Annotated in this window: 54 protein-coding genes, 1 tRNA gene and 2 other annotated features (1 of these 57 running past the window's edge); of the genes, 39 read left to right on the forward strand and 16 right to left on the reverse strand. The window is 42.1% G+C overall.

Going from position 1 to position 57671, the window contains the following annotated elements:
• The first annotated feature begins 282 nt into the window (after positions 1 to 282).
• The 5 genes from BUB05_RS13225 (at position 283) to BUB05_RS18720 (ending at position 5967) form a co-directional block, all read left to right on the forward strand.
• Positions 283 to 2532, forward strand: coding sequence for an LTA synthase family protein (locus tag BUB05_RS13225; RefSeq protein WP_094762933.1), 2250 nt, complete (start codon positions 283 to 285; stop codon positions 2530 to 2532).
• 184 nt (positions 2533 to 2716) lie between these two features.
• Positions 2717 to 2977, forward strand: a complete 261-nt coding sequence (locus tag BUB05_RS13230) for a hypothetical protein (RefSeq protein ID WP_073050098.1) — start codon at positions 2717 to 2719, stop codon at positions 2975 to 2977.
• A 297-nt stretch (positions 2978 to 3274) separates the two neighbouring features.
• Positions 3275 to 4360 carry a DUF5050 domain-containing protein gene (locus BUB05_RS13235; RefSeq protein ID WP_073050099.1) on the forward strand — a complete coding sequence of 362 codons (1086 nt, stop codon included), beginning with the start codon at positions 3275 to 3277 and terminating at the stop codon, positions 4358 to 4360.
• Between the two features lie 359 nt (positions 4361 to 4719).
• A complete protein-coding gene (locus BUB05_RS13240; protein ID WP_094762934.1) occupies positions 4720 to 5805 on the forward strand; it encodes a sugar nucleotide-binding protein in 1086 nt (361 codons plus the stop codon).
• A gap of 9 nt (positions 5806 to 5814) precedes the next feature.
• Positions 5815 to 5967 (forward strand): hypothetical protein, encoded by a 153-nt coding sequence (locus BUB05_RS18720; RefSeq protein ID WP_175548568.1) that lies wholly within the window; start codon positions 5815 to 5817, stop codon positions 5965 to 5967.
• 64 nt (positions 5968 to 6031) lie between these two features.
• Here the strand turns inward: BUB05_RS18720 and BUB05_RS13245 are convergent, their stop codons facing one another.
• Both BUB05_RS13245 and BUB05_RS13250 read right to left on the reverse strand, forming a co-directional pair.
• Positions 6032 to 6565: a DUF6512 family protein gene (locus tag BUB05_RS13245; RefSeq protein ID WP_073050100.1), complete on the reverse strand. Its 534-nt coding sequence runs from the start codon at positions 6563 to 6565 to the stop codon at positions 6032 to 6034.
• 104 nt (positions 6566 to 6669) lie between these two features.
• Positions 6670 to 7950, reverse strand: a complete 1281-nt coding sequence (locus BUB05_RS13250; RefSeq protein ID WP_073050101.1) for a DUF4317 domain-containing protein — start codon at positions 7948 to 7950, stop codon at positions 6670 to 6672.
• 220 nt (positions 7951 to 8170) lie between these two features.
• Between BUB05_RS13250 and BUB05_RS13255 the strand changes: the two genes are divergently transcribed.
• The 21 genes from BUB05_RS13255 (at position 8171) to BUB05_RS13350 (ending at position 25345) form a co-directional block, all read left to right on the forward strand.
• Entirely contained in the window at positions 8171 to 8908 is a 738-nt protein-coding gene (locus tag BUB05_RS13255) for a hypothetical protein (RefSeq protein ID WP_073050102.1), read from the forward strand.
• 181 nt (positions 8909 to 9089) lie between these two features.
• Positions 9090 to 9866 (forward strand): dimethylarginine dimethylaminohydrolase family protein, encoded by a 777-nt coding sequence (locus BUB05_RS13260; protein WP_073050103.1) that lies wholly within the window; start codon positions 9090 to 9092, stop codon positions 9864 to 9866.
• A 182-nt stretch (positions 9867 to 10048) separates the two neighbouring features.
• The gene (locus BUB05_RS18725) at positions 10049 to 10210 is read left to right on the forward strand and encodes a hypothetical protein (protein ID WP_175548569.1); all 162 of its coding nucleotides are present in this window, start codon (positions 10049 to 10051) and stop codon (positions 10208 to 10210) included.
• Positions 10211 to 10267: 57 nt separating this feature from the next.
• A complete protein-coding gene (locus tag BUB05_RS13265; protein WP_094762935.1) occupies positions 10268 to 10741 on the forward strand; it encodes a GyrI-like domain-containing protein in 474 nt (157 codons plus the stop codon).
• Between the two features lie 45 nt (positions 10742 to 10786).
• The gene (locus tag BUB05_RS13270; protein WP_073050104.1) at positions 10787 to 11461 is read left to right on the forward strand and encodes a class I SAM-dependent methyltransferase; all 675 of its coding nucleotides are present in this window, start codon (positions 10787 to 10789) and stop codon (positions 11459 to 11461) included.
• Positions 11462 to 11606: 145 nt separating this feature from the next.
• A complete protein-coding gene (locus tag BUB05_RS13275) occupies positions 11607 to 11807 on the forward strand; it encodes a hypothetical protein (RefSeq protein WP_245819890.1) in 201 nt (66 codons plus the stop codon).
• Between the two features lie 104 nt (positions 11808 to 11911).
• Entirely contained in the window at positions 11912 to 12319 is a 408-nt protein-coding gene (locus BUB05_RS13280; RefSeq protein ID WP_073050105.1) for a hypothetical protein, read from the forward strand.
• A gap of 163 nt (positions 12320 to 12482) precedes the next feature.
• Positions 12483 to 13619, forward strand: coding sequence for a DUF362 domain-containing protein (locus BUB05_RS13285; protein WP_073050106.1), 1137 nt, complete (start codon positions 12483 to 12485; stop codon positions 13617 to 13619).
• Positions 13620 to 13841: 222 nt separating this feature from the next.
• Entirely contained in the window at positions 13842 to 15344 is a 1503-nt protein-coding gene (locus BUB05_RS13290; protein ID WP_073050107.1) for a SulP family inorganic anion transporter, read from the forward strand.
• 283 nt (positions 15345 to 15627) lie between these two features.
• Positions 15628 to 16026 (forward strand): secondary thiamine-phosphate synthase enzyme YjbQ, encoded by a 399-nt coding sequence (locus tag BUB05_RS13295; protein ID WP_073050108.1) that lies wholly within the window; start codon positions 15628 to 15630, stop codon positions 16024 to 16026.
• Between the two features lie 70 nt (positions 16027 to 16096).
• Entirely contained in the window at positions 16097 to 16663 is a 567-nt protein-coding gene (locus BUB05_RS13300) for a hypothetical protein (RefSeq protein ID WP_073050109.1), read from the forward strand.
• A gap of 117 nt (positions 16664 to 16780) precedes the next feature.
• Positions 16781 to 17434 carry a cysteine hydrolase family protein gene (locus BUB05_RS13305; protein WP_073050110.1) on the forward strand — a complete coding sequence of 218 codons (654 nt, stop codon included), beginning with the start codon at positions 16781 to 16783 and terminating at the stop codon, positions 17432 to 17434.
• A 14-nt stretch (positions 17435 to 17448) separates the two neighbouring features.
• On the forward strand, positions 17449 to 18018 hold the full coding sequence (locus tag BUB05_RS13310; RefSeq protein ID WP_073050111.1) for a hypothetical protein: 570 nt from the start codon (positions 17449 to 17451) through the stop codon (positions 18016 to 18018).
• A 265-nt stretch (positions 18019 to 18283) separates the two neighbouring features.
• Positions 18284 to 19486 carry an efflux RND transporter periplasmic adaptor subunit gene (locus tag BUB05_RS13315; protein ID WP_073050112.1) on the forward strand — a complete coding sequence of 401 codons (1203 nt, stop codon included), beginning with the start codon at positions 18284 to 18286 and terminating at the stop codon, positions 19484 to 19486.
• Between the two features lie 20 nt (positions 19487 to 19506).
• Positions 19507 to 20118 carry a TetR/AcrR family transcriptional regulator gene (locus tag BUB05_RS13320; RefSeq protein WP_073050113.1) on the forward strand — a complete coding sequence of 204 codons (612 nt, stop codon included), beginning with the start codon at positions 19507 to 19509 and terminating at the stop codon, positions 20116 to 20118.
• Between the two features lie 209 nt (positions 20119 to 20327).
• Positions 20328 to 21182, forward strand: a complete 855-nt coding sequence (locus tag BUB05_RS13325; RefSeq protein WP_073050114.1) for an ABC transporter ATP-binding protein — start codon at positions 20328 to 20330, stop codon at positions 21180 to 21182.
• Positions 21183 to 22298 (forward strand): ABC transporter permease, encoded by a 1116-nt coding sequence (locus BUB05_RS13330; protein WP_073050115.1) that lies wholly within the window; start codon positions 21183 to 21185, stop codon positions 22296 to 22298.
• 13 nt (positions 22299 to 22311) lie between these two features.
• Positions 22312 to 23316, forward strand: coding sequence for an ABC transporter permease (locus BUB05_RS13335; RefSeq protein ID WP_073050116.1), 1005 nt, complete (start codon positions 22312 to 22314; stop codon positions 23314 to 23316).
• A 12-nt stretch (positions 23317 to 23328) separates the two neighbouring features.
• Complete coding sequence (locus BUB05_RS13340) at positions 23329 to 23526, forward strand: hypothetical protein (protein ID WP_073050117.1); 198 nt, start codon at positions 23329 to 23331, stop codon at positions 23524 to 23526.
• A gap of 149 nt (positions 23527 to 23675) precedes the next feature.
• Positions 23676 to 24758, forward strand: coding sequence for a CorA family divalent cation transporter (locus BUB05_RS13345; protein WP_073050118.1), 1083 nt, complete (start codon positions 23676 to 23678; stop codon positions 24756 to 24758).
• Positions 24759 to 24772: 14 nt separating this feature from the next.
• Positions 24773 to 25345: a glutamine amidotransferase-related protein gene (locus tag BUB05_RS13350; RefSeq protein WP_073050119.1), complete on the forward strand. Its 573-nt coding sequence runs from the start codon at positions 24773 to 24775 to the stop codon at positions 25343 to 25345.
• Positions 25346 to 25396: 51 nt separating this feature from the next.
• Here BUB05_RS13350 and BUB05_RS13355 read toward each other — a convergent pair whose 3' ends face one another.
• The 3 genes from BUB05_RS13355 to BUB05_RS13365 are packed head-to-tail and all read right to left on the reverse strand — an operon-like array spanning position 25397 to position 27989.
• A complete protein-coding gene (locus BUB05_RS13355) occupies positions 25397 to 27553 on the reverse strand; it encodes an ATP-grasp domain-containing protein (RefSeq protein WP_073050120.1) in 2157 nt (718 codons plus the stop codon).
• Positions 27553 to 27738 (reverse strand): hypothetical protein, encoded by a 186-nt coding sequence (locus tag BUB05_RS13360; protein ID WP_073050121.1) that lies wholly within the window; start codon positions 27736 to 27738, stop codon positions 27553 to 27555. Before BUB05_RS13360 ends, BUB05_RS13355 begins: the two co-directional genes overlap by 1 nt.
• 23 nt (positions 27739 to 27761) lie before the next feature.
• Entirely contained in the window at positions 27762 to 27989 is a 228-nt protein-coding gene (locus BUB05_RS13365) for a hypothetical protein (protein WP_073050122.1), read from the reverse strand.
• A gap of 351 nt (positions 27990 to 28340) precedes the next feature.
• On the opposite strand from BUB05_RS13365, the gene BUB05_RS13370 reads away from it, so the two are divergent.
• Positions 28341 to 29303 (forward strand): 2-hydroxyacid dehydrogenase, encoded by a 963-nt coding sequence (locus BUB05_RS13370; RefSeq protein ID WP_073050123.1) that lies wholly within the window; start codon positions 28341 to 28343, stop codon positions 29301 to 29303.
• 16 nt (positions 29304 to 29319) lie between these two features.
• A complete protein-coding gene (locus BUB05_RS13375; protein ID WP_073050124.1) occupies positions 29320 to 30216 on the forward strand; it encodes a sensor domain-containing diguanylate cyclase in 897 nt (298 codons plus the stop codon).
• Positions 30217 to 30267: 51 nt separating this feature from the next.
• Here the strand turns inward: BUB05_RS13375 and BUB05_RS13380 are convergent, their stop codons facing one another.
• The gene (locus BUB05_RS13380) at positions 30268 to 31167 is read right to left on the reverse strand and encodes a DMT family transporter (protein WP_073050125.1); all 900 of its coding nucleotides are present in this window, start codon (positions 31165 to 31167) and stop codon (positions 30268 to 30270) included.
• A 245-nt stretch (positions 31168 to 31412) separates the two neighbouring features.
• Here BUB05_RS13380 and BUB05_RS13385 point away from each other — a divergent pair, with 245 nt between their 5' ends.
• Positions 31413 to 33827: a tyrosine-protein phosphatase gene (locus BUB05_RS13385; protein WP_245819892.1), complete on the forward strand. Its 2415-nt coding sequence runs from the start codon at positions 31413 to 31415 to the stop codon at positions 33825 to 33827.
• A 123-nt stretch (positions 33828 to 33950) separates the two neighbouring features.
• On the opposite strand, the gene BUB05_RS13390 is transcribed toward BUB05_RS13385, so the two are convergent.
• Complete coding sequence (locus tag BUB05_RS13390; protein ID WP_073050126.1) at positions 33951 to 35339, reverse strand: Na+/H+ antiporter NhaC family protein; 1389 nt, start codon at positions 35337 to 35339, stop codon at positions 33951 to 33953.
• A gap of 244 nt (positions 35340 to 35583) precedes the next feature.
• Here BUB05_RS13390 and BUB05_RS13395 point away from each other — a divergent pair, with 244 nt between their 5' ends.
• Positions 35584 to 35853, forward strand: a complete 270-nt coding sequence (locus tag BUB05_RS13395) for a barstar family protein (RefSeq protein WP_073050127.1) — start codon at positions 35584 to 35586, stop codon at positions 35851 to 35853.
• 18 nt (positions 35854 to 35871) lie between these two features.
• Complete coding sequence (locus BUB05_RS13400) at positions 35872 to 36360, forward strand: GNAT family protein (protein WP_073050128.1); 489 nt, start codon at positions 35872 to 35874, stop codon at positions 36358 to 36360.
• 54 nt (positions 36361 to 36414) lie between these two features.
• Here BUB05_RS13400 and BUB05_RS13405 read toward each other — a convergent pair whose 3' ends face one another.
• The 4 genes from BUB05_RS13405 to BUB05_RS13420 form a co-directional block, all read right to left on the reverse strand.
• Complete coding sequence (locus tag BUB05_RS13405) at positions 36415 to 38193, reverse strand: NADH-dependent [FeFe] hydrogenase, group A6 (RefSeq protein ID WP_073050129.1); 1779 nt, start codon at positions 38191 to 38193, stop codon at positions 36415 to 36417.
• A gap of 9 nt (positions 38194 to 38202) precedes the next feature.
• Positions 38203 to 41301, reverse strand: coding sequence for an NADH-ubiquinone oxidoreductase-F iron-sulfur binding region domain-containing protein (locus tag BUB05_RS13410; RefSeq protein ID WP_073050130.1), 3099 nt, complete (start codon positions 41299 to 41301; stop codon positions 38203 to 38205).
• Entirely contained in the window at positions 41285 to 41791 is a 507-nt protein-coding gene (locus BUB05_RS13415; RefSeq protein WP_073050131.1) for an NADH-quinone oxidoreductase subunit NuoE family protein, read from the reverse strand. Before BUB05_RS13415 ends, BUB05_RS13410 begins: the two co-directional genes overlap by 17 nt.
• A gap of 244 nt (positions 41792 to 42035) precedes the next feature.
• On the reverse strand, positions 42036 to 43043 hold the full coding sequence (locus BUB05_RS13420) for a calcium/sodium antiporter (protein ID WP_073050132.1): 1008 nt from the start codon (positions 43041 to 43043) through the stop codon (positions 42036 to 42038).
• 265 nt (positions 43044 to 43308) lie between these two features.
• Here BUB05_RS13420 and BUB05_RS13425 point away from each other — a divergent pair, with 265 nt between their 5' ends.
• Entirely contained in the window at positions 43309 to 44928 is a 1620-nt protein-coding gene (locus BUB05_RS13425) for a putative manganese-dependent inorganic diphosphatase (protein ID WP_073050133.1), read from the forward strand.
• Between the two features lie 60 nt (positions 44929 to 44988).
• Here the strand turns inward: BUB05_RS13425 and BUB05_RS13430 are convergent.
• Positions 44989 to 45064: transfer RNA gene (locus tag BUB05_RS13430), tRNA-Val, on the reverse strand.
• A gap of 298 nt (positions 45065 to 45362) precedes the next feature.
• Here BUB05_RS13430 and BUB05_RS13435 point away from each other — a divergent pair.
• Positions 45363 to 45563 carry a cold-shock protein gene (locus tag BUB05_RS13435; protein ID WP_073050134.1) on the forward strand — a complete coding sequence of 67 codons (201 nt, stop codon included), beginning with the start codon at positions 45363 to 45365 and terminating at the stop codon, positions 45561 to 45563.
• Positions 45564 to 45631: 68 nt separating this feature from the next.
• Here the strand turns inward: BUB05_RS13435 and ilvA are convergent, their stop codons facing one another.
• A complete protein-coding gene (gene ilvA / locus BUB05_RS13440) occupies positions 45632 to 46873 on the reverse strand; it encodes a threonine ammonia-lyase (protein WP_073050135.1) in 1242 nt (413 codons plus the stop codon).
• A 281-nt stretch (positions 46874 to 47154) separates the two neighbouring features.
• Positions 47155 to 47379 (reverse strand) — a binding site (T-box leader).
• Positions 47380 to 47645: 266 nt separating this feature from the next.
• Between ilvA and BUB05_RS13445 the strand changes: the two genes are divergently transcribed.
• From BUB05_RS13445 to BUB05_RS13470, 6 genes are all read left to right on the forward strand, one after another.
• Positions 47646 to 48410 (forward strand): IclR family transcriptional regulator, encoded by a 765-nt coding sequence (locus BUB05_RS13445; protein ID WP_073050136.1) that lies wholly within the window; start codon positions 47646 to 47648, stop codon positions 48408 to 48410.
• Between the two features lie 108 nt (positions 48411 to 48518).
• Positions 48519 to 48776: a binding site (T-box leader), on the forward strand.
• A 252-nt stretch (positions 48777 to 49028) separates the two neighbouring features.
• Positions 49029 to 49262: an ACT domain-containing protein gene (locus tag BUB05_RS13450; protein WP_073050137.1), complete on the forward strand. Its 234-nt coding sequence runs from the start codon at positions 49029 to 49031 to the stop codon at positions 49260 to 49262.
• Positions 49263 to 49536: 274 nt separating this feature from the next.
• Positions 49537 to 50529, forward strand: a complete 993-nt coding sequence (gene ilvC / locus BUB05_RS13455; RefSeq protein WP_073050138.1) for a ketol-acid reductoisomerase — start codon at positions 49537 to 49539, stop codon at positions 50527 to 50529.
• Positions 50530 to 50539: 10 nt separating this feature from the next.
• Complete coding sequence (ilvD, locus tag BUB05_RS13460; RefSeq protein WP_073050139.1) at positions 50540 to 52192, forward strand: dihydroxy-acid dehydratase; 1653 nt, start codon at positions 50540 to 50542, stop codon at positions 52190 to 52192.
• 332 nt (positions 52193 to 52524) lie between these two features.
• A complete protein-coding gene (gene ilvB / locus BUB05_RS13465; RefSeq protein ID WP_094762943.1) occupies positions 52525 to 54180 on the forward strand; it encodes a biosynthetic-type acetolactate synthase large subunit in 1656 nt (551 codons plus the stop codon).
• Positions 54181 to 54393: 213 nt separating this feature from the next.
• A complete protein-coding gene (locus tag BUB05_RS13470) occupies positions 54394 to 55296 on the forward strand; it encodes a ketopantoate reductase family protein (protein ID WP_073050140.1) in 903 nt (300 codons plus the stop codon).
• 80 nt (positions 55297 to 55376) lie between these two features.
• Here BUB05_RS13470 and BUB05_RS13475 read toward each other — a convergent pair whose 3' ends face one another.
• The 3 genes in view from BUB05_RS13475 to BUB05_RS13485 are tightly spaced (at most 10 nt apart) and all read right to left on the reverse strand, a layout consistent with a single transcriptional unit that may run on beyond the window.
• Complete coding sequence (locus tag BUB05_RS13475; RefSeq protein WP_073050141.1) at positions 55377 to 56312, reverse strand: thiamine pyrophosphate-dependent enzyme; 936 nt, start codon at positions 56310 to 56312, stop codon at positions 55377 to 55379.
• The gene (gene porA, locus BUB05_RS13480) at positions 56312 to 57505 is read right to left on the reverse strand and encodes a pyruvate ferredoxin oxidoreductase (protein ID WP_073050142.1); all 1194 of its coding nucleotides are present in this window, start codon (positions 57503 to 57505) and stop codon (positions 56312 to 56314) included. Before porA ends, BUB05_RS13475 begins: the two co-directional genes overlap by 1 nt.
• Positions 57506 to 57515: 10 nt before the next feature.
• Positions 57516 to 57671, reverse strand: the 3' portion of a protein-coding gene (locus BUB05_RS13485) for a 4Fe-4S dicluster domain-containing protein (RefSeq protein WP_073050143.1). Its footprint extends 147 nt past the window's final position; the window shows 156 of its 303 coding nt (coding positions 148-303); its start codon lies off the right edge, out of view; the stop codon is at positions 57516 to 57518.

Raw genomic sequence — 57671 nt, forward strand, 5'->3', positions numbered from 1 at the left:
GTTTGCAATGACGGATGCACAGTTCAACATGCCTTCGGCACCAAAGGAAAAGAGGACTTCCCATAAGAAGCGATCCAATAACAACAATAAGGGGAAGAAAAAGTATTATTCAAAGAAGAAACCCTTTACTAAACCTGCCGTGAATTAAAGAAATTGTGATTTTAGGTAATGAAAATCAGGCGTCTGTGCAGGCGCCTTTTTTTGAGCGATTGAATTACTTGTCATTGACTTTGCTGTGAATTAAAGTATAATAATTAAAGCAATAATAATAAGGAAGTGAATATGAAAATTCTAAAGAATATAAAAGATATTTTACATAAAATTATAACAAAATCAAAAAATAAAATGCGTAAACCATCGACCTCAATAATGGTTTGTAAAGAACTTTTAATCATAGCTGTATGCATACAATTAGCACTGGAAATGATGGGACACCGATCAATCATCGATGGCTTGATGACACCACTTGCCAATCCGCTTATGTTCATCTGTAGTGTCTTTTTTCTATCCAGCTGCCTGGCTTTTTCTTTATTCCTGTCAAAAAGACATTTTGGCTATATTTGTGTCAGTACCATATGGCTTTGGCTTGGATTTACCAACTTCATATTGTTAAGCTTTAGAACAACACCACTCACTGCTACAGATTTCAAAATGCTAAGCTCTGTATTCACTGTTGTCAATCGATATGTAAGTACTTTACAGATGGTTCTCATTGTTCTTTTTGCACTGTCCATTGTTGTCTCGCTTATCTTTGTTGGTATCAGGTTGCCATTAACAAAAATATACTTGCGAAGAAGTATTGTGACAATAGGAATGTGCTTTCTCTTATTTACAGGCAGTTACAATGCTGCGGTTATGGGGAATGCTGTAACAAAGAATTTTGGCAACATAGCTGAAGCTTTCCTTGATTACGGTTTTGCCTACAGTTTTTCCAGAAGTGTAGTTGATAAAGGGATACAAAGACCAAAGACCTATTCCTCTGAAACAGTAGGAGAAGTCCTTGGCTTGCTGCCTATAGAGACAGATTGCATTGAAGATGATTCAACTACTGATGATCTATTGAGTAACGTAAATACAGTTTCGGACAAGGTATACGGAGACAAATTAGCAACGGAAGTGGAAATCAACACGATACCAAACATTGTGTTTGTCCAACTTGAATCCTTTTTTGATGTTAATAGGATTAAGGCATTAGAATTTAATACAAATCCGCTGCCCAATATGACCAAACTGATGGCAAACTATTCATCAGGTTATGTTACGGTCCCATCTATAGGTGCGGGCACTGCCAACACAGAATTTGAAATATTAAGCGGAATGAGCCTCGATTATTTTGGCGCAGGTGAATATCCATACAAAACAATCTTAAAGAAATCGACGGTTGAAAGTCTACCCTACACACTCACCGAATTGGATTACCACAATCACGCAATCCATAACAACATGGGTACTTTTTATGCCAGAAACAGTGTATACCCAAGACTAGGTTTTGACAGTTTTAGTTCAATAGAGTATATGCAGGACATTGAATACAATCCACTCAATTGGGCTAAAGATAAAGTATTAATCCCGGAAATTACTAAAGCACTTCAAGCAACCCAAGAACAAGACTTTATATTTGCTGTATCGGTGCAACCCCATGGAAAATATCCAGCGGAACCCATTATTGACGATCCGGTAATTGTGCCTTCAAGCGTTACTGGTGCACCGGCAATGATTAGCAATGACCTCGATTCATCCCTTGAAGAAGCCCTTGAAGATAAGATGGATCTTGCAGTGCCACTTACTTCAGAGGAGCCCCTTGAAGAGGTGACCTACAATAAATATCTTTACTATGCGAATCAAGTTTATGAGACGGATGTTTTTGTTGGCGATCTGATCCAAACATTGGAAGACTTCCCAGAACCAATTGTCGTAGTCTTCTATGGCGACCATATGCCCTCTTTAGACATCACAGATGAGGACTTAAAGGATGGCACACCTTTTCAGATTGAGTATGTCATATGGGACAACATGGGACTTGAGAAAACAAATGAAGATTTGATGGCCTATCAGATGGGCTCGAATATTATGGAAAGACTTGGATATAGCAATGGTCTTCTAAATGTCTTTCACCAAACTATGAAAGACACGGAAAATTACGAAGAAGAACTTCAGCTGCTTCAATACGATATGCTATATGGTGATAAGAATGTATACGGCGGTATAAATCCCTTCAAAAAGAAAAAAATGAAAATGGGTGTTGATCCAATCAACATATTGGATGTTGCTGATAAAGGTGAGGCAATTATAGTTAACGGCCAGAACTTCACAATGTGGAGTGAAGTGTTTATAAACAGTGAACAGTCTGATACCGTCTTCTTAGACAGTCAAACACTCCTTGTACCACACGTCAGCCTGGAGCCGAACACCACTGTAAAGGTATCACAGATAACAAGAACCGGTAGGGTATTGAGTTCGTGCGATCCTTGGACAAATGAAATTGCAGAAGTGGCAGAAGAGCCAGTCGAATTAGAATTAATTTCCCAATAGTATAATCAAAAAATAATACATATGATAGAAAAGCTTGAAAATTAGCGATTTACGCTTGGTTTTCGAGCTTTTTTTTGATATGGCAGTGAGTGGATTTACATAATTGTATGGGGAATTAAGAAGAAATCCATTAACAAGCCTGCCGCGAAATAATTAGTATATGCCTATAATTAAGGAGGTTATTATGGCATTTAAACAGGATACAGGATTTTTGAGAAGGATACCTCAAGAATTTATTGATAAAAAATCAAAGTCGTGTCCAATATGTGGTACTAAAAAGCCACAATGGTCAATTGACCGACATTTCAGTTTTATAAGTCAAAACAGATATCTATTTAAATGTGAAGACTGTGGGTGTATATTATCAGCAACTGTATCTGATGTTGCATGTTTTGAAGGGAAACCACAATCTACTGCATTTATCGATACTCTCGATGCAAAATAGGGTAAATACTATTTATTTCAAGGTGGAAAATGTTGGTGATTTTGAAACAAACAGAATTCACCAAGGTCAGCTGTATAGCATTGATGAATTAAGAGATCATGCATAAGAAGGCTGATCTCTAACAGATATGAGAGCAATTTTCTGCTGACTAGTCATGAATGTATTCATGGTACATTGAATTGCAAATGAACATATGCTATAATTGAATTAGGGAAATGACCATAATTTAGAAGTTGGGCATCTGGTTGACAGGTGTCTTTTTATTTTTTGAAATCATATATTCTCAGGAGGTTTGAAATGTCCGGGTTTTTAATTAAAAAGAAAAATGGATTGATGGGCAGATATTTGTTGGTTTTGCTTATGGTTGCAGTTTTGCTTTCGGGATGCGGCAGCGAAGTTCCGGATGAAGATGGGGTGGTTGAAGGTCCTGGTGATTCACAATCAGAAGAGGGGGATGTAATTGTAGTTGAAGAATTGAATGGCGTTGGAAACACGCCTGGCAACATCAACAGTGGAGGTTTGGTCGCAATAAGTGACGGGTGGCTGTACTATCCGGATCCTATGGAGGAACTTTTATACAAGGAAAAGACAGACGGATCTTCAAAGACTGTGGTAATTGATCATTATGCTAGAAGTATCAATGTAATTGAAGACTGGATTTTTTATAGCAATTGGTCAGACAATAGATGTCTTTATAGAGTAAAAACGGACGGTAGCCAGGGGACAAAAATAATGTATACAAACGAAGAAGGAAAAATGCGCAGTATTTACTGTAACTACATGACGTTAGTGGACAATTGGATCTATTTAATAGACTTGAAAGATGTAGATGACAAGATATACAGGTTGAGACCGGACGGCTCCGGCTGGGAACCCTTGATTGAAGATTCAGCAGACAGTTTTTGCATTGACGGCGACTGGATTTTCTACTTAAGCGCTTCTGATGACTGTATATACAGGATGAGGCTGGATGGAACAGAGAGAATGAAATTCTTGGATTCCAGCGAGGATATAGATGACGGTGACTATCTGGCTACCGACGGATGGTTGTATTTTGTCCATGGTTCAATTACTGATGGATTCAAGTTTGAGAAGATAGAAACAGAGGGGACAATACGGGCAACCATTGAAAATATGAACCCTGACGGTAGGGGTTATATTCATTCTTTCAATGTTGATGGCGACTGGATATATTACTATCCGGATAAATTGTCCAAAATAGGTACCGACGGCTCATATCAGACTTTCTTACATGAACTGGATGGAGATGCATCCCTTATGCATGTGGCAGGAGACTTTATTTATTTTAATGTTGAAGGAACAGTCCATAGGGTTAAGATTGACGGTTCGGGATATGAACCTGTTTTCGATTTGATCAAGTAGACCTTATCGACTTTTTCATCGACATACCCGTCAGCACAATCGCCTATACCGGTGATACTATTATCATTGTTCTCTGTATTCCAGCAATTATACTTATTCTAAAAAGCGCTAAAAAGCGGTAAACGGAGACTATGGTCAGTTTTAACCGAACGAAAGCAAAACACCTTGACACCTGGAATATGAGTGTTTAGATTCGTTGAATTGCAAATACACATATGCTATACTTAAGTAGGCGGATGTCGGAAGAATTATGAATATGGAATGAAGGTGTCTGCCTGGCAGGTGCCTTTTTATATTGATGACGAAATGTCTAGATTGAACTTAATGTGGAGGGAATAATGTAGCAGGAGGACTATGCAATGGAAAGATTGAATATTTTGTGGACAACAAGTGACAAGGATACAGCGGTTAACATGTTGGCTATGTATGCAGTCAATGCCAAGAAAAAGGAATGGTGGGACGAAATCAACATCATTATTTGGGGTGGATCTGCAAAGCTGGTGGCAGAGGACACTGAAGTACGGGAACTGGTTGCAGGAATGATAAAAAGGGAGATTTCCATTGAAGCCTGCAAGGCATGTGCAGACAGGTATAATGTTTCTGATATTATGAAAGAAATGGGTGTTGATGTAATGAATAGAGTATTGGTCTTGGGAGCAAGCGGCCTTGTTGGGAAGGCTTTGGTTGAAGAACTTGGCAGTAATTATGATGTTTATGGAACATATCACAGCAATGGATGGTCTTATGAAAGACTGTTCAGATTGGATATTAATGATATGGAAAGCATGAAAAGCATTCTTGATGAAGTTGAACCTGACATGGTAATATCATGTATGAGGGGTGATTTTGAGAAGCAAATAAACCTGCATATGGCAGTTGCGAAATACTTGAAGAAAAATGGAGGCAGACTGTATTACTGTTCAACTGCCAATGTTTTCGACGGGGATGTGAGCAAGCCTCATCATGAAGACGATGAAACCGAAGCAGAGAGTGTTTATGGTAAATTCAAGATTCGATGTGAAAAGGAGCTTGAGAAAATACTGGGCAATGATTTGATCATTCTAAGGCTGCCTATGATATGGGGCAAGGAATCTCCAAGAATGAGCAAATTGTTAAAGGATATAGGAGAAAAGAATGAAGTTGAAGTCTATTCGAACCTGTATTTGAACAATAATGTAGATGTAATTCTAAGCAGGCAGATACATTATATAATAGAGAATGATCTGGACGGTATCTTCCATCTGGGCACCGAGGACGTTATGACTCAACATGATTTTATTAGGGAACTGGTTGATAGGCTGGGATTTAGAGGAGTCGAGCTTAAAGTGTCAACTCTTCCCGGAGAAAAACACTTTCTTGCGGTCTTGCCGAGTCGACGTGATATGGGAGAGGAATTCCGGATTTTCAATGAGGATATAATTGATTGTTTGTCAGAATGCCGGTGATTTTATATTTTGGCGGAGCATGGTTTAATCAAAAGGCTTGAAGCAGAGAGGGTTCTCAAGTTGGGAAAAACCCAGACATATACGGTACTTAAGAGGATGTGCGACAGTAGGATTCTGGTAAGGATAGGTAAAGGCAAGGATACGAAATATGTGGTGCAGTAATTCAGAAAACTCATAAAACAGATGAAATCAGGGTAAGAGATTGTAGGATTTAAAAGTGAGGATATTACGGAATCCCGTATTTCCCCGTTATTGAATCCCTGAAGTATTCAATCTGTGGAGGGATGAAGGTAAACAGCGTCAGGGCTGCAATGTGAACAGCTATTATGGCAAGGGCCACCACGTTTAGAAGATTTGAATATGAAAACCTGGTCATCAGAATGGATTTGATGGCTTGCCCCACGATTCCTCCCAGGACAAAGGTTGAAATGTGTACTGCAAGGTGTGACTTGCCTGCAACTGCTTCATAGAGTTCGATGCCGCCGAAGGTGACAGCCTCGAATGATATTATGCCTACAGCCAAAGGGAAGATGAAGCCTGTAATATCTTGTTTTAGAATGAAATATTCAAAAACTGAAACGATTACCATTGGCCAGAAGACTATTTTCCAGTGTTCCCACTTGCTTTCGTTTACAGGACATATCAGCGCAACGAAAGTATTGCCGGTGATTTTGTACAGTTCATGAAAAATGAAACCTATAGCCAAAATTGCTGCAGTACCTGTGATTTCCACTTTTAACACCTTCTTATTGAAATTCATTTGAACCACCCTTAATATTGCTTTCACTAACATTATACCACTTAAGCCATTGAAAAAACCATTGCGGTCAGATTTTGGACTGCAATGGCTTTTTGCTAATCGTATTAAAACATGTCTTTCATTCCATTGATTGTGGCCTGTTCATCATCATCCATGGGAACAACTATGCAACGCTGGCCATTAATTAATTCTGTCTTGATCATGGGCAGTTTGTCAGGTTTTACGTGGAGCACCACCGCAGGTGGATTGTCTTCAACTATAGTGTCAGGCTCATCCTTGACTTCGGAATCATCTTCGGTTTCAGTGATTTTTGTAACTTCTTCGAGTTTTTGTTCAAGCTTCTCGACCTGTTCGATCAGCTGTTCCTCTTTTTTCTTTTGGGCATTGGCTTTGACCAGCTTTGAATCGATCAGGCTTTCGGCAAGAGGAGGATTTTCACCAAAATTCTCATCGTAGGATGCTCCGATTTTTTCAGTCACTTCCTCCGGAACTCCGCTGTCAATCAAAAGCTCCTTAACCTTGTCCTTGGTCAAAGTGATGGGGGCTGCATCCGTATCCTCGTAGACCTCATTGTATTCTTCAACCATGGCATTGAGGTTTTCCTGGATGTCGGCATAGACCTTTTCGGAGATTTCGTCATCCGGGCTCACAGTGCTTTTGATTATTGACTGAAAAGTTTCCTTTTGAATGGTTGCCGTCTGTTTTGTCAGGCATCCCAATGTGTTTTCCATTAATTCAGAATGAGGATCCTTGGCGTTTTTAGTATAGTACATAACGGTATTGACATCCGAACTTCGATCTACGAAGCCCGGGAAAACAAAGCCGATAGAGGGAACTTCAACAACCCAGTCCCTGATCCTGGCCTTGATCTCCCGTTCCGCCGCGAAATAGCCAAGACCTGGTTTGGACAGAGATACGGGGCAGATGGCGCACATTATATATTCATAGATTTCTTCGGATTCATCTATTTTGATATTGTCGGTGGTCTTGGTCATCACATCATACACGTCGTGAAAAACAAGTATCAAAAAGTTGCCGGCATAATCATAACTTTCTATTATTGAGTCATAAAGTTTCCTGAGCAAGGCATCATCTTTCAAGCCGCTTTTCTTCAGCTGCATGAAAAAATCCTGTTTTTCGTTGTTGAAGTTTTCATCAAGGGGGAAGTTCAGTTCCAGCAGATTGTTGTCTATGGTACCGGATAGGATTTTCTTGCTTATTTCCAGGTATTTGTAAAACTCTTCCTCGGGCAGGTTCAAAAAGGTTTCCCTAAACTCCAGAACGGTTTCCTTCTCACCGTTTACATAACAGCCACAAAGCTTTGTGAAGGTGCAATGATCCTTTTTAAAGCGTCTCTTCAGTTCTAGTATATCTTTTCTATTCATACGACCTCGCAATATTGTTTAATTAATTGGCACATATATATTGTAGCTGTTTTTTCATATTAATCAATCACTATTTGTCGAATTTGTAAATAGTACACAACTGGTCAGATAAAAGGGGATTGCATAGTGGAGGCATGAGAGCAGAGAGACTTGTCCGCTATGCCTGGCAGGTGATATAATTAAATGTGATAAAAATATATTTGATGGTGGTGTTTGAGTTATGAATAGGACAAAGTCAAAAGGTATAGTGTTTTTCATAATGATTATTGTTGTGTCCCTGCTGAGTTTTGGCTGCAGCAGCCAGGATGAAGAACGAATGCTGGACACATCATACAAACCTGAAATAAATCCTGCAAATTTCGTTGGTCTGATTGACAATCAATTTATGCCGATGGTTGTGGGCAAAACGCTTGTCTATGAGGGTGAAACAGAAGATGGTTTTGAACACGTTGAGGTTTATGTAACCAATGAAAAGAAAATGGTTATGGGAGTGAAATGCACGGTTGTCAGTGATCGTGTATGGATTGACGGTGAATTGGAAGAAGAAACATATGATTGGTTTGCCCAGGACAAGGATGGAAATGTATGGTATTTTGGAGAAGACTCAAAGGAAATTAAGGATGGTGAAGTTGTAAGCACCGAAGGTTCATGGGAAGCGGGAATCGATGGAGCCCAGCCGGGCATAGTTATGAAAGCGGATCCAAAGGCGGGAGATTCGTATCGCCAGGAATATTATTTTGGAGAGGCGGAAGATATGGCTGAGGTTGTGGGTCTTGAAGAAACTGTGGATCTTGAAATAGGAACATATGACAGTGTACTGAAAACAAAAGAATGGACACCTTTGGAGCCGGGTGTTGCAGAAAACAAATACTACGTTGGCGGGACAGGTGCTGTTCTTGAAGAAATAATTGAAGGCGGAGAAGGACGAATAGAACTGGTGGAAATAAGGATGGATTGATGGTGCATATGGTTTTGAAAGGAGCATTGAAAAGCAAATGGACACATGCTATACTTGAGAAGGCGGATGTTGGGTAAATATGAATAAGAAATATAGGTGTCTGCCTGGCAGATGCCTTTTATTATCCTCAATATTAGGATGTTTTATAGCAATAGGATAAATAAAACTTGGGAGGCTAACAATGTTCAAACAAATTATAGTAAGAACTCCGGCCAGGAGCGTAGTTGACGGGATAACAAGCCAGAATTTGGGAAAGCCTGATATCGAGCTGACCCTAGAGCAGCATGAGAAGTATATTGAGACCATGAGGAAGACCGGCGTGGAGGTAAGGATTCTACCTGCAGATGAAAGGTTCCCTGACGGGAATTATGTTGAGGATGTGGCGGTGCTTACAGACAGGTGCGCCATAGTGACAAATCCAGGAGCTGAAAGCAGGAAGGATGAGATCTATGGCATGGTTGATATCCTGAAGGACTACTTTGATGACATTGAGTATATAAAGGCACCTGGAGAACTTGAAGGTGGAGACATTATGAGAGTGGGAGACCATTTCTATATAGGGCAGTCAAAGAGGACAAACAAGGAAGGTGCTGACCAGTTCATAGCAATTCTTGAAAAGTACGGTTATACAGGATCCACAATACCGGTTACTGAAGTTCTGCACCTGAAGACGGGCATTACCTATATGGAGGATGGCAATATGCTTGCTATAGGCGAACATACCAGGAACAGGGAGTTTACCGAGAAGTATAATGTAGTAGAGATTCCTGTAGACGAGTCCTATGCCGTCAACTGCATCAGGATGAACGACTATGTTGTAATGCCCGAAGGATTCCCCAGAACGAGGAAAATATTGGATGATCTGGGATATGAAGTGCTGGAGACTCCAATGAGCGAATTCGAGAAGATGGATGGAGGACTTACCTGTCTTTCGCTGAGGTTTGTTCCGGTGAAGTGAAACTTATTTATAGATGGTGCAATCAATGAAAGAAAAGCTGGTTGACATACATAGGAAAAGGAGCGCTTCATGAAAGAATTCATAGGGAAAAAGCTTGTGAATTCACCAAAATGGACTGAGCTTGATTGCATTAAAGGGATGATGACGACGGATTTTTTATTCCGGGGATAATTGACGGCAATGTGTTCTTAGGACTTCAGACCAGCAGGGTGGAGCACTGGATATATGAAGAGCTCTTTGAGAAATATGCCAATGATGATGAAATGAGCAAAAAGCTTAAGAGCCTATATCTTCAGCTTGAAGGAGATTTGGAAGAAGAGAATGACAGTGTAACTGACAAATGAATTGAAAAAGGTGTATAATATATATATACATAAAAATTCAAATTGGAGGTATGCTTTATGTCTAACAAGTCCATGTCATACAAATGTGAAGTTGTTGAACAGGAGGCCCAAAAGACGCTTGCAATAAGGACCAGGAGTTCAATGGATGAATTGCCAAAAGCCATAGGAATGAGCTACAAGAAGATATATGAATATATATCTGAAACTGTGCCTGAATTTGACACCGTACCTTATGTAGGATATTTCAATATGGATCTGAATGATCTGGATGTTGAAATAGGTGTGCCTGTCGACAAGGATTTCGATGAAAGGGAAGATATGAAGATGAGTGAAATACCGGCGGGGAAGTATGCAACCACACTTCATGTGGGACCCTATTCGGATCTCAAGGTGGCATATGAGGTGCTCATGAAGTGGATTGAGGGCCAGGATTTGGAGGTGACTGGAATAGGTTACGAGTATTATCTCAACGACCCCCAGATTACACCGCCGGAAGATCTTGAGACTGAGATATTGTTCCAGCTCAAGTAGACAGCTTGCTTTCAGATAATAATTGGTGCTGGAGTGATTGATCAAATGAACAGAAATATATGCGAAGGTATCGATGTTGATGGAATAAGAAGCAGTTTTCTTGCTTACACCCGTAGAGCTTTTGGATTGCTGCCCCACATTGAAAGTCCAAAGATTCTTGACATCGGCTGCGGATCAGGTGTGCCTACTATGGAACTTGCAAGGCTGAGCAAAGGATATGTCACAGGTATGGACATCAACAGATTGCAGCTTGAAAAACTCAAGACAAAAGTAAGGAAAGAGGGCCTTGGAGGAAGAGTCAAGGTTATGGAATGCTCTATGTTGGGAATGGATTTCGAGGACGAGAGTTTTGACATAATTTGGGCCGAAGGCTCCATTTCAGCTGTCGGATTCGAAAGGGGAATCAGGGACTGGAGAAGGCTGATAAAAAAAGACGGATATCTGGTGGTCCATGATGCGTTGCTTGGCTTGGAAAGTAAGCTGGAGTCTATAGTGGAAGCAGGTTATGAACTCATCGATCATTTCACTGTCGAAAGGGAAATATGGATGAACGAATACCTTCTTCCTCTGAAGGAGAGTCTTGCAGAGTATGACAGGTGCTGTGAACCTGATATAGAAAAATCCGAAGAAATCAGCAGATACCGGAGAGAGATAGAGGATTTCGAAAGACATCCTGAATTGAATGAGTCGGTATTTTTCATCATGAAGAAGATTGGATAATGATGGTCCGCATGCCCGAAAAGGCCTGCGGATTTTTGTTTCTGGGCAACTTCTTTGACAATTATGCTGAAACGGAATGGTTTATTGAAATACAAACGGGTATATGCTAAAATTAATGACAGATGGATATATGGAGGAGATAATATTGATCACAAAAGATATGGAGATTCTTGAAATTGTAGACGCCTATCCCGTGACGGAGGATGTGTTCAGGAGCTATGATGAGGCAACGGGCGTATGCGTATTGTGCACCCACCTGTTTGAGAATGTGGGGGAGTTGGCTGAAATATATGGACTCGACCTTGATAAAATGATTGAAAGGCTCGATGGGGCTGTGGGAAAGTGAATTGTTTTGACTGAAAGTTACATACAGTTGCCATAAAATTGTCACACAGAGAAGTTATTATTAACACAAGAAAAACAAATACGAAATCGAAAGGAGATTTTAAGATGAAAAAAGTATTAAGTATTGTGTTGGTAGTAGTGGTGGCTTTAGGAACAATGGCGGTTGCATTTGCGGATACCGGAATAGAAGAGGTTACTTCAGCGGATGTTGAATGTGTCTACGGTGAAGGTAATGAACTTGGTAATGCCAACAGGTATGGACTCAATTCCGAAGAAGGATACAGAGGAAAGGGACCAAATGGAGACGGCACGATGGCACAGGAAAGACTTGGTGAAGGTCTTGGCGAAGGAAACAGATTTGGCGGACAGGACGGACTTAAGCCCCAGGACGGAAGAGGAGCAGGAAATGGTCTTCGACTTAATGGACTTCAGCAGAGACTCCAGGACGGAACACACAGCGGAGTCGGCAACGGTCAAAGACTAATGGATACCGAAAATTGTCCAAACCTGTAAATTGAAGCAGATTTAAAATCATATTTGATAAAACGCCTTCTGAAGGGATTCGGGAGGCGTTTTATAGTGAGCACGGATTTTTTCTTTAGATGTTGTGATATAATGAAGTATGGATTTGGATATTCAACTCAATGAAAACAGTAAAAGGAAAAGGGATGATTTTATGGACAAGGTATCAATTGTTGATTGCAGCTGCTATGAGGAGGAATTGGTATATCGATCAGTCAAGGATGCAGTTGAGAAGATCGGATTTGAATTGCCTTCGGATAAGCGTGTTCTGATAAAACCCAATATAATGTCGCAGAACAGGCCGGAACAGCATACAATTACGCATTTTCAGGTGGTGGATGCAATATGCCGCCTTCTAAGGGAGAAGGGCAATGAAATAATCATTGGAGAGTCCATAGCTTTTTACCAGAAGGGACTTGCGATGAAAGCCTTTGAAACATCCGGAATAGGAGAAGTTGCCAGGAAATATCGGGCAAAGCTGGTGGGTTTTGAAGATATTGAACTTGTCAGATTCACAAGGGATGACAGTGATATTGTGGGACTGGATGAAATATTCATACCGAAGATACTACTTGATTTTGACATGGTCATTAATGCCTGCAAGCTCAAGTCCCACAGCGCCATGCGTTTTTCAGGTGCCATAAAGAACATGTTTGGATGTCTGCCAGGAGGATACAAGCAGAAGATTCATCTCTGGACACACAACGAATTTGAACTTTCCGATGTTTTCATAGATATTCATAAAATCATCAAGTCTGAACTTTCTATTATGGATGCCATAGTCGGTCTGGATGGCGGACCTACAGCCATGGGCAAAAAGGTGAATACAAAGATGATCATTGCATCCGAAAACCCGGCAGCTCTGGATGTGGTGGCTGCGACCATGATAGGATACAAGACCGGTGAGTTGCCTATTTTATTGCAGGCAAGTAAAAGGGGCATGATCAAGTCATTTGAGGATATTGAGATAATTGGGCATAAAAGGGACTTTCATTTCAAAAGACTGGTTAAGAAGGATCTTGACAAACCTTTTGACAGCGACAGTATTTTTGTGAAGCATACCTATGTGGACCTTGAGGTTGACAGCCGTATCTGCAGCCTATGTGGAAAATGCAAGGATTCATGTCCTGTAAAGGCTGTAAGCAAAAAAAATGGAGGAGTTCATATAGATGCAACCAGATGCATCAACTGTTATCACTGCATGTCCATATGTCCTGAAAATGCAATTGAAATCAATCCGACTCCCATGAACCGCCTGATATGGGTAATAAGGAAGGTAACGGGTTTGTAGTAATGCAGGAGGTCCAGTCATTATTACGAGATTTGTACAATCTTCAAAATGAAAAGGTTACCATGTACTAAATGTGCTGAAATGATTGAAAATTGAACGAAAAGTATAGATTTGAATAGTGTTTTGTGTTAATATAACGATTCTGGTTAATTAATCAAACAGAGCCCGTCGGGGCTTGGTGAATTTTATGAAAGAAATGAACAAATATTTTAAGGAGAATTTATGACAACCAAAACACTAAAAAGTAATACTTGTAACTTTATAAGAATTAAAATTGAAATACTGGCTGGACTTACGGTGGCGCTTGCACTTGTTCCGGAAGCAATAGCATTTGCCTTTGTGGCAGGAGTAGATCCTCTTGTTGGTCTTTATGCGGCTTTTATGGTAGGACTTCTAACATCTGTATTCGGAGGAAGGCCTGGAATGATTTCAGGAGCAACAGGAGGACTTGCAGTGGTGATGGTTCACCTTGTTTCCCAATATGGAGTTGAATATCTGTTTGCTTCAGTCATACTTATGGGAATTATTCAGATTATCATAGGATTGTTGAAAATGGGCCAATTGGTAAGGATGATACCTCATTCTGTAATGCTTGGTTTTGTAAATGGACTGGCTATTGTGATCTTTCTTGCACAGCTCAACCACTTCAAGCTTGAAAATGCAAATGGAGTTCTGGTATGGATGACAGGAAGCAGCTTGTTGACAATGGCCGGACTGGTAGCCTTGACTGTTGGCATAATATATATTGGATCGAAGTTTGTGAAGGGAATACCGGCACCTTTGCTGGCGATCATTGTTGTTACTGTGCTGGTTGGAATGTTTGGCATCGAAACAAAATCCGTTGGAGACATTGCTTCTGTAAGCGGAGGATTGCCGAAATTCAAACTGCCCATGGTTCCGATGAATCTTGAAACATTGAAGATCATTCTTCCTCATTCAATAATATTTGCAGTCGTAGGTCTCATAGAATCACTTATGACGCTTACTCTGGTCGATGAAATAATTGAAAACAAGGGAAGCGGAAACAGGGAATGTTTGGGACAAGGACTTGCAAATGTCGTGACTGGTCTTTTCGGAGGAATGGGAGGCTGCGCAATGATAGGACAAAGCATGATAAATGTGGAGTCTGGAGCAAGGGAAAGGCTTTCCGGAATTTCAGCTGCATTGTTTCTTCTTGGATTCATACTTTTCGGATCTGCTTTGATAGACATTATTCCCATAGCGGTGCTTGTAGGGGTCATGTTTGTGGTTTCCATTTCAACTTTTGAGTGGACAAGCTTCAGGATAGCCAAAAGCATACCTAAAAGCGACCTCTTTATAATTGTACTTGTATCTTCAATGACTGTAATATACGACCTGGCAATAGCTGTTACAGCAGGAGTAATTGTAGCATCTCTTGTGTTCGCCTGGGAAAAGGGAAAGAGGATAGATATCAACAAGGCAATAGAAGGGGATTCAAAAGTATATTCATTGAGAGGGGCCCTGTTTTTTGGTTCAGTAAGAACTTTTATTGATTCAATAGACACATCGGTTGATACCAAGGACGTTATCATAGATTTCAATCATGCAAGAATATTCGACCATTCTGCAATAGAGGCAATAAACAAAGTGACTGAAAAGTTTAAGAATGTTGGGAAGACAGTACATCTCAGGAACCTGAGTACCGAATGCTTTGCATTCATTCAAGGATCCAGTGACATTATGGATGTCAATATTATGGAATGATGTGAATTTCAAATATTTATGCCATTATTTAGTTTGTTGTATGGTTAAAGTAGGGAATAGATCAACGGACAGTCTGATGAGGCTGTCCGTTTTCTTGTAGTTTAAAAAAGTTTCACGGATTATAGTGACACTGAATCCTTTACAAAGATTTACGAAAAGTATGATGGACAGCGTGGTATAATATATTAAAACCGCTGAAAACAGCGGTAATCTGAATCAGACAGAAAAGCACTGGATGGTCATACTCAGTGACCGGTCTTGAATTTCGTGAGGAGGGAATGCAATGGTAAAGCGGTTCAGTATTAGAACTAAGGGAAGGGATTCCCTGGTGGACATAACAGACAAGGTGAAGGAAGCTGTACGGGAGTCCGGTGTGGATGATGGAGTATGTATCGTGTTCATTCCCCATACCACTGCGGGAGTTACAATAAATGAAAATGCCGACCCTGATGTTACAAGGGATATTATTGTGGAGCTCGACAAGATTGTACCTCATGATGACGGCTACATGCATAGGGAGGGCAATTCGGCGGCACACATAAAGTCAAGCATGATGGGATCGGGCCAGACCATCATTGTTGAAGGGGGGAGGCTTGTCCTGGGCACCTGGCAGGGGATATACTTCTGTGAATTCGACGGTCCGAGGACCAGGAATGTTGTTGTAAAGATTCAAAGCGATTGATTCGGAGACTTTTCATGTAATTGGGTGTATAATAAAAGTAAGGAAACAATAATTGAAAGGAGTGGAGATTATGGCTAGGAATCTATGGCAGGGAATAGATCTTGACGAGCTTGAATACAACTCCGAAAATGAAAAAGTTGCCTTTGACAACAAGGGAAAGAAGATCTATTTTGAAAATTCGGATGGAGCCTGGAAGAAGTGGATTTACGATAGAAACGGCAATGAAATATATTTTGAATATTCAAATGGAGAAAGCTACTGGGCAAAGAATGAGTATGACATAAGAGGCAACAAGATACATCACGAGGATTCCCACGGATATTGGGAAAAGCATGATTATGACCCGAAAAACAATCTCGTATTCTATGAGGATTCAAACGGATACTGGGAGAAGAGGAAATACTTTGACAACTGCATTATTTCCTATGAAGACTCCGACGGATACTGGTCAAAGTCAAGATATGACCTCAAGGGCAATCGCACATTCCATGAGGATTCCGATGGATACTGGGAAAAGTCGAAATACGACGAAAGGGGCAACTGCATCTTTGTGGAAGACTCAAAGGGCAGGAAAGAGGAATACAGGTATGATGAAAACAACCTGATGATTGAAACTGTAAACTTGTGCAGCAAATAGACCAACGGGCAGTCAGATGAGACTGTCCGTTATCGATTTAACCGATGAAAGAGCAGGTGAAACAAAAAATATTTCATTTCAGTGATTTAATTCAAGAAATATATGAGAGGTGCATACATGCATATTGATTTCAAAAAGGAAAAAGATCAGATTCTGAGAAACCTGGAAGATATCGAAGAAAGCTTGAATGGTTTGGATCCCTTTTCAATAGACAGTTTTGACAGAGAGGATACGCTGATCGTCTTTATTGATGTAATAAATGGCTTTATCAGCGAAGGGGTATACAGCAATCCATTGGCCGGTGGAATCATGGACTGCGTCAAGGAGCTGGCTGACAACAAAAAGTGTATTCCATCCATTGCATTTGCGGATTACCATTCTAGCGATTCCCTTGAATTCGAGGCACATCCTGAGCATGCTCTGGCCGGAACATCTGAATCGGAGCTTCATGAGTCCATTGCAGGTAAGGTGAGAGATGTTTTTCACAAGGATTCAATCAACGGCTTTTTCGCTGCGGGATTCAAGGAGTTTTTCGACAAGAACATAGCAGTCAAGAATATAATTGTTGCAGGACTTGTGACGGATATTTGCGTCTTGAATTTCTGCTTGACCCTCAAAAGCTACTGCAACCAGACTGGAAGGAAGCTTGACATTCATGTTCCAATGGCTGGTGTCGAAAGCTTTGACCTGAAGGATGTCCATAGTGCAACCCTTATGAACCTGGTTTCCGCTTCAATGATGCTGACCAACAGCATCAAATTGTATAATTAAACAGTGGTGGTTGTATGAAAATCAAAGAACTTAAAAAACTTTATAAATATGATGACAGGAAGAATGCATTTGTAGTGGATGTGCAATTGGAAGATTACCGGGATGCTTACAGTGAATGGGATTTTTCACCCTTTACAAACCGTGACCTTGATGAGGACTTGACGGATTATTTGCTGGAGTGTTCATATGAGATTCCAATCAAATATGACATGATCATTGACTTTCATATTTTGAACCAATCCAAAAACAAAGTCCGTGAAGAAAAAAGCGTTATCGGCATGCACAATTATTTCGGATATCAGCTAAGAAAACTTAAAAAACGTAAAATCAGGGTTGTCAGGGACATGGTTACCTTTTTGATTATCGGCAGCATACTGTTGTTGGCCGGCTTTTATCTCGACGAGTTTTTTAAGGAGACCCTGCTGTTGTCGGTCTTATCCGAAGGCTTTTTTATCGGCGGATGGGTTATGATCTGGGAAATGTTTTCTGCATGGCTGTTCGATTTAAAGGAAGTAAGGAGCAGGTTCAAACATTTTGAAAGATTGAACGATTCAACTATTGTCTATTCCTATGGAAAGGATTAAAGGGCTTGGAAGAGGTAAACCGAAATTCAGGAAATGACGACGGATATGTCGGGTCACATTTTATTACTGCATTGGATTTGACTTGGAGAGACAGTTGAATGTGATATAAATTTCAGGGTTGGAAAAACTCGTTTCAATAAAATTACCCTTATTGAAATGAGTTTTTTTATGTGTTTTTTGCTTTCAGTCCACAGCCACATCCCTTGACTGCCGTCAATTAAAGTTATATAATTAAAGTGACCATACTGGTCAATTGGAGGTAATTATGAAAAAGAAACTGATTATCACATTGGTCATATTTTCAGCTGTAGCGGCAGGAATATTTTATTTATTGACGGCAAGGAATATCGGAGAAAAATACGTGACGGTTGAAATTGAAAAGGGTGAAATAGTTAAATACGTTGAAGAAACCGGTACCGTAAGCTCCGGAAATATCAGGAGCTATTATGGAAACAGCTTAAGAAAGGTTGAAACAATCGAAGTGGAACTGGGAGATCATGTAGAGGAAGGACAGCTTCTTATCAAGTTTGAAGACAACAGCGATACGGAAATACAGAAGGTGGAAAAACAGATAGAAGCACTGGAGGCTACCTACAAGGAAGCTCTGTCGGGAACAGACTTTGAAAGCATCAATAATGCAAAACTGGAAATCTCCAGAATAAGAAGCAGCATAGCCTTGGCAAAGGAAAACAAGGACAGGATGGAAGAGCTTTACTCCAAAGGTGTAGTAGCAGAAATAGAGCTTGAAAATGCAGTGAATGACCTGGAACAGCTGCAAAACAGTCTCGCTGTTGCGCAAAACAGCTATAACCTGCTTGCCAAGGGTCTTTCGGAAAACATGAGGACAAAATACGAAGCGGAAATAGATGTATTGCTGCTTTCCCTGGAAATCCTTGAAAAAGAAAGGGAAGATTCCATGGTGTATGCCGATTTTGACGGAATTGTAACGGAAATGGATACATTTGAAGGGGACATTCCCTATGCAGGCCTTAAGATTCTTGAAATTCAGGATCCGTCTGTAAAAAATGTATTGGTGGATTTCATGGCTGAAGATGCATTGTTGGTCAAGGCCGGTATGGAGGCAACGGTGGCTGACGAGGATTTGAACCTTGAGATCGGCAATCTCAAGGTTGAAAAGGTTCATCCCAAGGCCTTCATCGTCTTTTCCGAGCTGGGAGTCGAGGAGAATCGGCAGAGGGTTGAGATAAATCTTCCGGAGTCCAGCCAGCTGCCCTTTGGGCTCAAGGTGGGAACGAAGATAATTATAGAAGAATCAAAAGAGTCCTTGCTCATACCTCAGGATGCAGTGTATGAAGAAAACATGAAAGATTATGTGGATGTACTTGTAGATGGTGGGCCTGTCCAAAGAGAGGTTGTAACGGGAATGACGGATAACGGACGCGTTGAGATAAAGGAAGGACTGGAAGAGGGGGAAAAGGTGATTCTCAAGTATGGGGAGAGCCAATAGGAACCGGTGAGGTGTTTATCTTGGAAGACAGACTGTCAAACTTGGATGAAAATAAGAGACTAAAAATAATCAACAGTGCCATGGAGGAATTCAGCAGGAATACGTACAAGAAAGCCTCCACCAACAGGATTGTGGAAAAGGCGGGAATATCGAAAGGTTCCCTTTTCAACTATTTTCAGAGCAAGGAGAAGCTTTATGAATATCTGGAGATTTTCTCCATAAGGGCCATAGCCGATGCAATAGTTGAAAGAGTTGACTGGGAGGAACCCGACATACTGAGGCGCATCAAGGATATAGTAATGATAAAGCTGGAGGTTTGCCGCAAGTACCCTTATCTGATGGGTTTTTCAAAAAGGATTTACGAAAACAAGTCCATGGATGATTTGAAGGCGACCTATGAAAAATACGTTCCACATATATATGAGAAGGTATACCATGAAAACATCGACTTTTCGCTTTTCAGGGAAGACATGGGAATAAATGAAATCATGAATATCCTCATATGGACATTTGAGAAAATGGGGGAAAACTATCTCAAGAGGATGGAATCCGGTGAAAGCATAGAAACCCATGAGATAGCGGATGAAGTAGACAGATATATAAAAGTTCTGAGAAAAGGATTCTACAGATGATGTATTTCAAATAACACATGAATTAACTCAACTAAAGTTATGATATAAATACGGCATTGTAATGAAGAAGAATAATAATGAAGTTTTATCTCATAACAAGTTTCGTGCTAATTCATATAACATTTGAAATACAATTGAACCGTTTGTATTTCAAATAACACATGAATTAACTCAACTAAAGTTATGATATAAATACGGGGAGGAAGATGATGATAAAAGTCAAGAATCTTTACCATTCATACAGCAATGACGATAACTATGCCGTGGATGATGTGAGCTTTGAAATCGGGAAAGGGGAGGTTTTCGGGTTCCTCGGACCGTCGGGAGCGGGAAAGTCCACTACGCAGAACATACTGACTGGACTCTTGCCCCTCCAGAAGGGGGAGGTGGAGGTTGCAGGGTATGATGTCAAGCATATCAAGAACAAGATGTTCAACAAGATAGGAATGTCGTTCGAGCAGTCAAATGTCTACAACAAGATGTCCGGCCTTGAGAACCTTGAATTTTACAGAAAGCTTTTCGATGTGGAAACAAGAAATCCCATGGATCTCATAAAGCTGGTGGGACTTGACGGCAAGGAGAACATAAAGGCCGGGAAGTATTCAAAAGGGATGAAGCACAGGCTCACATTCGCCAGGTCCATGATCAATTATCCGGAGATGTGGTTTCTGGATGAACCCACAACGGGCCTTGACCCGGCGATAGCAGCCACTATTAAAGACATAATAAGGCAGGAAAACGAAAGGGGAGTTACCATTTTCCTGACCACCCACAATATGTATATTGCAGATGAATTGTGCAACAGGGTTGCATTCATTGTTGACGGCAAGATAAGGCTCATAGATTCACCTAAGGAACTGAAGGTGAAATACGGAGAAAAGCTGGTGGAAGTTGAATATTTCAAAAACGGAGAACTTGCCAAAGACAGTTTTTCCACAGTGGTTCATGAAGAAAAGCAGAAATTGATTGAAGTAATAAGGGAACATGAAATACGGACCATGCATACCAAGGAAGCCACTCTTGAAGAGATATTCATCAAGGTGACAGGAAGGGGACTGGTGTAAATGAAACTATGGTACAGTTTTACAAAGGAGCTCATCCTTTCTTCAAAAAGCTGGTACTTCTACATTGAACTGGGCATGTCCATCGTGCTTCTGCTTATTCTTGCTTTCCTGGTTCCCGAGGATTTTGACAGCAAGGGGAAAGATTACATTTATCTGGATTTGCCCCAGGTAGTCATGGATAAATACAGGGACAACCTTCTGGAGGATGATCTTGATGAGACTGCTGAACTTGTGGAAGTGAAATCCGACAAGACCGTCTATGCAGCTGAACTTTATGAAACCGAGGAATCCAAGATCTATCTCCTTGAAAGCATGGAGGCCCTTATCGCCTTTTCGAATTCCGAAAGGGTGCCGGTGGTCCATGTCCGGGTGAATGAAGACAACCAGGTCATACATACATACTATCTCCAGGGATATGAAACACAGAAGCTGAGGAATCTGCTCCTTGTATTCCACAACAAAAAAGCCGCCTATGATGTAATCGAGGATTACTCGGACAATATAACGGTCAAATCCATTTATCAGGATATAGAACCATTAAGCGACAGGGAAAACATTATACCTGTATTCCTGACATACAACGGGAGTCTAATGAGCCTGTTCATTATGGCCGCCTATATTTTCCTCGACAAGAATGAAGGAATTATTCAGGCCTATGCAGTAACGGCCTCATCCGTATGGCAGTATCTTTTGAGCAAGATCGGAGTCATAGTTCTCACATCTTTGGTAACGACGGCGATAATAACGGTTCCCATAATGGGACTGCAGCCCAACTACGGTGCCATGGTTTTGTTCATAATCACTTCGGGATTCTTTGCAGCTTCGCTGGGGCTTCTAATAACGAGTTATTACAAGGACATAGTGCAGTCGTTCGGCGTGCTTTACATTGTTATAATACTCTTTATAATGCCCAATATATCCTATTTCACTCCAAGCTGGGATCCGTACTGGGTGAAAATAATCCCAAGCTATGTCATGCTCCAAAGCTTCAAGGAGATAATATCGGTAAACGGAAACATAACCTATGTCCTTGTTGCCTCGCTGGGGTTTGCGGTATTGGGGATGGACATCTTCATGCTGGCCAATCACAGGTTCAAGAAAACCCTGACCTTATAAGGAGTGGTGCGATATGATTTGGAAGATATTGTTGATATTCAAGAGGGACATGAAAGTGAGTGTCAGAAATTTTCTGACACTTTACATACTCGTTGTACCTGTAATATTCGCCGTCGTAATCAATGTTTTCTCACCGGGTATAAACGATACAACGGTGGAGATAGTTCTGCTGGAAGGGGAAAATCCTGAACAGGTGGAATTCTTCAAGCAGTTTGCAAACATTGAGCTGCTGGATACCTTGGATGACGTCGAGGAAAGGGTGAAGAAGAGGGATAATATTGTAGCTGTCCTTCCAGAAAAGGGTGAAGAGTATTTCATACTTACCCAGGGAAACGAACCCGACTATGTGGTTGACTACGTAAAGAATCTCACCGCTTTTGATCACTACGACATAGATACGGAAGACTCCCTGGCTGAAATAATTGATTACGGGAGGGACATTCCGCCCCTCAAGAAGCTTATGGTCAATATTGCCGTAATGTTCACCTCCATACTGGGAGGGATGATCATTGCACTGAATATCGTTGAGGAAAAAACCGAGAACACCATCAGCGCCATACATGTGTCTCCTGTTTCCAGACTGGGATTCATTGCAGGCAAAAGCATCATAGGAGTATTCGTTCCTGTGGTGGGCGCTTTCCTGATGCTTGTGATTACGGGATTCAGGGACATTAACTACCTCCATGCATTTTTGATGATAACCACTTCCTGCATAATAAGCATCCTCATCGGTTTTATTGAAGGAATCAACAACGACGACGTCATGACTGCGGCGGGAAACATGAAGATGCTGTTTCTGCCCCTATTCGGAAGTGTTGCAGCCATAGAGCTTCTGGCGGATAAATGGCAGCCTTTTTTTTACTGGATACCGTTTTACTGGAGCTACAAGGGGAACAATCTGGTTTTGTCAGGCAGCGGGTCATTTGTGGATATAATAAGGTATTCCGGAATAGTGCTGGGTATCAGTGCGGTGGTATTTGTTGTTTTAGCTCCAAAAATAAGAAAAGGATTGGAATAAGGAGGGATCAAGATGACGATATGGGGAATTCTGGCAGTTGTGTATGCTTTGGCGGTTGTTCTGATTGCAGTCATGAAACCGGAAAAAATCTGGAACATGAAGAAGATTGAGCTGTTCAAGAAGTTTCTGGGAGACAAGGGGACTGAAATATTCTTTTACATATGGGCACTGGGTTTTCTGGTTCTTGGCATATGGCTGTTGACAAAGTGACAGCGGCGCGAGTTCACAAGCATATGGAAGGACATCATGGAGAATTGTGATGGAAGGGAAGTCTTAGTGGCTTCCCCTTCTTCTATATAAAGCAGGTTGATGAAATGAAGAAGTATATTGATTCAAGTGTAAATCCTAGGAGAGGGAGTATGAAGATGAAGGAGAGCAAACACAAACAAATTGCAGGCAGGGAGCGTTTTGTCAATCACATACCGGGTACGCTGATATACAAGGGAATCAAATCAGAACCCTTTGAAATAGAATGCATATCATTTGATGCAGAAGTGATTGAAACCAGGAATTTCAGAAATACTGAGAGCTTGGAGGAATATCTGGGTTCACTTAAGGACAGTAGCGAAACGATAAACTGGATAAACATTACTGGGATAAACCATGTGGAGGAGATTAAAAGAATCGGCGGTTTCTTTGGAATAGACATGCTTGTACTGGAGCAGATATTGAACATCAACAAGCACAGCATGTTCAGAATATCGGAAGAATATATTTTGAACAGCCTGCAGATGATTTGCCTGAAGGGGGAATCAATGGTTTCTGAAAATATAAGCGTATATATGAAGGGAAATGTCATACTTACATTCCAGGAGAAGAAAGGGGATGTTTTCGATTCAGTGAGGCACAGGCTTGAGAACGGTCTTGGAAGCATAAGGGAGAATGGCGTGGAATACGCATATTTCTGTCTTCTGGATGCCCTTGTTGACAATTACATGAATGTTCTGGAAAGGACAAGGACGGACATTGACTGGATCGAGGAGGAGCTGGTCGAATCAGGAGCCATCGACGGCAAGTTTCTTCATGATTTGAGAAAGAAAATAATGATGCTCAGGCTCAGCTCGGGAGCTGTTGAAAAAATGGTGAACGAGCTGCTGCGGGACGAAAACTTCAACAGCGTCAAGTATGCAGCACATATGGAGTCACTGGCGTCCAATGCGAGGATGGCGCTTAACGAGTCGTCGCTGCAGAAGGAGACTGCAGACGGATTATTCGACAACTACATGGTCAACAATTCCAACGATATGAACAAGATAATGACTACACTGACAATATTTTCAGCTGTTTTCATACCCCTGTCGTTTCTTGCCGGAGTATTCGGCATGAACTTTGAATATATTCCGGGACTCGGCAACAATGTCGGATTCTATTATTTCATAGCTTCCTGCATCGCGATGTCTTTTGCCATGATATCAATTTTTAAGATATTGAAATGGTTTTGATGGGAGGTTGTGCCATGTTGATTATTATTGATAATCAAAGCAGCTATATAAAGACTTTCAAGAGGAACTTCCTGGCTGAAGAGGATTTCGACTATATTTTCTTTGACCACAATCAACCTATAATACTGTCATCCAAGGCCAAAGTCCATGGTATAATACTGTCAGGAGGCAGGGGAACCCCATATGAACCCCTTAACCTTACTGCAGATTTAGTTTCACTTATGAATTTTGATGTGCCGGTGCTGGGTATATGTTTGGGATTTGAAATACTGGCTGTTGCATACAGGGGAAGAATCAAGAGGATGGCTGATCCTGTGAACAAGAAAGAAAAGGTCAGAATTCTTGATACCGCTGATCCCATATTCGATGGATTGAGAACCTCGGAGATTTACCTCAAGGAAAAACATACACACTATATATCGGAACTTCCGCCGAACTTTATTAATCTTGGTGAATCGGACAGCTGTAAATATGAAATTGCAAGACATGCCGACAAGCCGATATATGGTTTCCAGGGGCATCCTGAGGTTTCAGGACAGGATGGAATAAGGATAATGAGGAACTTCATTAGTATATGCGGTCTGTAATCAGCCATGAAGGCTATAAAAAAGGATGGGGTCTCCCATCCTTTCATGGTTTTATAGATTTGTTAGTTCTTTCAAAGTCATAGCCAGAAGAAGTGCCTTTTCGCTTATTGTATGGCTCAGTATATATTCATTACCTTTCCTGTCCTTGAATCCGTTGGGGCCGAATCCGTCAATCATGGGTTTGGTACTGTCTGAAAGGGCTATATTTGCAGAGCTCCATCTGTGTTCGCCGCTTACCTTTATATCCAGCTTTTCTCCCAGTTCTATTATATTTTCCATGAGACTTTGACTTGCTTCGCTGTATTCCATGGGTGATCTCTTTCGTCCACCCTCGATTTGAAACTCAAGCATTTTCTTGCTCTTGAGTGCCGATGCAGCTTTTCTTATTCTTGCGTCTATATTTTCAAAGGTATCGCTGTTTCTGTACTTCACGCTTATCTGGGCCTCGCAACGAACAAATGGTTCGGAAATGTTCGTATCCATTGAAGCTTTCTTTGGCGCTATAATTATGCCCTTTTCGCTGTCGGTCATCTTTGACAGGTCTCCGATTATTTTGGCGAACTGTGCAGATGCCATAGCGACATCGGAGTTGTCTGTGAAACTTTTTAGAGTCATCTCCAAATGGTACAAGGCAGAACCGGATCTTGTAGTTACCATTCCTCCGTCTTTGTATGCGCCGTGAAGGCCCAACACTGCCTTGGAAACAGACGATTTGTCCTTGATAATTCTTCTTGAGTAACTGCCCTTCATTGTATCATCGGTTGTCAGCAGTATTCCTATCTTCACCTTGCCCAGCAGCCTTGAATACTTGAGCCCTTTTAGAGCGAGAAGCATTACTGACAGTCCGCCTTTGTTTTCCCAGACTCCCGAGCCGAAATACTTATGGTCACTGCTGCTGAAATAGTCATGCTCGCCCAGTCCCTTGATATTATCCAAATTGCCTATAATGAGACAGTCGTATGTCTCGCTTTGGGTGTTGGTGAAGAACATTATATTTCCTACCTCGGATTGTGAGAATATCTCCTGTGAAAATCCAAGATCGGAAAGTTTGCTTTTCATTATGTTGCCCACTCTGTTTATGCCGTTTATATTTTTTACATGGCTGTTGATATTGACCAATTCCTCCAGGAGTCTCTGGGTGTTCTGATTGTTGTTTCTGAAATAACCCCTGAGCCTTGCCGGCAGGTCCACTTTGGTGGTCTTCTCGTATAAGGATGAAGACGAGAACTCCTCGGCAAAGTATCGGTTTGCAGCCACATCAAGTATTCTGTTGACGAGGCTGGTGAATGTATATCCGCATTTATCGGCGGCATTGACGTATGAACCGTTTGCGCCCAAACTTGCCATTGAGTTGACTTCAAGGACATATGCATTGCCTTCTTCGTCCAGACGTATGTCAACCCTGGCGAAGTCTCTTAAGCCTAAAACCTTGAAAACCTTGAGACTTATATCCTTCATGACCCGGGAAAGTTCCTCCGGAATGTCGGCCGGGCAGATTTTTGCTTTAGGTTTCTTAAGTTTGTCTTCAACAGTCTGAATTGCATCGGGGTCACCTTCAAGGTCTATTTCGAGTACGGGGAATATTTCGACGGGGTCGTTTCCCAATAGTCCAACTGCAAATTCCCTGCCTCTGATGAACTTCTCTACAAGTGCCTGCTGCTTGAATTCACTTACTATGAAATCTACTGCATCCCTCAGGTCTTCTACATTGTCAACGACCCTTAGGCCAAATGACACGCTTTCCATCTTCGGCTTCACAATTACCGGGAAATCTATATTTTCCATGTCCTCGTCGGAGGAAGAAAATGTCCAGAAGTCAGGTGTCGGTATGTTGTTTTTCTGCAGTATTATTTTTGTTATGACCTTGTCAAGGGCTATTGCATGTCCTGAAGGCGATGATCCTACATAGGGTATGCCAAGCATTTCAAGCATGGCGGGTATATGGGTATATCTGCTTTCACCCTGTATTCCATAAGCCATGTTGAAAACAAGGCCGAATTTTTCCCCCTCCTTTACACGGGGAAGAAAGTTTCGGATGTTGTCGATTACATTCATGTTTCCATCTATTATCTCGACATTGTGTCCCCCTTTTTCAAGGGATGATGCAACCTTTTTAACTATCTTAGAGCTGTATGTTTCCTTGTTTTGCATGCCGAAGGTATTGATTACACCGCTTCGGTCTTCATTGTAGATTATTGCAACTCTCATTAATACCCACCTTCCAGGTCAGGGTCATCAAGAGGTTTTCTTTTTTTACGCTTGGGAAAACTTGTATTTTCCCTGGTCTTTTCTGATTTTATTTTTCTATTCTTTTTTATCTTTTCTTTTTTCAATATAAAATCGGAATAATCGTTGTCATCAATTAAATCAAAATAGTCTTTCTTGTTTTTCATTTTTCATACTCCAACTTGATAAATCAAGCGGTTCCCTCAACGAAACCTACGAGATCACCTACTCTTATAAAATTGTCTGCAAAAGACAGCAGCTCCATGTTGAATTCCTCTTCGAGAATTTCAAGAAGGTCATTAAGCTTGTATTCGTTCATGTTAAGATCATCTTCAAAGCTCAGATTCATCTCTATTTCCGATGGACTTCCATATTTTGATATCTCGGAAATGAGGGCCTTGATTATTTTTGTTTCCATTTCATCCTCCAAAAATATAGTTTTGCTTAAATTTTGTACTAAAAAACACCACCCTTGACGGTGAACTAAAATAAGAAAATACATAAATGTAGATATTCAAAAAATTAATATAATCCTATATTATCCGCCATCCAGATGATGTGACTTTACGGTTATTCCTGATTTGATTTTAATTTTACTTAATGCATCACTCTCCTAATTTTTATTATAGCCAATAGATGGGAATAGTCAATACATTTTTGTTTACGGTGGGTGTTTTACATTTGTAGGGTATTGAATCTATGGTATAATTGACGGGATGAGAACACTGGTAAAGGTGTGCTGATAATGACGACTACAAAGGAGTAGAATATGAAAATAAGCTTGATTGAACCGTTGAACGTACCAAAGGCCACTATTGACAGATTGTCAGCCGGATTGACAGACAAGGGACATGTTTTTGAATACTATTCTGACAAGACAACAGATGAAAATGAACTGCTTGAAAGATCGAGGGATTCGGACATAGTCATGATCGCAAACAATCCAATGCCTGGAAGTGTTATTTCCAAGTGTGAAAACCTGAAGATGCTTGATGTGGCTTTCACAGGTGTGGACCATGTGGGTCTTGATATTATAAAGGAAAAGAACATAGTGCTGTGTAATGCTGCAGGCTATTCCGATATCTCGGTGTCTGAACTTGCTGTCGGTCTTGTACTTGATCTATACAGAAATATTTCGGCAGGTGACAAGGCAATAAGATGCGGAGGCACACTGGGAGGAAACAGTCTCATGGGAACAGAGATTTCAGGAAAGACTGTCGGTATCGTGGGAACGGGCAGGATAGGCACAATGACCGCGAGACTTTTTCTTGCTTTCGGAGCCAAAGTTATTGCCTACAGCCGTACGGAGAGGGCTGACGTGAAGGCCATGGGAGTCGAGTATGTATCCCTTGACAGCCTGATGAAGGAAGCTGACATAGTATCCCTTCATGTGCCCAATATTCCGGAAACAAGAGGGCTAATAGGTGACGAAAAGTTGAGAATGATGAAGTCAAGCGCCATTCTGGTCAACTGTGCCAGGGGGCCTATTGTAGATAATGCTGCTCTTGCCGATGTACTGAATGAAGGGGTTATTGCAGGTGCCGGAATTGACGTATTCGACATGGAGCCTCCAATTCCGGAGGATTATGAGTTGCTGGGTGCAAGGAATGCAATTCTTACGCCTCACGTTGCCTATGCAACCCATGAGTCAATGGAAAGAAGGGCTGAGATTGCCTTTGACAATGTGTACAGGTATCTGGAAGGCAATCCTGTCAATGTTGTGGAAGTTTAGAAACTCCGGAGGAAATATGGACAACAATCTATTTTACAGAAATGTTTTGGAGAATTTGTATGACGGAGTGTATTTTGTTGACAAGGAAAGGCGGATAACCTTTTGGAACAAGGGAGCGGAGAGGATTTCAGGATTTGATGCTTCAGAGGTTAGTGGCAGCTTTTGTCATGACAACTTATTGAGGCATGTTGATGAAGAAGGCAGGGAGTTGTGCAATGAATACTGCCCTCTTAAAAGTACAATTGAAGACGGTGACATGAGGGAGGCGAAGGTGTACCTTCACCACAAGAACGGACACAGGGTTCCCGTAAATATTAGAAGCATTGCAATATATGAAGGTGATGAGATTGTCGGAGCCGTTGAAGTCTTCTTTGATGATTCGGAGAAGAGGGAGATGCTTGAAGATATGAAAAATTTGGAATCCATGGCAATGAAGGACCATCTGACCGGACTTTACAACAGAAGGTATACGGAAATATTTCTGGATTCGAGGATGAGGGAATTGTTAATGCTGGATATACCCTTTGGAGTGGCGATGATGGATATCGACAAGTTCAAGGACTTCAACGACAGCCACGGACATGATGTTGGTGATGAAATATTGAAGACAGTGACCCTTAGCATGAACAGCATCATTAGAAAGACGGATCTGGTATCTAGATGGGGTGGAGAGGAGTTTCTTGCAGTTTTCTCAGGAATCGATGAAAAAAGTCTTGAAATTATCTGTGAAAAGATGAGGATGCTGGTTGAAAAGTCTTTCCTTGGAGGTTCTGATGACAATCTTGGAGTGACCATATCAATAGGAGCCACAATGGCAGAAAGGGAAGACACCATTGATGAAATTCTCAAGCGTGCCGACAAACTGCTTTATGAAAGCAAGGGAAATGGTAGAAACAGGGTGACGAAGGGATAATCAGGATATGTATGCGGAATGATTATTCATTCCGCATTTGGGGAGCACAAGTCATATGAACATTATGGCTACACCAACCAGGGCAATTATTGTGCCGATTATCTCCTTTGCGGTCACCTTCTCTTTTTTGATGAAATATGCATATGGTATCAGCATGATGGGAGTGATTGAAATCAGTGTCGACGCCACTCCGGGATTTATTCGCTGAACTGCATATAGCGACATTGAGATGCCCAGGAAGGGACCGAAGAATGATCCTACGGTCATGGACATCATGGCTTCCTTCTTTTTCAGAGACTTCATGAAATCAGGCCATTGTCCCCTAAGGGTGAATAGTATCATGAAGGTTAGTATCCCCGACAGTATTCGTATCTGGGTGGCTGAAAATGGGTCGTAGTCGGCTATTCCGTATTTTCCTATGATATAGCCGGCTGACTGGCCAAGCGCACCGCCGAATGCCAGAAGTATTCCTGCAACAGGGTGCGTGAAGGCAAGCTTGTTGTTGCCGTCGGTGACGAGTATCACTGAGGCTATGCCGGCAAGGGTTACAAACATGCCGGCAACCTGTATGGCTGTCATTTTTTCATTGAGGAATATGAGTGCCATTATTCCGCTTAGAGGTGGAACGCTTGCATAAATAAGCATGGAAAGTCTTGATCCTATTCTTACAAAGGCTTCCATCAGGAGAAGGTCGCCAAGGGCTATGCCTACCAGGCCTGACAGCATAAGCCAGAGCCATGTTGATGAAGAAGCATCCGTAGGGAACAGCTGCCCCCTTGATATAAATGTGAATGTAGACAGGAATGCCAGTCCTATGAAGAGTCTAAGAAGGTTAAGGTTCAGTGATCCGATTTTCCTGGCACTGCTTTCAAATGCAGTAGATGTTATGGCCCAGAAAAGTGCCGTCAGCAATGCGGCTATTTCTCCAAGATTGTTGTTGATTGTTGTCATGTTTATTTCTCCAGTGATATTTAATTTTTATTTTTTATCAATGAGAGTATAACACAGTTTTAACTGAAAAGTATGCACAAAATTATTGTTACTCTGTTTTTTGCCTTTCTTCTTGTGGTTGCGTTGGCTGTACAATGCAACCTTTTAAAGTGAATAATTTTTCAACTTTATAGAAATTAATTTGCCAAAGTGATATACTTAAGATAGCGTTTTCATAAGCACAATATTATAAGGAGGATGTACAAATGAAACAAATGAAACGAAGCTTATCTTTGGTTTTGGTTGTAATGATGATCCTTTCAATGGTGGTTACAGTATATGCCGTTGAGGATCTACCAGTACTGAATGGCATTGTTGTGGAAGTTCAGAAGTATGGAAACCTTACCTTGGATATTGCACCTTCGGCGTTTTATGATGCCGGATATGAACTTGGAGATGTTTTGGAGATTACTGTGGGAGACAATGTGCTGGAACTGCCCTTTGTCACTTCTTACAGCGACGTGGATACGGGAAGCCTGCTTGTCAGGGACGACAAGGGAAATGATATAGTCGTTGTAGCCATAAACATGGGCAATTTTTCGACAACCTATGGAGTAGAGGCTGGAGACGAGGTTTCTTTTGCCCTTGTAGAGAAGGAAGGCTATCTGTCCGAGTATCTCCTGAGGCAGTTGACAAGGACATATGTACGTGAAGACTATGCTACCGATTCCATTTATGCAAATTTCAGGAGCATTGCAACGGAAGGGATAAATCCCGGATTAATCTACAGGTCATGCAGCCCGGTAAACAATGAACTAAACAGGGCGGCATATTCAGATGCCCTTGCCGAAGCCGTGGGGATTGAAACTGTAGTGAACCTGGCCGATTCCATTGAAGAGCTGGAAGGATTCATGGCTGAAGAAGGCTTCAAGTCCGATTACTACAAGTCATTGTATGAAGACAGAAAGGTTATTCTTCTGGACATGGATGTTGACGTTGCAGGAGAAGAGTTTGGAGCCAAACTGGTTGAAGGGTTCAAATTCATCATCGATAATGAAGGACCTTATCTGATTCACTGTACTGAAGGAAAGGACAGGGCGGGATTTGCCAGTGCGCTTCTTGAAGCCCTTATGGGAGCATCTCTTGATGAGATAGTGGCTGATTACATGACCACTTATGAGAACTACTATGGAATTGAAAAGGGAAGCGAGCAATATGATGCAATCGCAGAAAGCAATATAATAACTTCGATGACAATGGTAGTTGCAGGTCTTGAGAAGGGAAGCGACCTGACGGATGTGGACCTTGCAGAGGCTGCAGAAGACTACTTGAAAGACAAGGGAATGACAGGCAGCGAGATATCCGACCTTAAGGAAAAACTGTCCGGCGATCCGATATACAAATCACCTATGGTAATGGGTGAAGTTCTTGAAATAGAGAAATACGGCCATGCATCCACAGACATACTCATAGAAGATTTCAGGGATTTGGGATTTGAAGAAGGAGACATGGTTGCAGCAGTATTCGACAATGGATTTGTCCTGGAAGCTCCTTTCCTTGACGGATACTATGTTGATACCGGATATCCTCTGGTTAGGGCATATCCCGGACATACGAACATAGCCGTATGCATCAACTACGGAAAACTCAACGAGATTGCTGATGTTGAAGTTGGCGATATGGTGACAATCATGCTGACTGAATCGGAAGGTTATCAGGTCCAGTACGAAATCAGGAAGCTTGAAAGGACAAACAACCGTGAAGACTATGGGTCCGATGAAATATTTGCAAATTTTAGGAATATCAGTCTTGGAACTGTGGCCGAAGGAGTATTGTACAGAAGTTCAAGTCCGATAAACAATGAGCTGGGACGTGCTGCCTATTCCGACATGCTTATCAAGGGTGCTGGTGTGAAGGCGGTTGTAAACATGGCCGACTCAGCGGAAGACATAGCTGAATACAGATCGGCTGAGGATTTCAATTCACCATATTATGCCTCGCTTTACGACAATGGCCAGGTCATGACATTGAACATGAATCTTGCCTACGGCAGTGATGAATTCAGGGATAACATTGTCAAGGGTTTGATATTCATGAGTGAGAATGAAGGGCCTTTCCTTGTACACTGTACTGAAGGAAAAGACAGGGCGGGCTTCATGTCAGCCTTCATCGAAGCTCTCATGGGTGCCACAAAGGATGAGATAGTAGCAGACTATATGCAGAGCTATATAAACTACTATGGCGTTGAAACGGGCACAGAAAAATACGAGGTCATAACCGGTGATGTTTTGGGAATGCTCGGTGTCATATCAGATGCTGATGATCTGGATGCTGCAGACCTTGCATCAGATGCAGAAGTCTATCTAATGGCAGGAGGAATGACTGCAGACCAGATTGCAATGCTCAAGACCAAGCTGTCCACTCCTGTGGAGGAAGAAGAGATAGTTGTCGAGCCTGTACTGCCGGTTGTACCAGAAGTTCCCTCAGTGCCGGAGGAACCTGCAGCCAAGGATGAAACGATTACATATGTAGTTGTCAGCGGAGACTGTCTGTGGAGAATAGCTCAGGAATATCTCGGAGACGGAGCCCTTTACACTGAGATATATGAATTGAACATGGACATTATCAGTGATCCTGATTTGATTTATGTAGGACAGACTATAAGCATACCTGTGAAGTAAGAATAAACAAGCAAAACGAGATAAGAGGAGGATGTCTTCTTATCTCGTTTTTTTGGAATCAGGTAAATCGAATTATTAATAGTGTTGGCAGTATTAATATATATTTTTCCCGTTAGATGAAGATTAAGAGGTCGTTATATCTTTGTAAAATTGCAACGGCGATGATCTAACAAACTTCGAGACTACAAATGTCACAATTGGCGACATGTAGCAGAGAACCGCATATGGAGCGCTGTAAAGGACAGTAGCTCCGGTGACTATGAATATAATAAGCCCGTTCACATTCCAGGGCATGAGAGGTGCTATGATGGTGCCCGTATCGGATATGGTGCGGACAAGGATTGTCTTGTCTACGTGAAGCTTTTCATACCTGTCCTTGAGAAGCCTTCCGGGAATTACTATGCCGACGGTCTGGTCGCAGGTGATTACAGTGAGCATGCCGCTTATTATGCCTGTTTTTATTATTAGTTTGCCCGGTGTTTTGACATTATGCATTACATTGTCTATGACGGGCTTTATGATTCCCGTTCCTTCAAAGAGGCTGCTGAGAGCGATGGCTCCCATTACAATGAGGATGACCTCTATCATGGATGCTATGCCTCCGCTTACCAGGATATCATTGAGTTCAGCGGTTGGTGTGGTACCCCTGTATCCGAAGAATACAGACTTTATGATTTCTGAAATCCCCATGTCCTGAAGGAATAAGCTTGCCAGGATTCCGCCTGCAAGACCAGTGGAAATTGCCTTTATGGTGTCAACTCCTGAGAATGAAAGTACCAGAACGATGGCAGGTAGAAGAAGAAGGTAAGGAGAAATGTAGAATCCTTCCCTGATTGCCTGCTGAAACACCTGAAGGTTCGAACTTTCCACGGCAGAGTCGTATCCGGTTCCAAGGATGTAATAGGCTGCAGCCGTTATGATATATACGGGGATAAAGGTAACCATCATTTTCTTTACTGCATCCCTGTATTTAGTATCAGTAGTTGTGAGAGTAAGGTTCAAAAGTCCCGATATCGGAGATATCTTGTCGGCTATGAAGGCTCCAGATATCAATACTCCCAGAAGAACATGCGTAGGAATTTCAAACCCCTTGCCTATGCCAAGCAGAGCAAGGCCAATAGTGCTTATGGTGCCTACTGCAGTACCCATGAACACTGAAATGATGGAAGTTATGACGAATGCTGCAAAGAGGAAGTTTACCCCCTTCATATAGTCGAGTCCGTAATATATCATTGCCGGTACCGTACCGGAGGACAGCCATATTGACATGGTGGCTCCAATGAGCATTATGAGTACATAGAGCATTCTGCATTCCCATAGACCGGACTTCATCATGTTCGTAAGGGTAATTGAAGAAAACCCTCTTTTTCTGAACAGGTTGTATGAAAACAATATGGCAATTAGAAACCCATAGAACAGGGAAATATCAAGCATTATACATGCTATTATTGATGCAACGGTTATGGTGAATACCATTGCTGTGTCTTTTTTATTGTTTGTGTTTTTTTTCAAAATATACCTCTTATTGATTGATGTTGAGGCTCTGACGGCCCCTGGATCCTGTATTGTTTGTTGATGACATGCATGCATTTGTCTATGTACAGAATAAGGTATATTGACATATAATTCAATACTTTTCGCTTTTTTTGAAAAGATGTTTCAAGAGGTTGTGCGTTTTTAATTTTCGTGAGTATTGTGATATAATGGATTAAAAATAAGCCTCTATGGATCATTCAAAAAATATTAGGAGAGAGAGATGACTAGGATAATTATTAATGGATCGGAAATGACATCAAGGGAAAGGGCACATGAATACCTGAAGGATATGTTTGGTTTTCCTGAATATTACGGGAAGAACCTGGATGCCTTGTGTGACTTGCTCAATGAAAAGACTGTACCTGTGGAGATAAGGCTAATCAACAGCGAGGATATTGTTAAACTCCTGGGGCCTTACGGCAATTCTCTGTTAGACGTCTTCAAGGATGTATCCATAGAAAACGAGAACATTATAGTGGATATTTCATAATATATTAAGGAGAAGATAATGGAAATAAGGAAAACAAAAATGGAAGATTTGAATGAGGTCATGGAAATCTACAGCCGGGCCCGTCAGTATATGAAGGATAACGGCAATCCCAACCAGTGGGTTAACGGGTATCCACCGGAGGAGGTTGTCAGGGAAGACATATTGTCAGGCGCTAGTTACTTGTGCATTGAAGAGGATAAAACAGCTGCAGTTTTCTATTTTGATCCGCAGGCTGAAGATCCTGACTACAAGGAGATATTTGACGGCAAATGGCTTAACGATGAGCCCTATGGAGTAATCCATCGCATTGCCGTTGCATTGCACAAGAAAGGGGTTGCATCCTATTGTCTGGATTGGAGTTTAAATCAGTGCGGGAACCTTAAAATTGATACCCACCGTGACAATTTGCCCATGCAGGCCATGCTTGAAAAGAAAGGTTTTGTCCAGTGCGGCATAATATATACTAGGGACGGCAGTGAAAGACTGGCTTATCAAAAAATAAAATGAGAATGAAAAAACACCCTTTTGCCGGATTGATGCAGGCAAAAGGGTGTTTTGATTTTAGTCTCTCGACCTCTTTCTTTTCGTATATGTCGTATGCAGAAGTTCATGGGAATGATGACCAAGAGGTTTCTCGAGGAAATCTTCATAAAGCTTTAGTATATCCTTGTTTTCATGGGATTTTCTGAGAGTTTTCATCTCGTCTTCGGTATAGAGACAGCTTATTCTCTTCTCCCGTATCTCCGGATCGTCTGAACGTGGCTGTCCGCCGCCGTTTATGCATCCTCCGGGACAGGCCATTATTTCTATGAAATGATACTTGCTTTTTCCCTGTTTTATTTCTTCAAGCAGCTGTCCTGCTCCGTCAAGGCCGCTTGTAACTGCTATATTGACTTCCACTCCGTCAAGGGCCTTCCATTCTTCAACGGGATTCTCGATCAAGAGTGAGGCTGTTTTTATCTTCTCTACTCCCATAATGGGTTTTATATGCAGATTTTCAAATGGAAGTTCCCTGCCTGTAATGAGTTCGTAGACCGTCCTTACTGCGGCTTCCATTACTCCACCCGTATTTCCGAATATGTCGGCTGCTCCCGAGGAAACTCCCATTGGGCTGTCAAAGGTTCCGTCTTCGAGGTTCAAGAAATCCACGCCGGCATCCTTTATCATCCTTGCGAATTCCCTTGTGGTGAGGACGGCATCCACATTGTTCAGTCCGTTGTTCACCATTTCCGGTCTCGTTATTTCATATTTCTTTGCCGTACACGGCATAATCGAAACAACATAGATGCTTTCAGGGTCTATGCCGGTCCTGTCTGCAAAGAAAGACTTTGTAAGGGCTCCCAGCATCATGTGTGGAGACTTGCACGACGAAAGATTGTCAAGCTGATCGGGGTAGTAGTGTTCTATGTATTTTATCCATCCGGGACTGCAGCTTGTGATCATGGGGAAGGTTGCATCCTTTCCGTTTATGAAAACATCCTTAATCCTGCCCAGGAATTCATATCCTTCCTCCATTATGGTAAGGTCCGCAGCAAAATTGGTGTCGAATACATAGTCGAAACCAAGTTCTCTCAATGCCGATGCCATTTTGCCCGTGACTGAAGTGCCGGGTGGCAAGCCGAACTCTTCTCCCAGTGCCGCTCTTATGGCAGGAGCAGTCTCTACTATAACAACCTTTTCGCCATCATTCAGCGCATCCCATACATTTTCTATGGAGCTTTTTTCCTTCAGAGCTCCAACCGGACATACCTTTGTGCATTGACCGCAGAAGGTGCAGGATGCCTCGTCGAGCATTAGTCCCTGTCCCGGGTTGATAACGGATTTGAAACCTCTTTCCTGGGTGTTCAGGATTCCGATTTTTTGGATATCGTTGCACATGGTTTCACAGCGCCTGCAGAGTATGCATTTTGACATGTCCCTTTCTATTGCTGCAGATGAAATGTCGACGATGTCCTTTGACATCTCTCCGGCGAACCTGTCTTCCTCAACGCCTATTATTCCTCCAAGTGCCTGAAGCTCGCAGTTGTTGTTCCTTTCACAGCTCAGGCAGTTTTTGGGATGATTGGAAAGGATGAGCTCATACATGACCTTTCGTGCATTTCTTACTCTCTGGGTGTTGGTCTTTATGTTCATGCCGTCCTGCACCTTGGTGATGCAGGAGGCCATGAGGTTTTTCACTCCCTCAACTTCGACTACGCAAAGCCTGCAGGCTCCTATTTCATGAACTCCTTCCAGATAGCAGAGATGTGGTATGAGAATATTGTTCTCTTTGGCGACCTGAAGTATGGTCTTGTCGGGAGATGCTTCAATAACCTTGTTATTAATAGTAATATTAGCCATTTTACCCTCCTATATCCTTCTGTCGCATCGCAAGCATCGCATTGCTTCCGCCATTGCATTGAGCCTGTGATAGCCCTTGTTCACTTCATCGAAATTGTTCTTGCGCTTGTCGGATGACAGTATTTTCATTGGGAACCTCTCATGTTCAAAGATTTCGTGTTCCTCAAAGTCATCGGGAATTTCAATCTCTTCTCCCTTGTTGAGTTCTCCAGTGCCTCCAAGATATTTGTCAATTTCCACAGCGGACTTCTTGCCGTCGGCTATGGCAGTTATGACCACGTCGGAGCCTCTGACCACGTCTCCGCCTGCAAAAACTCCCTCCATTGAAGTCATATTGTTTTTGGAATCTATGACGAATGAACCGTATCCGGTAAGTTCGACCTCGTCCTTACTTATGAATGGAAGATCGGAATACTGGCTGACTGCAGGAATGACCATGTCGACTTCGAAATCGAATTCGGAGTTTTCCCTTTTCACAGGTTTTCTTCTTCCCTTGCTGTCAAAGCCTTCCAGATTGATTCGTGAGCAAATGATCTTTTCCACGCCATTTTCGCTGCTTCCCGCAATTTCCAGAGGCATTACCAGCTCGTGTATCTGTATGCCTTCTTCCATTGCGTCCCTTATTTCCCTTTTGTCAGCAGGCATGTCTTCTATCCTTCTCCTGTAGAGGATATGAACTTCTTCGGCGCCCATTCTAAGGGCAACTCTTGCTGCGTCTATGGCTGTGTTTCCACCGCCGATTACTGCAACTTTTCTGCCAATTGGCACTTCTTTGTTGAGGTTGACATCCTTCAGGAAGTCCAGTCCATGATACACACCCTTCAAGTTTTCTCCCTCTATGCCCACCTTCCTGCTGAACTGTGTTCCGGTTGCTATGTAAAGGGCATCGTAGTCCTTTTTCAATTGTTCAAATTCAATATCCTTTCCAACCTTATGGTTCAGGATTATGTTTACTCCAGCCTGCCTTATGCTGTCTATTTCTTTCTTCAGTATTTCCTTTGGCAGCCTGTACTGAGGTATTCCAAAGGCCAGAACCCCTCCGGCCACATTTTGCTCCTCGTAGACGTCGATGTCGTAACCCAGTCTTGCCAGATAGTAGCCGCAGGTGAGTCCCGAAGGACCTGCTCCGATTATTGCAACCTTCTTGCCATTCTTTGGATGTGTCGTGGTTTTTATTGGCTTGTCGGAATTAAGTACCTGCTCCGCTATGTATTTCTTGATGTCGGAAATTGCAATGGCTTCGTCTATCTGGGCCCTTCTGCACTTGTACTCGCAGGGATGGGTGCATATGTCGCCGCAAACTGCAGGGAAGGGGTTTTCCTGTCTGATGAGGTTGTATGCATCCTCTATTCGCCCCCTTGCAACAAGGGCAAGATATCCCGGCACGTTGATGTTTGCAGGACACGCGTTTTCGCATGGCGACAGGAACAGTTCTCCGCAGACTCCTGCAGTGCAGTAGCCTTCCTCTATATGCTGAAGGTATTCATCCATGAAATACTTGAGGGTACTGAGCACCGGATTTGGCGCCGTCTGGCCGAGGCCGCAGAGGGCGGTGTCCTTGATGACTCTGCCAAGATCCTTAAGGTCTTCAATGTCGCTGTCGGTTCCCTGTCCCTGGGTTATCCTTTCAAGTATTTCAAGCATTCTCTTGGTTCCGATTCTGCAGGCTACGCATTTTCCGCATGACTCGTCCTGGACGAATTCCATGAAGTATCTTGCAACGTCTACCATGCAGGTATCCTCGTCCATGCAGACAAGTCCTCCCGAACCCATTATTGCTCCCAGCTCCGTAAGTGAATCGTAGTCGATAGGCGTGTTGAGATGTTCCTGAGTCAGGCATCCTCCTGAAGGTCCTCCCGTCTGAGCAACCTTGAACTTCTTGTCGGAAGGTATGCCTCCGCCTATGTCATAGACTATCTCGCCCAGTGATATTCCCATGGGCACTTCGATTATTCCCGTATTGTTTATATCTCCTGCAAGAGCGAATATTTTTGTACCCTTGCTGTTTTCCGTTCCAATGGAGGAGAACCAGTCGGCTCCCTTCAGTATTATGGAGGCTATGTTTCCGAAGGTCTCCACATTGTTGATTATGGTAGGTTTCTTGAAAAGTCCTTCATCCGAGGGATAGGGAGGTTTCTGCCTGGGTTCGCCTCTTCGTCCCTCCACTGAATTCATGAGGGCCGTTTCCTCTCCGCATACGAAGGCTCCTGCTCCTATCCTGACCTCTATGTCGAAGTTGAAGCCTGAATTGAATATATCCATTCCCAGGAGTCCTTTTTGCCTTGCCTTCTGGATGGCCCTGCCAAGCCTGTCGATTGCCAGTGGATATTCGGCTCTCACATATACTACTCCCTTTTCTGCGCCTATGCAGTAGCCTGCAATCATCATTCCCTCGATTACCGAATGAGGGTCACCCTCGACGAGACTTCTGTCCATGAAGGCGCCAGGGTCACCTTCATCGGCGTTGCAGATGACATATTTTTCCTTTTCATCGGACTTCATTGCAAGTTTCCATTTGAGGCCTGTAGGGAATCCGCCGCCGCCTCTTCCTCTGAGTCCCGATTTGGAAATTATGTCGACGGCTTCCTCTCTGGACATTGAGGAGAGAACCTTCTCGATTGCAGAATATCCGTCGTTCGCAATATATTCTTTCAGAGAATTGAAATCTATCCTTCCGCAGTTCTTCAAAACTATCTTGTACTGCTTCTTGTAGAATTCAATGTCGTTCATAGCCGTTATGTACTCTTTTGTTTTCTTGTCGAAGTAGCAGTACTTCTCCAGCAGCTTTCCGTTGATTATGTGGGAATCCACTATTTCCCGGATCTTGTCTTCGGTGAGTCTGCAATACAAGATCATGCCCGGATTGACAACCATCATCGGTCCTTCTGCGCACATTCCCATACAGCCAGTATTGTTTACCTTTACGGATTCACTCAGTCCCTGCTTTTCCAGCTCCCGTTCAAGGGCTTCGCAAATGGATTTGCTGTCCGATGAAAGGCAGCCTGCACCGTAGCACAGGTTTACTGTATGTGTGTATTTCTTCATTTTATCCTTGAATGCATTGGATATTTTTTTCAGTTCCTCCGAGCTTCTAATTGTTTTCGACATTGACAGCATCTCCTTTCATATAGGTACCCAGTATCTTTTCGACCTTTGTGGGATTGAGTTGCTTGTATACCTTGTCGTTGATCATAATGGCAGGTGCAAGACCACATGCTCCTATGCAGCGCATGACCTGCAGGGAGAAAAGTCCGTCCTCGCTTGTCTCGCCTACCTCGATGCCTGTCATTTCCTTGATTTTTTCAAGGACCTTTTTTCCGCCTCTAACATAGCATGCTGTGCCTAGGCAGACGCTTATCATGTATTCGCCTTTGGGTTGTGTGGAAAAGAAAGAATAGAAGGAAACCACTCCGGACACCCTTGAATAGGGCATGTCCATTTCCCGGGAGATATACTTCTGTACCTCCACGGGAATGCAGCCGAAGATAACCTGTGCCATGTGAAGGACCTGAATGAGGTTGTCTTCGTTTGCATCGTAGTCGCTGATAACTTGTGCCAGAGTTTCGTACATTTTGTCTTCAGATAATTTAACCGTCATAGATCTTACCTCCGAAAAGAATTTTGTACTACATATTTCAAATGTGAAAAATGAAACCGTGCTGTATCAACTCGCAGCTGAGCTGCTTTCAGGATGTGTGTTAAAAATTTGTCTTATTATAATTATACCTTATAGTGAAGGCACAATCAAATTTGATTAAAAGGGTTATTGACTTTAACTTCTTTTGAGGGTCATGCAAACAAAAAACTCTGCAGAACAAATTCTGCAGAGTTTTGTAATATCCTTATATCCATGTGTAGTTAAGTATTATATAAATTGCATATATTCCTGCCAGAAAGATGCCTTCTCTTTTGGCTATGGCACCTTTTTTATTTTTTGCGAATATTCTGAATGCCGTCAATATTATCAACATGGCCGGGAATTGGAGCTTGTAGAAGTCTGGAGGCACCCTAAGGCCTTCTGTCGTGACTGCTGCTGCACTTCCTACAACAAAAAGCACGTTTAATACATCGGCTCCGATTATGTTTCCTATGGCAAGCTCTCCGTGTCCCTTTCTGACCGCAGTCACCGCTGTTATGAGTTCGGGAAGGCTTGTTCCAAAGGCCACCAGGGTGGCTGCTATGACGGACTGGGGTATTCCTGCCCTTATGGCAGTGATTTCTACCGCAGGTATCAGTACCTTTGATGAAAGGATAACCAAGGTTATGCCCAGACCAAGCTTGGCGAGTTGAACATAGACAGGCCTGTTTTCTTCGTGGAAGATTTCCCCGGTTGACGCCGACAAAGCTCTTGACCATCTTATGGAGATGTATATATAGGCTGCCAGTAATAAAAGGAAAATCCCTCCCATCCACTGGTGTATGACTCCGCCGGGTGTCTTTGAAAATAGGGGGAGACTTACTGCCGTGAGCAGTATTCCTGCTGCAAACTGTATGCGTCCCTGTCTGTCTATGGTGTTCCTATCCACTGGAAGGACGCCTATCATTGCTGCAATACCTATTATTAGACCGGTATCGGCTATTATTGATCCAACTGCGTTTCCAAGCGCCAGGTCCGGATTGCCGTTTACTGCCGCCAGCACCGAGACTGTTGCTTCCGGCAGAGTGGTTCCCAGGGATACTATTGTTGCCCCTATGATGAGTTTTGGCACACCCCAGTGCACTGAAAGGCTGACAGCCTCGTCCACCAGTATGTCCGCACCCTTGCTCAATGTAAAAAGAGTGAATGCCACTACTGCCAGTACTGCGATTGTAGGTAGTGTTGTTAAAAAATGATGTACTGCTATATCCATAATATACCTTCTTTCTGCAGGGTGAATATTAAAAAACCCTGCAATTCTCCCTTGAAAATTGCAGAGTCTCACTTAGCATAATGATTATTTGCCATCAAAGCCGGGAAGTATTTTCCGTAATGACGACTTTGATTCCGTAAGGATAGTTACTCCCTCTTGCGTATAAAAGTATATTCCCCGAGAATTAATTTGTCAAGGCCTAATGTATATGTGGTATAATTAGTATTATTTTTGATAAGAGAAATTTTATCATTGGGAGGTATTAATGGACAGGAAATATATATTCGGACACAGAAATCCCGATACGGACAGTGTTACTTCAGCCGTGGCCCTTTCATATCTCAAGAACAGCCTTTCGGACAACACGGTTCCAAAGGTTCTTGGAGATGTGAACAAGGAAACGAAATACGTCTTTGACTATTTTGACATGGAGGTGCCTGAAAAACTTGACAATGTGAAGATTCAGATCAAGGACCTTGAATTCGACAAGATAGAAGCCCTGCCTGAAGACAGGTCCATATTCTCGGCATACAATTATATGAACGACAACAGGGTCAGAACACTTCCTGTTACAGGTGGTGATGGTGTCTTGATGGGTATTGTTACCATGAAGGATATTGCGATGAATCATATATTCGGAGAAGGCATGGTTATAGATACGACATATGACAATATGCTTGAAACACTTGGCGGGAAGGCGTTCAACAGGGCTAAGGATATAATAAAAGGCAATATAACCGTCACGGCTTATCATACTTCGACCATTATGAGGGACAGTATTCTGAATGAAGCTTCCATAGTCATAGTGGGAGACAGGTATGAAATTATAAGCCATGCAGTGGATATGGATGTGGAGCTTATAATAGTAACAGGCGGCAGGGAAATCCCTCCGGAATATTTAGACAAGGCAAGGGAAAAAGGTGTGAACATCATAAGTACCCAAAACAACACTTTTAAGACATCAAAGCTCATAAACCTTTCGAACAAATTGGACAGCATCATGAAAAGGGAAATTGTAAAGGTATACAGCGACAGCTATTTGGAGGATTTCAAGGAACTTCTTTCGAGTTCAGGCCACTCGAAGTTCCCGGTTGTTGACAACCACAAGAGATATATGGGAATACTCAGCAGAAGGCATGTTTTGAAGCCTTCGAAGAAGAAGGTTATCCTGGTCGACCATAATGAATTCGAGCAGAGCGCCGAGGGTATCCATGAGGCTGAGGTCCTTGAGATTGTTGACCACCACAAAATAGGGAGCATGGCTACAACCTATCCCATAAGTTTCAGAAACGAGCCTTTAGGAAGCACCAATACCATCATATATGAAATGTACAAGGAAAAGAGCATTGAAATACCTGATAAGGTTGCAGGACTTATAATGTCCGGAATTATTTCCGACACCCTGTTTTTCAAGTCTCCGACCACTACGGAGAAGGACAGAAAATATGCGGAAGAACTGGCAGAGAAGCTGGATGTTGACCTTGGGGAATACGCCTATGACATGTTCAAGGAAGGAACTTCCCTCAAGGGCATGACAAAGGATGAAATATTCTTTTCGGACTACAAGGAATTTGAACACAAGGGAATAAAGTTTGGAATATCCCAGGTGTTCACAATGGATATAAATGAAATAAAGACTGAAGAGGAAGAAGAAATAAGAATGCTCAAGGAGAAACTTGGAGAGCTTAATGTCGATATAGCCATGGCGGTCTTTACAGACATCATAAGGGAAGGGTCTTATATCATAAGCTATTCAAGGATTCCCGGTGTTTTAAAGGCTTCCTTCAGTAAGGACAGTCCAGGATTCTTCCTTGAAGGCGTAATATCCAGAAAGAAACAGATCGTACCTAGAATAATGGATGGGATTGAGAACACTAAGCTTTAGTGTTCTCCTATTAAAAACAAAAAAAACAAAAAATCTGCAGATATCTGCAGATTTTTTAAATGGTGGGCGCAATAGGGCTCGAACCTATGACCCCCTGCTTGTAAGGCAGGTGCTCTCCCAGCTGAGCTATGCGCCCGTGCGTATAAATATAATAGCAAATGGACATGGATATGTCAATAAAAATTATTGATTAATTTTATATTTGTTCCAATCAGCAGGTTGTCATACCAAATACAAGCCGTTTTAAGGGGGAAAAATAAATTGAAAATTCTTGCATAGGCATGAATATGGGTATATAATATCTTTAGGCCTTTAAGTGGAATGATTTGTTTAATTAAAATTGATTCATTTGGTTGCTTAAATTGAGGGAATGTATTTTAGTTTTTACGAACATCGTTTAAAGGAAATACAAAATTTTCGGAGGAATATATATAATGCAAAGAGGAACAGTTAAGTGGTTTGATTCAAAGAAGGGATTCGGATTCATTACAAGTGATGAGGGAACTGATGTGTTTGTACACTATTCAAAGATCGACAAACCTAACTTCAAGACTTTGGATGAAGGGGAAGCAGTAGAATTTAATGTGGTTGAAGGAGCAAAAGGACCACAGGCAGAAGACGTAAGAGGACTATAATCAAATAAGAAACAATAAAAAACAAACCTGGAAAACAATTTCCAGGTTTTTTATAATGCAATGTTTCTTTAATATACTCTTTTGACGCTGAAGCCGTTCTTGTTCATTGCAGCAATGATTTCGTTTATATGGGCATGGCCGTTTGTTTCGGTCGTGATCTCAAGCTGTACGTTTTCGAGCCTGTCCATAGCCTTGAACTGGTTGTGGTCCAGCTTTATTACATTTGCCCTCAGGTCCGACAATATCTGGGATACCTTGAGCAGCTGTCCCGGAGTATCGGGAAGGTCAACGCTGAAGCAGAATATTCTTCCCCTCGATACAAGTCCCTTGTTTATCATTGAAGATATCGTCACAACATCTATGTTTCCTCCGCTTAGAAGGCAGACTATGTTCTTGTTGGATACGGTAAGCTTCTTGAGTGCCGCCAGAGGAAGGACTCCTGCCGTTTCAGCAACCAGCTTGTGCTTTTCTATAAGCATTAGGAGAGCTTCCATTATATCCTGTTCCGATACTGAAATGATTCCATCCACATATTCTCTTGCTATTTCAAAGGGGAGATTTCCAAGCCTTCTTACAGCTACTCCCTCGGCGGATGTTTTTATATAGTCCAGATCCGTTATTTTGTTGTTGTCCAGAGAGGTCTTCATTGTAAGGGCTCCCTCGGGTTCGACTCCTATTACCCTTATGTTTGGGTTGATGGCCTTTACAGCCATGGCGACACCTGAAATCAAGCCGCCTCCGCCAACGGGAACAAGTATCTCGTCAACATCTTCAAGCTGTTCAAGTATTTCATATCCTATTGTGCCTTGGCCGCAAATAACATCGTAATCGTCAAAGGGATGTATAAACTCTCTTCCTTCCGATTCTGCAATCTCCATAGCCTTTGCATATGCATCATCATAAACATCTCCATGTATAACAACTTCAGAACCGTGCTTTCTTGTAGCGTCAATCTTTATCAGAGGAGTCACATTGGGCATTACTATTTTCGACGGGATACCCAGTGATTTTGCAGAATATGCAACACCCTGTGCGTGGTTTCCTGCCGAGGATGCCACAATCCCATTCTTTTTTGCCGACTCCGGAAGGTTCACAATCTTGTTGTAAGCCCCCCTGATTTTAAAGGATCCTGTAAACTGAAGATTTTCCGGCTTCAGATAAACATTGTTCCTGCATTCCTCGCTGAAGAAATCGCTGTAGATCAATTCAGTCTTTTTGATAGTTCCTTCAAGATTCTTGCATGCCCTTTTAATATCTTCCAATACTTCATTCAAATTAAACATATCATCTCTCGCTTCCAAACAACTCATTCTTTTCTCCTCCTGGTTTTAAGTCACAATTGTAGTTGAGTCAATTCATGAGATCTAAAGTATATAGATGGTTCAACTGTATACGATAGATTGAGTGAATTGTAACGAAACTTATTGTGAATTAAAACCTCCTTTCTTGAATGTTAAACATCCTTTTTTTATTTCCCTGCTCCTGCATACGGTTTGTTAACTTCCTTGTTGTCCGGGTCCGAGTGATCTGAATTCTAAGGGTTTCAAGCCTTTTGAAAATCATGTAAATAAAAAAACCCGTCTCTGTATAAAACAGAGACGGGATATCCCGCGGTACCACTCTAATTGCTCCGAAGAGCCACTCGTTTCAGTTCCAACAAACCTAAATCAATAACGAGATTAACCGGTGCACCTTACTGTAATTCGGGTACACTTCTCAGGAGTGATTTTCACTGTGATTTTGCTGTCGGTTTTCACCAGCCACCGACTCTCTACAAGCAATTGATCAGAGCAACTGTCTCCATCAAAGAATTTGCAATAAAATTTTTCTTACTTGTAATAATTCTAAATGGGAAAAGATTAATTGTCAAGTGAAAATTTTATCACGACATAAAATACGGCTGTTTCTGTTGCATAACCTAAAAGGTTTCACTAATCTGTTGAAAAGATTTGGGCGGCATGATATCCTGTATATAAGAATATGATTCGATAATTACGAATGAATGGAAATTCTCCTTGAGTAATATCCAATACAATGATAAAATATTGGAGGTTGCTAAATGATAATTTACGGAGTGTTAAAATGGGGAAAACTAGAGTTATTCAATCGCTGGACAAGGCAATAAACATACTGGAATTATTTAAACTAAGTTCAAGAGAATTGAGCGTAAAGGAGATTTCCGACGAACTTCAAATAAGCAAGAGTACGGCATTTGGCCTTATAAATACATTGAGTGAAAGAGGGTTTTTGCATCAGAATCCCGACAATCAGAAATACAGTCTTGGATTGGGCTTGCTTGAACTGGGAGAACTGGTCAAGAAGAACAATATAATCTATGAAAAGGCAAGACCGCATCTTGAAAAAATTGTCGATGAATTGAATGTTACAATGCATCTGGCTATAATTGAAAAGTTTGAAGTAGCCTATATCGATACTTTGGAAGGGAAAGGGTCCATTTTCATTAGTTCAAGGATAGGTACAAGAAATCCCGTATATTGCACCGGGGTTGGAAAATGCATGCTGGCCTTCATGAAAAAGGACAAGAGGGACAACATACTCAACAACATGGGTGAAATGGAAAAATATACTGAAAACACAATAGTTGATATGGATGAGTTTCTGAAGGAGCTTAACTCAATAGCAAAGGCCGGATACAGTGTTGACAATGAAGAATTTGTAACAGGCATCTTTTGTTATGCGGTTCCCATACTGAATAAATACAATGAAGCCATAGCCGCTATCAGTATTTTAAGGGCAATGCCGATCGTCAAGGATTTGGAACGCAACGAACTTATAGACATGATGAAAAAGGTTGCAGGGGAAATATCCAAAGACCTGGGCTATTGATTGAACAGCCAGGATTTTAAGTTGATTTAACAAAGATGTGAAAATTTTGAAATTATTTTACTGAAATGTGTTGACAAGTGTACGTCCAGGATGTATACTCGTATTTAAATAAAAGCTTTGAAAGAGAGAAAAATATCTGTTAAGCGGATACAGAGAGCTGATGGTTGGTGGAAATCAGTGATGCGGAGATATTATATGATCACTCTTGAGCTTCCGATTCGAAAGTATGACGAGTAGATGAGGACGTATGCCTGCGTTACAGGGCTAGGGTTCAAAGAAATGGAAATGAATTTCTTTCGACTTGAAGAGAGGCGGCTTTAAAAACCGCAAATAGGGTGGTACCGCGAAAGACCTTTCGTCCCTATATACATCTAGTTGATGTGTATAGAGATGAGAGGTTTTTTTTATACTCTTATTCAAGTCATGCAAAGCAATTATCAAGCTATAAGAAAATGGATGTTTATGCTGATGCTTAAACGGTCTAAAAAAGGAAGTTTTAATCAACAACAAGTTTCGTACTTATTCATGAAAGAGATGATGTACAGTAGAATCATCTATACTTCATCCCTTTCGTGAATAAACTCAACTTTGATGTTGCTTAAAACCAGGAGGTAAAAAATGGATTGTAGAAAAGTATGTTTTAATGTATCAAATGGGTTGGATTCGGCTGTAAGAGTATTGACGACTTTGAGAAGAAAGAATTTCACAGTGAAGGAATTCTCTATGAAGGAAGTAGACGGAGTATCAAGACTTGAGATTGCTGTTATTGATCATTTGAACCTTGGAATGGATCAGGCTATATTGTATGTGAAGAGACTTGTAGATGTTTCCGACGTAGTTGAAGTTGCTTGAGACTGATCTTATATTATTGTAAATAATAAGGGATGAATAAAAAGTTGAGATTTAGGAACAGGCTTGTCTGGTGATGATAATATGTAGTGTCTGGGTTTATCCGGATGCTGCATATTTAATGTGACTTACATGTTGATTCAAGGGCTGGAATTCACAGCAATCTTAACAAAAAATCATTAATAATCTATTGACTTAAAGTATATCAGGTTATATAATGTATACAAAATACAATGTACTGGAAATCAAGTACAATCATATAGGAGGATTTATTAAAATGAGCAAGATGTATTACAATAGCGATGCGGATTTAAAGGCATTCGACGGAAAGAAAGTGGCGGTTATGGGTTATGGTTCGCAGGGACATGCGCATTCATTGAACCTTAAGGATAATGGTGTAGATGTAGTTGTAGGACTATACGAAGGCAGCAAGTCAAAGGCTTTGGCTGAGGAAGCAGGTCTTACGGTTATGTCGGTTGCAGATGCTGCAAAGGCTGCGGATATAATTATGATTCTTCTTCCTGATACGAAGCAGAAGAAGATATATGAAGAGGAGATCGCTCCAAACCTTGAAGAAGGAAATGCTCTTGCATTTGCCCATGGATTCAACATCATATTCAATCAGATCGTACCACCTGCAAATGTGGACGTATTCATGGTTGCACCTAAAGGACCTGGACACCTTGTAAGAAGAGAATTTGAAAAGGGTGCGGGAGTACCTTGTCTTTTCGCGGTAGAGCAGGATTACACTGGAAAATGCAGAAGCACTGCTTTAGCCTATGCCAAGGGTGTTGGTGGAACCAGAGCGGGTGCAATAGAGACTACATTCAGGGAAGAGACTGAAACAGACCTTTTCGGTGAGCAGGCAGTTCTTTGCGGTGGAGCGTCAGAGCTTATCAAGGCAGGATTCGATACTCTTGTAGAAGCTGGATACCAGCCTGAGATCGCTTACTTCGAGTGCCTTCACGAACTGAAGCTTATAGTTGACCTTTTATACGAAGGTGGATTGGAAAAGATGAGATACTCAATAAGCAACACTGCCGAGTATGGTGACTACATGGTTGGAAAGAGAATAATCACTGACGAGACTAGAAAAGAAATGAAGAAGGTTCTTAAGGAAATCCAGACTGGACAATTCGCTCATGAGTGGATTCTTGAAAACCAGGCAGGATTACCTAAGTACTCTGCTATAAAAAGAAATGAAACTGAGCACCTGCTGACAAAAACCGGTAGAGAGCTTAGAAAAATGATGAGCTGGATAGAAGACTAGGAGGATTAAAATGGGAAGCGATTTAGTTAAATTAGGATTAGCGAAAGCACCCCATAGATCCCTACTGAAATCATCAGGGCTGACCGATGAGGAAATAAGCAAGCCTTTCATAGGTGTTGTAAACATGTTCAATGAAATTGTTCCTGGACATGTTGGCCTTAGAGACGTTGCGGAAGCTGCCAAAAAAGGTGTGCTGATGGCTGGAGGAACTCCTCTTGAATTTCCTGGGATAGCTGTTTGCGACGGAATAGCGATGAACCACGAGGGAATGAAGTATTCCCTCGCCAGCAGGGAACTTATTTGTGACAGTATCGAGACTATGGCCATAGCCCATGGACTTGACGGACTGGTCATTGTGCCAAACTGTGATAAGACTGTGCCGGCAGCCCTCATGGCTGCGGCCAGAATCAATATACCAACCATCATAGTAAGCGGCGGACCAATGCTTGCAGGAAGACAAGGAAACAAGGAAATTGACCTAATCACTGTTTTCGAAGGTGTTGGAGCAGTTACTGCAGACAAGATGGATATGGAAGAGATGAACTATATCGAAGACTACGCTTGCCCTACCTGCGGATCATGTTCGGGTATGTTCACAGCAAACTCCATGAACTGTATGACAGAAGCTTTGGGAATGGCATTGCCTGGAAACGGTACCGTGCCTGCTGTTTATTCCGAAAGGAAGAGGCTTGCAAAGCTTTCGGGAATGAAGGTGATGGAGCTGGTGGAGAAGGATATCAAGCCTAGAGACATCATGACAAAGGAAGCTTTCATGAATTCACTTGCATGCGATATGGCTCTTGGATGTTCAACAAACACAGTGCTTCACTTGACTGCAATTGCATATGAAGCAGATGTTGAAATGGACCTTAACATAATTAACAGCATAAGCCAGAAGACACCAAATCTTTGCAAGCTCAGTCCTGCAGGACCTTATCATATAGAAGAACTCAACGCTGCGGGAGGAATCTCGGCAGTAATGAAGGAACTTGACAAAAAGGGTCTTATCGACAAGTCTGTACTGACTGTTTCAGGCACTGTCGGCGAAAAGATAGAAAAAGCGGCAAGGATAGGAGACAAGATCATTGCTCCTGTTGAAAAGCCGTATTCAGAGACAGGTGGAATCCAGGTACTGTTTGGATCCCTTGCACCAGACGGAGCCGTTGTCAAGAAATCTGCAGTTGCAGAGGAAATGATGGACGTAGTCGCAAATGCCAAGGTCTTCGATTCCGAAGAGGAAGCTGTCGAGGCCATACTTTCCAGCAAGATCGTACCTGGAGACTGTGTTGTAATCAGATACGAAGGACCTAAGGGCGGACCTGGAATGAGAGAAATGCTTACCCCTACTTCTGCACTTGCAGGAATGGAACTGGACAAGCAGGTTTCACTCATCACCGACGGAAGATTCTCAGGCGGTTCAAGAGGAGCTTCGATCGGACACGTTTCACCGGAAGCATGTGAAGGCGGACCGATCGCCTTCATAAAGGATGGAGACAAGCTGATAATCAATATAAATGAAGGAATTCTTGATATTGATGTTTCTCCTGAGGAAATGGAAGAAAGAAGAAAGACAACAGAGATCAAGAAGATCACATACAAGGGTTACCTTGGCAAATATGCAAAGAGTGTAACGTCCGGATCTACTGGAGCTGTCTGTAAATAGAAGTATAATTATTTTATTTAAGGCAAATAAAAGCCAGACCTTGGTGTATAATATACATATGCCAAGACCTGGCTTTTAAAAACCTGATAAAGGTGAAAATTATTGGAACAACGAGAGGATTTACTTCTCGGTTTATCAAAGATTCTTATTGCAGACAAAATTTTAGGAGTTTTTGATAAGCTGAAAAAATTACAATACTAAAAATGAGATTTTAATCAACAGCAAGTTTCATACTTATTCATTCTACAAGTCGTATCGCATTGATACATTGCGATACACTGGTATCATGAATAAACTCAACTTTGCTGTTGTCTAAAACTAGGAGGAAAAAAATGAAGATTTCAGGTTCTAGAATAATATTGGAATGTTTGAAGGAGAAGGGAGTAGACACTATTTTCGGTTATCCGGGAGGAGCTGTAATACCTCTTTATGATGCTCTTTATGACGAACTTGATTATTTTAATCATATAAGAACATGTCATGAGCAGCATATGGTACATGCGGCAGATGCCTATGCAAGGTCTACGGGCAAGACCGGTGTAGTCATTGCTACTTCAGGACCGGGAGCTACAAATACGATAACGGGTATAGCTACTGCATATATGGATTCCGTGCCTATGGTCGTAATCACAGGGCAGGTGCCGAACATGCTTATAGGAAAGGATTCTTTCCAGGAAGTGGATATCACAGGCATGACTCTGTCCATTACTAAGCACAACTATCTATGCAGGGACATAAAGAATCTGGCACATACCATAAGAGAGGCCATGGATGTTGCAGCGTCTGGAAGACCGGGACCTGTTCTTGTAGACGTTCCCAAGGATGTATTCCTTGCCGAGTATGAATACGAGAGAACTGAAGAACCGGTGTACGTCGAGGAAAAGGTATATGTGGAAAAAGCATCCCTTGAAAGGGCTGCCGAGCTCATAAATAAATCAAAGAAGCCTGTCCTCTATGCAGGTGGTGGAGTGAGGATATCAAAGAACGACGCACTGATGATAGAACTCATTGAAAAGGTTGAAATACCTACGGTGAATTCCTTCATGGGATTCGGTACAATTCCAAGGGACCACAGGCTCTCCCTTGGCCTGGTAGGAATGCACGGACAAATCCACGCAAACCTTGCCGTAACTAACTGTGACCTTCTTATTGCCGTCGGAGCAAGATTCAGTGACAGGGTAATAGGAAAACCGGACCAGTTTGCTCCTAATGCAAAGATAATACATATAGACATAGACAGTACGGAAATTGACAAGAACACGCAGGACTGCGTGCCTTTGATTGGAGACATGAAGTATATACTTGAAAATCTCCTTGAAATGGTCGATGAAGCAAAGAGGCCGGAATGGCTTGAGGAGCTTGAGGGAATGAAGAGGGAAGAACCTGACAAGACCCTGTTTACACCTAAAAACATACTTGAAAAGACCAACGAATACTACAGCGACAATACTATAGTGACTACGGATGTCGGACAGCATCAGATGTGGACGGGACAGTACTGGAAGTTTAAGAAGTCAAATGAATTCTGTACATCGGGAGGCCTAGGAACCATGGGCTATGGACTGGGTGCTGCAATAGGAGCACAGGTTGGTAATCCTGACAAAGAGGTGCTTCTAATAACGGGAGATGCAAGTTTCAGGATGAACCACAACGAGCTTATAACAGTCAACAGATACAGGCTTCCTATCAAGATGATAGAGCTTAACAACCACTCCCTTGGAATGGTTAGACAGTGGCAGAGGATGTTCAGTGATGCAAGATATTCCGAGACGGATACCTTCGATGATGTGGATGGAAAAATGTTCCTGGAGTCATATGGAATCAAGTACTATCTTGCAGAGACGATGGAGGAGCTGGAATTTGCACTGAAGGAATCGGCTCATCTAAGGACGACGGTTTTCATTGAATGTCTGATAGATCATGATGAATCTGTATTCCCCATAGTACCACCGGGAAGACCGATCAATGAACTGTTGCTTAATGGTTAACAGCAAAGCTGTTATGGTTTTGTTCTTTTATAAAATGAAGAAGGCAGGCTGACCACCTGTTTTCTTCATTTTTTGTAGCTTAATAAAGCTAAAAATGAATAGTTCCATGAACTTTTGGAAATATGTATTTAATGAAACTTTCTTTTTTTCTTTCTTGATATACTCGGTTGATATATAATTATTGGTATTAGGAACATAATTGGAGGTGTTTTGATGATCAAGAAAATTGCAATTATTGGTCTAGGTGCCATTGGCGCAAGTGTTGGAGAACAGATAATTGGTAAAGGATATGACGTGAAGATTGTTGCAGACAGGAACAGGATAGAGAGATATGAAGAAACGGGAATATATGTAAATGATGAGAAAATAGATTTTGAATATCTAACGCCTGAAGACGGTGAAGTGATGGACCTGATTATCGTATGCACCAAGTTCCATGATCTTGAAAATACTGTCAGGGATATGGAAAACTTGGTTGGTGAAAACACTATAATCATTAGCCTTTTGAACGGCATAGATTCTGAAATGATAATTGGTGAAGCATATGGAATGGACAAGCTGATCTATTCATATATCAACAAGATTTCCGGAGTCAAGGAAGGGAACAGGATAAACAGGGGAGCCAAAGGAATTATACATATTGGTTCAGTTAGTGATATGGATGATTTGAAGGTTCGAGAAATAGCTGAGTTGTTAGACAATTGCGGTGTGCAGTATATAGTCGAAGAAAATATAATAAAGTCTTTGTGGTGGAAGCTCATGCTCAATGTAGGGGTGAACCAGCTGGCGGCTGTTTCCGGTGCAACCTATGGAGTGGTGGTGGAATTCCAGGAAGCAAGAAACATGATGGGTGCTGCCATGATGGAAGTGGTGAAGATATCGCAGGTCATGGGTACTGGACTGACTGAGGATGACATGAACTCATGCTTTTCGAATTTTGACAACCTGCCTTATGGGGGAAAACCTTCAATGCTTCAGGATGTGGAAAATAAAAGAAAAACGGAAGTCGAGATGTTTGCAGGAAGAATAATTGAGCTTGGAAAGAAATGCAGCATACCCACTCCTGTGAATGAATTTCTTTACAATGCAATCAGGCTGATTGAGAAAAGGTATTGAAAATACAAATGTAATGCATAATAGGAGGAACCCCTGAAGATAGATGATTATCCCAGGGGTTCTGTTTTGTTTATTAAAGTTTACTTCTCTCCGCATCTGACAAGAAGCTGTTCCCATCTCTTGTCTATGTCTGCCTGGATGGCTTCTATCAAGTGTTCGTTTCCCTTCTGGAAAAGGTGCTTGAATCTTCCCTGTGGCTTGAGGAACTCTTCGATTGGGAGCTTGTTCTTTGGCATGTAGTTGAGTTTCCACACTCCGTTTTCAACCTCGAACAGCGGCCAGAAGCATGTTTCCACTGCCAGGTTGCACATCTCCATAAGGTCCTCGGCAGGATATCTCCATCCCCTTGGACATGGAGCAAGAACATTGAGGAATGCCGCGCCATCTGTATATATGGCCTTCTCGGATTTCTCGTGGATGTCCTTGAAGTTCTTGATGAAGGTTGTCTGCGCCACATAAGGTATGTTGTGGTTTGCGATTATTGCAGCGAGGTCCTTCCTTGTCTGGGGCTTTCCAGCCGAGCATGTTCCTGAAGGTGTAGTAGTTGTATCCGCATACTGGGGAGTTGCAGAGGACCTTTGGATGCCTGTGTTCATGTAGGCTCCGTTGTCGTAGCATACGTAAACCATGTCGTGGTTTCTTTCCATTGCGCCTGAAAGGGACTGGAAGCCTATGTCGGCAGTACCGCCGTCGCCGCCGAAGGCGATGAACTTGAAGTCTTCCTTTACCTTTCCCTTTCTTTTCATTGCCTTGTGGGCAGCTTCGACACCGCTTACAGTTGCTCCTGCATTCTCGAATGCATTGTGTATGAAAGAATCCTTCCATGCAGTGTAGGGGTACATGAATGTGGAAACCTCAAGGCATCCGGTTGCACATCCTATGACCGCCTTGTCCTCTTCCTTGAGGGCCCTTGTCACGGCTCTTACGGCTACAGGTGCTCCGCAGCCTGCACACATTCTGTGGCCGCCGGCCAGTCTCTCCGGTTTTGCCAGTTCCTTCTTCAAATTGTAAGCCATTACTGTACCTCCTGTGTTCTAACTGAAAGGTATCTGTAAGTATCACCAGTATTTCCAGTTTCTATTATTTCAAATAATGAAGAGTATACTTCTTCTATGTTTTCAACCTTTACATCTCTTCCGCCAAGTCCATAGACGTAGTTTATTATCTTTGGTGCGTTTTCGGTTCCGTAAAGGGCAGACTTGATCTCTGCATTGAGAGGCCCTCCCTGGTTGCTGAAAGAGTCCGACCTGTCCATTACGGCTATTGCCTTGACATGCTTAAGCGCTTCTGCAATTTCTTCTCCGGGGAAAGGTCTGAATAGTCTTATCTTGAGAAGACCGACCTTCTTTCCTTCTTCCCTCAGCTTGTCTATTGCATCCTTGGCAGTACCTGCAGTTGAGTTGATTATTACTATTGCAGCATCTGCATCGTCAAGCCTGTACTCTTCGAAGAGACCGTAGCTTCTGCCTGTCATTTTTTCGAATTCGGCAGCAACCTGAAGTGCAACTTCCTTGGCATTTTTCATGCCCTCCACCTGAAGCCTCTTGTGTTCCATGTAGTACATTGGCGAATCGTATGGTCCTATTGACAGGTTCTGGCTTGCATCCAGAAGGTAGCTTTCAGGATTGTATTCTCCTACGAAGTCCTTGACCTTGTCGTCTTCTATAAGTTCTATATTCTCAACGGCGTGGCTTGTGATGAATCCGTCCTGACATACCATAACGGGAAGTTTTACATCCTTGTGTTCTCCGATTCTTACTGCCTGGATGAAGTTGTCGTATGCTTCCTGGTTGTTTTCAGAGTATATCTGTATCCAGCCTGCATCCCTTGATCCCATTGTATCGGAATGGTCTGCGTTTATATTTATAGGTCCCGAAAGGGCTCTGTTTACAGCTGCCAGTGTTATTGGAAGCCTGTTTGATGCTGCAATATAAAGGATCTCGTGCATGAGGGCAAGACCGCATGAGGATGTTGCTGTCATTGTTCTTGCTCCTGCTGCCTGTGAACCTACGCAAGCCGACATGGCACTGTGCTCGCTTTCTACAGGTACAAACTCCGTATCGACAAGTCCGTCGGCAACATATTTTGAAAAATACTGCGGTATTTCCGTAGATGGTGTAATAGGGAAGGCTGCAACGACATCCGGGTTGATCTGTCTCATGGCTGTAGCTACAGCTTCGTTTCCTGATAATCTTTCTCTTATAGCCATTTTATCCTCCTTATTTACCTTCCGGTACCATAGTTATGCAGTTTACCGGACATACCTTGACACAAACACCACAGCCTTTGCAGTGGTCGTAGTCGAATTCAAGTCTCTTTCCATCTTCAACTGGAATTGAAGTATCGGGGCATACAGGTACGCAAAGCAGACAGTG

The organism is Dethiosulfatibacter aminovorans DSM 17477, assembly GCF_900142005.1.
In the GTDB taxonomy this organism is placed as follows: domain Bacteria; phylum Bacillota; class Clostridia; order Tissierellales; family Dethiosulfatibacteraceae; genus Dethiosulfatibacter; species Dethiosulfatibacter aminovorans.

Excerpts from the sequence above, each read along its gene's own strand:
- BUB05_RS13225 (WP_094762933.1), top strand. The coding sequence starts at position 283 with ATGAAAATTCTAAAGAATATAAAAGATATTTTACATAAAATTATAACA.
- BUB05_RS13230 (WP_073050098.1), top strand. The coding sequence starts at position 2,717 with ATGGCATTTAAACAGGATACAGGATTTTTGAGAAGGATACCTCAAGAA.
- BUB05_RS13235 (WP_073050099.1), top strand. The coding sequence starts at position 3,275 with ATGTCCGGGTTTTTAATTAAAAAGAAAAATGGATTGATGGGCAGATAT.
- BUB05_RS13240 (WP_094762934.1), top strand. The coding sequence starts at position 4,720 with ATGGAAAGATTGAATATTTTGTGGACAACAAGTGACAAGGATACAGCG.
- BUB05_RS13245 (WP_073050100.1), bottom strand. The coding sequence starts at position 6,565 with ATGAATTTCAATAAGAAGGTGTTAAAAGTGGAAATCACAGGTACTGCA.
- BUB05_RS13250 (WP_073050101.1), bottom strand. The coding sequence starts at position 7,950 with ATGAATAGAAAAGATATACTAGAACTGAAGAGACGCTTTAAAAAGGAT.
- BUB05_RS13255 (WP_073050102.1), top strand. The coding sequence starts at position 8,171 with ATGAATAGGACAAAGTCAAAAGGTATAGTGTTTTTCATAATGATTATT.
- BUB05_RS13260 (WP_073050103.1), top strand. The coding sequence starts at position 9,090 with ATGTTCAAACAAATTATAGTAAGAACTCCGGCCAGGAGCGTAGTTGAC.
- BUB05_RS13265 (WP_094762935.1), top strand. The coding sequence starts at position 10,268 with ATGTCTAACAAGTCCATGTCATACAAATGTGAAGTTGTTGAACAGGAG.
- BUB05_RS13270 (WP_073050104.1), top strand. The coding sequence starts at position 10,787 with ATGAACAGAAATATATGCGAAGGTATCGATGTTGATGGAATAAGAAGC.
- BUB05_RS13280 (WP_073050105.1), top strand. The coding sequence starts at position 11,912 with ATGAAAAAAGTATTAAGTATTGTGTTGGTAGTAGTGGTGGCTTTAGGA.
- BUB05_RS13285 (WP_073050106.1), top strand. The coding sequence starts at position 12,483 with ATGGACAAGGTATCAATTGTTGATTGCAGCTGCTATGAGGAGGAATTG.
- BUB05_RS13290 (WP_073050107.1), top strand. The coding sequence starts at position 13,842 with ATGACAACCAAAACACTAAAAAGTAATACTTGTAACTTTATAAGAATT.
- BUB05_RS13295 (WP_073050108.1), top strand. The coding sequence starts at position 15,628 with ATGGTAAAGCGGTTCAGTATTAGAACTAAGGGAAGGGATTCCCTGGTG.
- BUB05_RS13300 (WP_073050109.1), top strand. The coding sequence starts at position 16,097 with ATGGCTAGGAATCTATGGCAGGGAATAGATCTTGACGAGCTTGAATAC.
- BUB05_RS13305 (WP_073050110.1), top strand. The coding sequence starts at position 16,781 with ATGCATATTGATTTCAAAAAGGAAAAAGATCAGATTCTGAGAAACCTG.
- BUB05_RS13310 (WP_073050111.1), top strand. The coding sequence starts at position 17,449 with ATGAAAATCAAAGAACTTAAAAAACTTTATAAATATGATGACAGGAAG.
- BUB05_RS13315 (WP_073050112.1), top strand. The coding sequence starts at position 18,284 with ATGAAAAAGAAACTGATTATCACATTGGTCATATTTTCAGCTGTAGCG.
- BUB05_RS13325 (WP_073050114.1), top strand. The coding sequence starts at position 20,328 with ATGATAAAAGTCAAGAATCTTTACCATTCATACAGCAATGACGATAAC.
- BUB05_RS13330 (WP_073050115.1), top strand. The coding sequence starts at position 21,183 with ATGAAACTATGGTACAGTTTTACAAAGGAGCTCATCCTTTCTTCAAAA.
- BUB05_RS13335 (WP_073050116.1), top strand. The coding sequence starts at position 22,312 with ATGATTTGGAAGATATTGTTGATATTCAAGAGGGACATGAAAGTGAGT.
- BUB05_RS13340 (WP_073050117.1), top strand. The coding sequence starts at position 23,329 with ATGACGATATGGGGAATTCTGGCAGTTGTGTATGCTTTGGCGGTTGTT.
- BUB05_RS13345 (WP_073050118.1), top strand. The coding sequence starts at position 23,676 with ATGAAGATGAAGGAGAGCAAACACAAACAAATTGCAGGCAGGGAGCGT.
- BUB05_RS13350 (WP_073050119.1), top strand. The coding sequence starts at position 24,773 with ATGTTGATTATTATTGATAATCAAAGCAGCTATATAAAGACTTTCAAG.
- BUB05_RS13355 (WP_073050120.1), bottom strand. The coding sequence starts at position 27,553 with ATGAGAGTTGCAATAATCTACAATGAAGACCGAAGCGGTGTAATCAAT.
- BUB05_RS13360 (WP_073050121.1), bottom strand. The coding sequence starts at position 27,738 with ATGAAAAACAAGAAAGACTATTTTGATTTAATTGATGACAACGATTAT.
- BUB05_RS13365 (WP_073050122.1), bottom strand. The coding sequence starts at position 27,989 with ATGGAAACAAAAATAATCAAGGCCCTCATTTCCGAGATATCAAAATAT.
- BUB05_RS13370 (WP_073050123.1), top strand. The coding sequence starts at position 28,341 with ATGAAAATAAGCTTGATTGAACCGTTGAACGTACCAAAGGCCACTATT.
- BUB05_RS13375 (WP_073050124.1), top strand. The coding sequence starts at position 29,320 with ATGGACAACAATCTATTTTACAGAAATGTTTTGGAGAATTTGTATGAC.
- BUB05_RS13380 (WP_073050125.1), bottom strand. The coding sequence starts at position 31,167 with ATGACAACAATCAACAACAATCTTGGAGAAATAGCCGCATTGCTGACG.
- BUB05_RS13385 (WP_245819892.1), top strand. The coding sequence starts at position 31,413 with ATGAAACAAATGAAACGAAGCTTATCTTTGGTTTTGGTTGTAATGATG.
- BUB05_RS13395 (WP_073050127.1), top strand. The coding sequence starts at position 35,584 with ATGACTAGGATAATTATTAATGGATCGGAAATGACATCAAGGGAAAGG.
- BUB05_RS13400 (WP_073050128.1), top strand. The coding sequence starts at position 35,872 with ATGGAAATAAGGAAAACAAAAATGGAAGATTTGAATGAGGTCATGGAA.
- BUB05_RS13405 (WP_073050129.1), bottom strand. The coding sequence starts at position 38,193 with ATGGCTAATATTACTATTAATAACAAGGTTATTGAAGCATCTCCCGAC.
- BUB05_RS13410 (WP_073050130.1), bottom strand. The coding sequence starts at position 41,301 with ATGTCGAAAACAATTAGAAGCTCGGAGGAACTGAAAAAAATATCCAAT.
- BUB05_RS13415 (WP_073050131.1), bottom strand. The coding sequence starts at position 41,791 with ATGACGGTTAAATTATCTGAAGACAAAATGTACGAAACTCTGGCACAA.
- BUB05_RS13420 (WP_073050132.1), bottom strand. The coding sequence starts at position 43,043 with ATGGATATAGCAGTACATCATTTTTTAACAACACTACCTACAATCGCA.
- BUB05_RS13425 (WP_073050133.1), top strand. The coding sequence starts at position 43,309 with ATGGACAGGAAATATATATTCGGACACAGAAATCCCGATACGGACAGT.
- BUB05_RS13435 (WP_073050134.1), top strand. The coding sequence starts at position 45,363 with ATGCAAAGAGGAACAGTTAAGTGGTTTGATTCAAAGAAGGGATTCGGA.
- ilvA (WP_073050135.1), bottom strand. The coding sequence starts at position 46,873 with ATGAGTTGTTTGGAAGCGAGAGATGATATGTTTAATTTGAATGAAGTA.
- BUB05_RS13445 (WP_073050136.1), top strand. The coding sequence starts at position 47,646 with ATGGGGAAAACTAGAGTTATTCAATCGCTGGACAAGGCAATAAACATA.
- BUB05_RS13450 (WP_073050137.1), top strand. The coding sequence starts at position 49,029 with ATGGATTGTAGAAAAGTATGTTTTAATGTATCAAATGGGTTGGATTCG.
- ilvC (WP_073050138.1), top strand. The coding sequence starts at position 49,537 with ATGAGCAAGATGTATTACAATAGCGATGCGGATTTAAAGGCATTCGAC.
- ilvD (WP_073050139.1), top strand. The coding sequence starts at position 50,540 with ATGGGAAGCGATTTAGTTAAATTAGGATTAGCGAAAGCACCCCATAGA.
- ilvB (WP_094762943.1), top strand. The coding sequence starts at position 52,525 with ATGAAGATTTCAGGTTCTAGAATAATATTGGAATGTTTGAAGGAGAAG.
- BUB05_RS13470 (WP_073050140.1), top strand. The coding sequence starts at position 54,394 with ATGATCAAGAAAATTGCAATTATTGGTCTAGGTGCCATTGGCGCAAGT.
- BUB05_RS13475 (WP_073050141.1), bottom strand. The coding sequence starts at position 56,312 with ATGGCTTACAATTTGAAGAAGGAACTGGCAAAACCGGAGAGACTGGCC.
- porA (WP_073050142.1), bottom strand. The coding sequence starts at position 57,505 with ATGGCTATAAGAGAAAGATTATCAGGAAACGAAGCTGTAGCTACAGCC.